At 64.5% G+C, this 57,671-nt stretch carries 45 protein-coding genes and 2 tRNA genes (1 of these 47 running past the window's edge); 25 read left to right on the top strand and 22 right to left on the bottom strand.

Annotated features, from left to right (window positions below; all coding sequences use genetic code 11):
- Both AC1AYR_RS05425 and AC1AYR_RS05420 read left to right on the top strand, forming a co-directional pair.
- On the top strand, nucleotides 1-1,273 hold the 3' portion of the coding sequence (locus AC1AYR_RS05425; protein ID WP_476511778.1) for a hypothetical protein. Its footprint begins 434 nt before the window's first position; the window shows 1,273 of its 1,707 coding nt (coding positions 435-1,707); its start codon lies beyond the left edge, outside the window; its stop codon occupies nucleotides 1,271-1,273.
- 219 nt (nucleotides 1,274-1,492) lie between these two features.
- Nucleotides 1,493-1,954: an HVO_A0114 family putative DNA-binding protein gene (locus AC1AYR_RS05420; RefSeq protein WP_476511779.1), complete on the top strand. Its 462-nt coding sequence runs from the start codon at nucleotides 1,493-1,495 to the stop codon at nucleotides 1,952-1,954.
- Between the two features lie 256 nt (nucleotides 1,955-2,210).
- Here AC1AYR_RS05420 and AC1AYR_RS05415 read toward each other — a convergent pair whose 3' ends face one another.
- On the bottom strand, nucleotides 2,211-3,914 hold the full coding sequence (locus AC1AYR_RS05415) for an RNA-binding domain-containing protein (RefSeq protein ID WP_476511780.1): 1,704 nt from the start codon (nucleotides 3,912-3,914) through the stop codon (nucleotides 2,211-2,213).
- Between the two features lie 309 nt (nucleotides 3,915-4,223).
- Here AC1AYR_RS05415 and AC1AYR_RS05410 point away from each other — a divergent pair, with 309 nt between their 5' ends.
- The 5 genes from AC1AYR_RS05410 to AC1AYR_RS05390 all read left to right on the top strand — a co-directional run bounded on the left by AC1AYR_RS05410 (nucleotide 4,224) and on the right by AC1AYR_RS05390 (nucleotide 7,953).
- Nucleotides 4,224-4,694 (top strand): aminoacyl-tRNA deacylase, encoded by a 471-nt coding sequence (locus tag AC1AYR_RS05410; protein WP_476511781.1) that lies wholly within the window; start codon nucleotides 4,224-4,226, stop codon nucleotides 4,692-4,694.
- Nucleotides 4,695-4,758: 64 nt separating this feature from the next.
- On the top strand, nucleotides 4,759-5,580 hold the full coding sequence (locus tag AC1AYR_RS05405) for a methyltransferase domain-containing protein (RefSeq protein ID WP_476511782.1): 822 nt from the start codon (nucleotides 4,759-4,761) through the stop codon (nucleotides 5,578-5,580).
- Between the two features lie 215 nt (nucleotides 5,581-5,795).
- On the top strand, nucleotides 5,796-6,110 hold the full coding sequence (locus AC1AYR_RS05400) for a cupin domain-containing protein (protein WP_476511824.1): 315 nt from the start codon (nucleotides 5,796-5,798) through the stop codon (nucleotides 6,108-6,110).
- Nucleotides 6,111-6,442: 332 nt separating this feature from the next.
- Entirely contained in the window at nucleotides 6,443-7,054 is a 612-nt protein-coding gene (locus AC1AYR_RS05395) for a TetR/AcrR family transcriptional regulator (protein ID WP_476511783.1), read from the top strand.
- On the top strand, nucleotides 7,051-7,953 hold the full coding sequence (locus AC1AYR_RS05390) for an aldo/keto reductase (RefSeq protein WP_476511784.1): 903 nt from the start codon (nucleotides 7,051-7,053) through the stop codon (nucleotides 7,951-7,953). The genes AC1AYR_RS05395 and AC1AYR_RS05390 overlap by 4 nt, the downstream gene beginning before the upstream one ends.
- A gap of 52 nt (nucleotides 7,954-8,005) precedes the next feature.
- Here AC1AYR_RS05390 and AC1AYR_RS05385 read toward each other — a convergent pair whose 3' ends face one another.
- Complete coding sequence (locus AC1AYR_RS05385) at nucleotides 8,006-8,650, bottom strand: SDR family oxidoreductase (RefSeq protein WP_476511785.1); 645 nt, start codon at nucleotides 8,648-8,650, stop codon at nucleotides 8,006-8,008.
- Nucleotides 8,651-8,815: 165 nt separating this feature from the next.
- Here AC1AYR_RS05385 and AC1AYR_RS05380 point away from each other — a divergent pair, with 165 nt between their 5' ends.
- The 3 genes from AC1AYR_RS05380 to AC1AYR_RS05370 all read left to right on the top strand — a co-directional run bounded on the left by AC1AYR_RS05380 (nucleotide 8,816) and on the right by AC1AYR_RS05370 (nucleotide 9,692).
- Nucleotides 8,816-9,175 (top strand): winged helix-turn-helix transcriptional regulator, encoded by a 360-nt coding sequence (locus AC1AYR_RS05380; protein WP_476511786.1) that lies wholly within the window; start codon nucleotides 8,816-8,818, stop codon nucleotides 9,173-9,175.
- Nucleotides 9,176-9,387: 212 nt separating this feature from the next.
- Nucleotides 9,388-9,459: transfer RNA gene (locus tag AC1AYR_RS05375), tRNA-Thr, on the top strand.
- A 159-nt stretch (nucleotides 9,460-9,618) separates the two neighbouring features.
- Nucleotides 9,619-9,692, top strand: a tRNA-Lys gene (locus tag AC1AYR_RS05370).
- A gap of 626 nt (nucleotides 9,693-10,318) precedes the next feature.
- On the opposite strand, the gene msrB is transcribed toward AC1AYR_RS05370, so the two are convergent.
- The 3 genes from msrB to AC1AYR_RS05355 are packed head-to-tail and all read right to left on the bottom strand — an operon-like array spanning nucleotide 10,319 to nucleotide 15,472.
- Complete coding sequence (msrB, locus tag AC1AYR_RS05365) at nucleotides 10,319-11,293, bottom strand: peptide-methionine (R)-S-oxide reductase MsrB (protein WP_476511787.1); 975 nt, start codon at nucleotides 11,291-11,293, stop codon at nucleotides 10,319-10,321.
- 10 nt (nucleotides 11,294-11,303) lie between these two features.
- Nucleotides 11,304-14,003, bottom strand: coding sequence for a bifunctional lysylphosphatidylglycerol flippase/synthetase MprF (locus AC1AYR_RS05360; RefSeq protein WP_476511788.1), 2,700 nt, complete (start codon nucleotides 14,001-14,003; stop codon nucleotides 11,304-11,306).
- A 32-nt stretch (nucleotides 14,004-14,035) separates the two neighbouring features.
- On the bottom strand, nucleotides 14,036-15,472 hold the full coding sequence (locus tag AC1AYR_RS05355) for an alpha/beta hydrolase (RefSeq protein ID WP_476511825.1): 1,437 nt from the start codon (nucleotides 15,470-15,472) through the stop codon (nucleotides 14,036-14,038).
- A 125-nt stretch (nucleotides 15,473-15,597) separates the two neighbouring features.
- Between AC1AYR_RS05355 and AC1AYR_RS05350 the strand changes: the two genes are divergently transcribed.
- Nucleotides 15,598-15,828: a hypothetical protein gene (locus tag AC1AYR_RS05350; RefSeq protein ID WP_476555146.1), complete on the top strand. Its 231-nt coding sequence runs from the start codon at nucleotides 15,598-15,600 to the stop codon at nucleotides 15,826-15,828.
- Nucleotides 15,829-16,066: 238 nt separating this feature from the next.
- Here the strand turns inward: AC1AYR_RS05350 and AC1AYR_RS05345 are convergent, their stop codons facing one another.
- The 3 genes from AC1AYR_RS05345 to AC1AYR_RS05335 form a co-directional block, all read right to left on the bottom strand.
- Nucleotides 16,067-16,597 (bottom strand): Hsp20/alpha crystallin family protein, encoded by a 531-nt coding sequence (locus AC1AYR_RS05345; RefSeq protein ID WP_476511789.1) that lies wholly within the window; start codon nucleotides 16,595-16,597, stop codon nucleotides 16,067-16,069.
- A gap of 655 nt (nucleotides 16,598-17,252) precedes the next feature.
- Entirely contained in the window at nucleotides 17,253-17,612 is a 360-nt protein-coding gene (locus tag AC1AYR_RS05340) for an acylphosphatase (protein WP_476511790.1), read from the bottom strand.
- A 90-nt stretch (nucleotides 17,613-17,702) separates the two neighbouring features.
- The gene (locus AC1AYR_RS05335) at nucleotides 17,703-18,614 is read right to left on the bottom strand and encodes a DMT family transporter (protein ID WP_476511791.1); all 912 of its coding nucleotides are present in this window, start codon (nucleotides 18,612-18,614) and stop codon (nucleotides 17,703-17,705) included.
- A gap of 129 nt (nucleotides 18,615-18,743) precedes the next feature.
- On the opposite strand from AC1AYR_RS05335, the gene AC1AYR_RS05330 reads away from it, so the two are divergent.
- Nucleotides 18,744-19,115 (top strand): hypothetical protein, encoded by a 372-nt coding sequence (locus AC1AYR_RS05330; RefSeq protein WP_476511792.1) that lies wholly within the window; start codon nucleotides 18,744-18,746, stop codon nucleotides 19,113-19,115.
- A gap of 72 nt (nucleotides 19,116-19,187) precedes the next feature.
- On the opposite strand, the gene AC1AYR_RS05325 is transcribed toward AC1AYR_RS05330, so the two are convergent.
- The 6 genes from AC1AYR_RS05325 to AC1AYR_RS05300 all read right to left on the bottom strand — a co-directional run bounded on the left by AC1AYR_RS05325 (nucleotide 19,188) and on the right by AC1AYR_RS05300 (nucleotide 28,034).
- Nucleotides 19,188-20,381, bottom strand: coding sequence for a toxic anion resistance protein (locus AC1AYR_RS05325; RefSeq protein WP_476511793.1), 1,194 nt, complete (start codon nucleotides 20,379-20,381; stop codon nucleotides 19,188-19,190).
- Between the two features lie 76 nt (nucleotides 20,382-20,457).
- Nucleotides 20,458-21,567, bottom strand: a complete 1,110-nt coding sequence (locus AC1AYR_RS05320) for a hypothetical protein (protein ID WP_476511794.1) — start codon at nucleotides 21,565-21,567, stop codon at nucleotides 20,458-20,460.
- Complete coding sequence (locus AC1AYR_RS05315) at nucleotides 21,564-22,190, bottom strand: hypothetical protein (protein ID WP_476511795.1); 627 nt, start codon at nucleotides 22,188-22,190, stop codon at nucleotides 21,564-21,566. Before AC1AYR_RS05315 ends, AC1AYR_RS05320 begins: the two co-directional genes overlap by 4 nt.
- Complete coding sequence (locus AC1AYR_RS05310; protein WP_476511796.1) at nucleotides 22,190-23,938, bottom strand: vWA domain-containing protein; 1,749 nt, start codon at nucleotides 23,936-23,938, stop codon at nucleotides 22,190-22,192. Before AC1AYR_RS05310 ends, AC1AYR_RS05315 begins: the two co-directional genes overlap by 1 nt.
- A gap of 96 nt (nucleotides 23,939-24,034) precedes the next feature.
- Nucleotides 24,035-25,132: an alpha/beta fold hydrolase gene (locus AC1AYR_RS05305; RefSeq protein WP_476511797.1), complete on the bottom strand. Its 1,098-nt coding sequence runs from the start codon at nucleotides 25,130-25,132 to the stop codon at nucleotides 24,035-24,037.
- 1 nt (nucleotide 25,133) lies between these two features.
- Nucleotides 25,134-28,034 (bottom strand): prolyl oligopeptidase family serine peptidase, encoded by a 2,901-nt coding sequence (locus AC1AYR_RS05300; protein WP_476511798.1) that lies wholly within the window; start codon nucleotides 28,032-28,034, stop codon nucleotides 25,134-25,136.
- A gap of 410 nt (nucleotides 28,035-28,444) precedes the next feature.
- Between AC1AYR_RS05300 and AC1AYR_RS05295 the strand changes: the two genes are divergently transcribed.
- The 7 genes from AC1AYR_RS05295 to pknB are packed head-to-tail and all read left to right on the top strand — an operon-like array spanning nucleotide 28,445 to nucleotide 37,702.
- Nucleotides 28,445-29,146: an FhaA domain-containing protein gene (locus tag AC1AYR_RS05295; protein WP_476502248.1), complete on the top strand. Its 702-nt coding sequence runs from the start codon at nucleotides 28,445-28,447 to the stop codon at nucleotides 29,144-29,146.
- A gap of 45 nt (nucleotides 29,147-29,191) precedes the next feature.
- Nucleotides 29,192-29,785 (top strand): FHA domain-containing protein FhaB/FipA, encoded by a 594-nt coding sequence (locus AC1AYR_RS05290; protein WP_476511799.1) that lies wholly within the window; start codon nucleotides 29,192-29,194, stop codon nucleotides 29,783-29,785.
- 7 nt (nucleotides 29,786-29,792) lie between these two features.
- Nucleotides 29,793-31,670 carry a PP2C family protein-serine/threonine phosphatase gene (locus AC1AYR_RS05285; RefSeq protein WP_476511800.1) on the top strand — a complete coding sequence of 626 codons (1,878 nt, stop codon included), beginning with the start codon at nucleotides 29,793-29,795 and terminating at the stop codon, nucleotides 31,668-31,670.
- On the top strand, nucleotides 31,667-33,175 hold the full coding sequence (locus AC1AYR_RS05280) for an FtsW/RodA/SpoVE family cell cycle protein (protein WP_476511801.1): 1,509 nt from the start codon (nucleotides 31,667-31,669) through the stop codon (nucleotides 33,173-33,175). Before AC1AYR_RS05285 ends, AC1AYR_RS05280 begins: the two co-directional genes overlap by 4 nt.
- Nucleotides 33,172-34,638, top strand: coding sequence for a peptidoglycan D,D-transpeptidase FtsI family protein (locus AC1AYR_RS05275; RefSeq protein WP_476511802.1), 1,467 nt, complete (start codon nucleotides 33,172-33,174; stop codon nucleotides 34,636-34,638). The genes AC1AYR_RS05280 and AC1AYR_RS05275 overlap by 4 nt, the downstream gene beginning before the upstream one ends.
- Entirely contained in the window at nucleotides 34,635-35,609 is a 975-nt protein-coding gene (locus AC1AYR_RS05270; RefSeq protein ID WP_476511803.1) for a serine/threonine-protein kinase, read from the top strand. The genes AC1AYR_RS05275 and AC1AYR_RS05270 overlap by 4 nt, the downstream gene beginning before the upstream one ends.
- Nucleotides 35,606-37,702 (top strand): Stk1 family PASTA domain-containing Ser/Thr kinase, encoded by a 2,097-nt coding sequence (gene pknB / locus AC1AYR_RS05265; protein WP_476511804.1) that lies wholly within the window; start codon nucleotides 35,606-35,608, stop codon nucleotides 37,700-37,702. Before AC1AYR_RS05270 ends, pknB begins: the two co-directional genes overlap by 4 nt.
- Before the next feature lie 165 nt (nucleotides 37,703-37,867).
- On the opposite strand, the gene AC1AYR_RS05260 is transcribed toward pknB, so the two are convergent.
- From AC1AYR_RS05260 to AC1AYR_RS05250, 3 genes are all read right to left on the bottom strand, one after another.
- Complete coding sequence (locus AC1AYR_RS05260) at nucleotides 37,868-38,512, bottom strand: anthranilate synthase component II (RefSeq protein WP_476511805.1); 645 nt, start codon at nucleotides 38,510-38,512, stop codon at nucleotides 37,868-37,870.
- Nucleotides 38,513-38,736: 224 nt separating this feature from the next.
- Nucleotides 38,737-39,837 (bottom strand): class E sortase, encoded by a 1,101-nt coding sequence (locus tag AC1AYR_RS05255; RefSeq protein WP_476511806.1) that lies wholly within the window; start codon nucleotides 39,835-39,837, stop codon nucleotides 38,737-38,739.
- A 2-nt stretch (nucleotides 39,838-39,839) separates the two neighbouring features.
- Nucleotides 39,840-40,703 carry a DUF881 domain-containing protein gene (locus tag AC1AYR_RS05250; protein WP_476511807.1) on the bottom strand — a complete coding sequence of 288 codons (864 nt, stop codon included), beginning with the start codon at nucleotides 40,701-40,703 and terminating at the stop codon, nucleotides 39,840-39,842.
- A gap of 152 nt (nucleotides 40,704-40,855) precedes the next feature.
- On the opposite strand from AC1AYR_RS05250, the gene crgA reads away from it, so the two are divergent.
- On the top strand, nucleotides 40,856-41,335 hold the full coding sequence (crgA, locus tag AC1AYR_RS05245; RefSeq protein WP_476511808.1) for a cell division protein CrgA: 480 nt from the start codon (nucleotides 40,856-40,858) through the stop codon (nucleotides 41,333-41,335).
- A 921-nt stretch (nucleotides 41,336-42,256) separates the two neighbouring features.
- Here the strand turns inward: crgA and AC1AYR_RS05240 are convergent.
- Nucleotides 42,257-42,964, bottom strand: coding sequence for a rhomboid family intramembrane serine protease (locus AC1AYR_RS05240; protein ID WP_476511826.1), 708 nt, complete (start codon nucleotides 42,962-42,964; stop codon nucleotides 42,257-42,259).
- A 153-nt stretch (nucleotides 42,965-43,117) separates the two neighbouring features.
- Between AC1AYR_RS05240 and AC1AYR_RS05235 the strand changes: the two genes are divergently transcribed.
- The gene (locus AC1AYR_RS05235) at nucleotides 43,118-43,354 is read left to right on the top strand and encodes a hypothetical protein (protein ID WP_476511809.1); all 237 of its coding nucleotides are present in this window, start codon (nucleotides 43,118-43,120) and stop codon (nucleotides 43,352-43,354) included.
- Nucleotides 43,355-43,625: 271 nt separating this feature from the next.
- Here the strand turns inward: AC1AYR_RS05235 and AC1AYR_RS05230 are convergent, their stop codons facing one another.
- The gene (locus tag AC1AYR_RS05230; protein WP_476511810.1) at nucleotides 43,626-46,070 is read right to left on the bottom strand and encodes a glycogen/starch/alpha-glucan phosphorylase; all 2,445 of its coding nucleotides are present in this window, start codon (nucleotides 46,068-46,070) and stop codon (nucleotides 43,626-43,628) included.
- Nucleotides 46,071-46,495: 425 nt separating this feature from the next.
- On the opposite strand from AC1AYR_RS05230, the gene AC1AYR_RS05225 reads away from it, so the two are divergent.
- A complete protein-coding gene (locus AC1AYR_RS05225) occupies nucleotides 46,496-46,975 on the top strand; it encodes a sterol carrier family protein (protein ID WP_476511811.1) in 480 nt (159 codons plus the stop codon).
- A 69-nt stretch (nucleotides 46,976-47,044) separates the two neighbouring features.
- On the opposite strand, the gene AC1AYR_RS05220 is transcribed toward AC1AYR_RS05225, so the two are convergent.
- On the bottom strand, nucleotides 47,045-47,452 hold the full coding sequence (locus AC1AYR_RS05220) for a DUF3073 domain-containing protein (RefSeq protein ID WP_476511812.1): 408 nt from the start codon (nucleotides 47,450-47,452) through the stop codon (nucleotides 47,045-47,047).
- A 185-nt stretch (nucleotides 47,453-47,637) separates the two neighbouring features.
- On the opposite strand from AC1AYR_RS05220, the gene trpS reads away from it, so the two are divergent.
- Nucleotides 47,638-48,750 carry a tryptophan--tRNA ligase gene (gene trpS, locus AC1AYR_RS05215; protein ID WP_476511813.1) on the top strand — a complete coding sequence of 371 codons (1,113 nt, stop codon included), beginning with the start codon at nucleotides 47,638-47,640 and terminating at the stop codon, nucleotides 48,748-48,750.
- Nucleotides 48,751-48,994: 244 nt separating this feature from the next.
- Complete coding sequence (locus AC1AYR_RS05210; protein ID WP_476511814.1) at nucleotides 48,995-50,500, top strand: amidohydrolase; 1,506 nt, start codon at nucleotides 48,995-48,997, stop codon at nucleotides 50,498-50,500.
- Nucleotides 50,501-50,612: 112 nt separating this feature from the next.
- On the opposite strand, the gene AC1AYR_RS05205 is transcribed toward AC1AYR_RS05210, so the two are convergent.
- Complete coding sequence (locus tag AC1AYR_RS05205) at nucleotides 50,613-52,250, bottom strand: sodium/proline symporter (RefSeq protein ID WP_476511815.1); 1,638 nt, start codon at nucleotides 52,248-52,250, stop codon at nucleotides 50,613-50,615.
- A gap of 244 nt (nucleotides 52,251-52,494) precedes the next feature.
- The gene (locus AC1AYR_RS05200) at nucleotides 52,495-54,240 is read right to left on the bottom strand and encodes a threonine/serine exporter family protein (protein WP_476511827.1); all 1,746 of its coding nucleotides are present in this window, start codon (nucleotides 54,238-54,240) and stop codon (nucleotides 52,495-52,497) included.
- A 411-nt stretch (nucleotides 54,241-54,651) separates the two neighbouring features.
- Here AC1AYR_RS05200 and AC1AYR_RS05195 point away from each other — a divergent pair, with 411 nt between their 5' ends.
- Nucleotides 54,652-57,408: a phosphoenolpyruvate carboxylase gene (locus tag AC1AYR_RS05195; protein ID WP_476511816.1), complete on the top strand. Its 2,757-nt coding sequence runs from the start codon at nucleotides 54,652-54,654 to the stop codon at nucleotides 57,406-57,408.
- The last annotated feature ends 263 nt before the right edge of the window (nucleotides 57,409-57,671 follow it).

The raw sequence follows: 57,671 nt of genomic DNA, 5'->3' as shown, positions 1-57,671 counted from the left end.
AGAACTCACCTCAAGCGAAGATGCCACCGCAGAGGTCAAGACAAAAACGGATTCCCCGTTTTCTATCACAAAAGAATCAGACCAGCCGAAAGTTAAAGACATTTGGAATAAGTATCATTTTCAGATAGTGGTTGTCTCAATTATAGTTGTTGCAATAATACTGATTTATGCAATTGCAACTGTTGCATCACACAATGCTCAAAGCAGGGGACGATTCGAGGTTGTTCAGAAAGTGTCCACTGCCTGCAATCGAGACAACAAGATTAAGGTACTGTCTGACGGCGATTATTCCAATGAACCTGCCTTGCAAATGGTATGGAGCAGCATCCCAGACCGTGAAATTCTTGAATGCATAGCAGCTAATACCGGAATGAGCGAGAATACCATAGACACCATAGGGTATTCATCTTCATCAAAGGATAATTCATCAACCCAGTGGAAAGATTGGAAGGCAGCATGGACTCTCGATGACGATACCATGTATGCCACAATCACAGTGCAGTATCTGGGTACCGGGAGAAACTCTTTCAAGGGTAAAGCAACTTTAAAAGATTTTACGAATAAAGAGGACGAATCTGCTGATACAGAAGAGGAAGAGTCCGAACCGCAGCCCTTCGCTATTGGCATGAACTGTTATGTTACTTCCGGTGATGGAGATTTATCAACTCACACAGAACATATTGATGGCGTCACAAGCCAGAATTTCAGGGACACAGTATGGAAAACTGGCAAATCAGTTAGTTGCAATGCCGAGGACAAAGATTCAACGGCCACCGGAGAAAAGAACACCACTGATTACGAAGCTCTGAAAACAGCATATGGAGACCATGCCAACGATACCGAATATGGTATGGGCGCTTTGTATAGTGAATGCGCTTCCACTTCGTTTATTCAGCTAAGCCTGCAAACAATGAGCGAAAGTCAAGCGCAAGAACTGCTGGGAGCACTTATACTGTGCCCCGACCACCCACGTGCTGAAGAAATCAAACAAAAGGCCGAAGCCGATGTAGCGCGCCAAAACGAAATTCAGACCAAACGCCAGCAAGGCCTAATCAAAGATGAGGGAACATATAAAGTTCCCTCGGAGATGTCTACCGGAACATGGAAAACCATGAGCGAAAAGGTCACGAACTGCTACTGGGAGATGCAGGATGCAAATGGACAGATTTATGACAACAACTTTACATCTGCTGGCATAGCTCAAACGATTACCATACCGAACGGCGTCGCCGGTTTCAGCTCCAATGGATGTGGAGCCTGGGAAAAGCAATGAGTAATTTCATAAATTTTATTCCAATAAATGAGAGCAAGGCGTTCTTATCACGGGAATAAACACCTCGGGGACATGCAGCAAATCGCTGCATGTCCCCGTAAATTAAAAAAACTCTAGACGCCGTCATTGGTATTACACCAAGCACATGACCGGGGGTTTACGGCGCATGGCCACCGCCCGTAATATAAGAAATCATCGAAGAAATTCCGATGATTCCTCATGGACCTGAAGAATCATCAATTTTCTCAGCCGAGAAAACGAATCTTCTTCTACATTAATGAGCGCATGCAAGCCCCCCCGGGAGAACCAGCAACCTGCTCCAGCCGCCAATCGGACACTACCGACGTGTTCGAGGCGTTCGTCCCCGTGCGCTGGGTGGAGGGCAACACTGCCGAAGACGATTTACCTGCTCGCGATACGCCGAACCATGATCCCGATGAACAGGTAAACGACCCAAGTGAAACTGTAAATGAAACTGTAAACGGCATCGTACCAAGGGAGTGGCGTCTTCTGGAACTGCTTCGCGAGAATCCGGCGATCACGTACCGTCAGGCGGCGATCGCGCTGGACGTGTCCTACTCCACCGTCCGAAGAACCTTCCAGGCAATGCGGGAATCCGGAACAATCGAACGCACCGGCTCGAACCGGCGCAGCACATGGCGAATCCTCACCCCACCGTAGCCGTCCCATGAATGACGCGAAGCCCCATCACGACACGCCGCGGACGAGGTAACGAAGATGGCACGGCGAGCGCACGACAGTCCGAAAACCCAAAGCGACAGCATGACTGATCATCAACCAACCCACACCCGAACCTAGGAACCTTACCCACACCCACTTCCCAGGTTCCTAGGTATCTTCCTAAGTACTGAAACGACTTCCCAAGTTCGGACGATGCCCAGTACAAAGCACCCACACAGGCACATCCGCCAGCACATCACTTTCGCCTGGTAAAGCCACCGATCGTATAGCGCGCCCCCTTGCCACGGCCAATGACTCTCAGCTTCCCACCCTTGACAAGCTTGGACAGCTGGTAGTACGCCTGATTCGCATCGACATGCAGCAGTTCCATGACATCCGCCCGCGTGACATCATTCTGCTCTGCAACCAATTTCATAATGAGCTCTGGCCATCGCACACGGTCGATGCCCGTCTGACGTACGTACTCGATGGTCTTACCGGTGCGCCGGTAGACCGTGGACCCCAAAGTGTATGCCCGCCGAGAACCGTTGCCGGAACCTTCAATCATGCCGGATTCCGTAAGCTGCCCCAGCATAGCGCGCAGACGCTGCTCACTCATATCGAGTTCCTTGTTCATGGTCTCGAACGTGCAGCGCCGTTCGTTCCTGAGCATATTCAGAATCAGCAGACCGTTGACCGGCATGGTCTTACCGGTGCGCTCCTGTTCCTCGACAAGCATCCGCACGAATTCGACGTCGGGTGCGCTGCGCTGCAGGTACACGGACACGTTGCGCTCATTCGACGCCGTGTAATCGGGCAGGGGACGTCCATAGTGCAGCGACCCTTCGTAGATGCGATCGATGCCGCGCCCCGTACGCTCGGCCAATCCGGTTCGTTTCAGAGCATCCATTAGGCAGGGATTGCGACCATGCGGTTCGGCGGTAAGCAGATTATGGATGTTGATGCCCTCCACAAACCCGCCGGGATTGGCGATGGTAAGCCCCGCATCATCCAACTGCACACGCACACGTCCCAGCAGGGTGTAGTCACGATGGCCGAAGGCGTTCACCAGCGCCTCTCGGAACGCCCGATGATCGAATTCCGGCACCATCGTTGAGAACAGACCGACGGATAGCTCGACGCTTGGATTCCAAGGAGAGAACATGTCGTTGATTTGCTCGATGGTCTTCAGCAACGGTCCGGCATAGTCTTGGTTGACTTTGATATCCGTACCAGACATGACTTGGAAAGACGCCCGATGAGTCGGAACGAAGCGTTTCAGAGACTCCCCCTTGCCCAGCAGCAGCAAACCGGTCAGCGTCGGCATGGTCTTGCCATCGACGGTCACCGTCAATTGCAGGGATTTCTCCAGCTCCTCATCGGTCAATTCCAACAAATTACGGTCACTGGATTGGTAGGCGCCGATGATCCGGCGCAGACGGTCGCGTTCAAGGGGATCGAAATCATCACGGGTCGCATCCGGCACCGGCTGCGCGGAAAAGTCCAAACGCCCCAAATCGGACAGGCGCGTGGCGATCTCGTACGGGTACATCGGCACGCTCTCCGGCGTACCATCCACCTTCATACGGCGTCGCAACACCTTGCCCGACTTGGTCGAGACCACGCTGCGGGATTTCGGCACGTCGATCTGCATCACCGGCGTCTTCTCCGTCCCAACGATCTGCGCACGAGCGGAAACCGGAGGAACCGTACGGTTGGCAATCATCGCCGACAAACCGACCGCATCCTGATGCACTTTGTCGATGCCGGTCGGCGTGCCGTCATCCTCGACGCCCAGATACACCGTACCGCCATCCGAGTTCGCCAACGCCACAACGGCATCAAGTAGATCGTCATCCGGCAAACGCTTCAAATCGCTTTTGAACTCGAGCGACAACGTTTCCTTGCCATATTCATGTGCCATAAAGGGATCCAATCCGACGCATTCTTCTTGATACACTGAATTTTACACTGAATTCAGTGTTTAATAACTGAATTCAGTGTATTCAGTGAAACATTCAGCGAAAGCCGCGCTACGACGACAGCACCGAAGCAAACGGCTTGAGCGCGGCCCCGCCCCCGGCCGCAACCATCCCGGCAATGACGCGAAGCCCCATCACAACGCGCCGCGGCCCGTCGCACCGGATGGCAACCGGAAAGCCCCGGAGGGGCGTACACACGGAACAGGGCGAATGCCACCGGAACGGAAGGAAGAATGGAAAGATAGACGAATGAAAGGATGAACGGATGAGTGGAGGGGCGCGGGAACATGACCAAGTACGAGCAGATCAGACGATTCGTTGACGCGCATCCCGGACAGGCCGCAATCATCAGGCACGAGACGCCGATCGTCGACTTGGCATCCGGGGCGAAGGTGTTCGACGTCGCCAAGGCGGCCGCCACCTACATCGTCGAAGCGAAGGAGGGCGTCTTCGCCGTCGTCGCGGCCGCCACCGGGCACCTGAGATGGCGACAGCTCGGCCGCGCATTGGGATTGCATCAGATTCATCTGGCCGCGCCGGAACTGGTCAGGGAACGCACCGGCTATGACGTCGGCACAGTAGGGCCATTGTTCCTCGACGGCGTGCGCATGTTCTTCGACGAACGACTGCTCACGCACGACAGCGTGTACTGCGGCACCGAGGACGCGCATCACACGCTGGCCATCGCGCCGCAGCTCATCATCGATGCCAACGACGTCGCCGGCTATTTCGACAGCGACGAATATCTGAAGCCGTAGCCTCACCTGATACTTCCCGCCAAGGTCTTCCCAACACGGGCCCATTCCCATATGCTTAGGGCCCATGAGCGAACGCAATGCAACGACCATCACGGAATCGCAATTGCCGCAGGCCGACCGCGAAGCCGAACACATGCAGGGCCATTGGGTGCTGGCCAAACTCGGCAAACGCGTGCTGCGGCCGGGCGGCGAAAAACTCACCAAACGCATGCTCGCGCACACGACGATCGCCGACAAACGCGTGGTGGAGTTCGCCCCGGGTCTCGGCCGCACCACACGACTCATCCTGGGCGAAGGTCCGGCCGGATACACCGGCGTCGACCGCGACGAACAGGTCGTGGACATCATCGGCCCGCTGGTCGCGCCGCAGGGAGGCTCCTGCATCCGTTCCGACGCCGCGCACACGGGCCTGCCGGGCACATCGGCGGACGTGGTGGTCGGCGAGGCGATGCTCACCATGCAGTCCGAGCGCGGCAAGCGCGCGATCATCGGCGAGGCGCATCGTCTGCTGAAACCAGGCGGACTGTACGCGATTCACGAGATGGGTCTCGCACCGGACGATCTGGATGAATCGGTCAAGGACGCGATCCGCGGGGATCTCGCCCGGGCCATCAAGGTCAACGCGCGTCCGCTGACCGCCGCCGAGTGGCGGGAATTGCTCGAATCGGAGGGATTCGAGGTGCTGTGGACCGGCGCCGAACCGATGGCGCTGCTGAAGATGCGCCGCAATCTGGCGGATGAGGGCATCGGCGGCGTGCTGCGCATCATGCGCAACGTGCTGACGCACGCGGACCTGCGCGCGCGGGTGATGCAGATGCGTCGCGTGTTCAACACGTACGGCGACACACTCACCGGCATCGCGTTCGTGGCGCGCCGCAAGGACTGACGCACGTTGCCACCCGCACGCGCGGTTAAGCTGGCATGTACACGATTCGTCCCGCACGAACGGCATGCCGGCATCGCCGCCGAAACGGACCGCGGGCGGAAGACGGTAATCGATGGAACAACAAGGACAGGAGCTCCGATATGACCGACAATACGCACGACGACCAGCCAACCCAGCCGACCCAGCAGACCCAAACGGACCAGCCGAACCAGCCGATGGTGATGGAGTCCATCGACGATCTCGCGCCGATGGTCGCCGTGCAGCCGGAGGCCACGGTGTCACGCACCGTGATGCAGGTGGAAGGCGCCAACGTGGTGCTGTTCTCCTTCGACAAGGGGCAGGAGCTCAGCGAGCACACCGCCGCCATGCCGGTGCTCGTGCAGTGCCTCGAAGGCCACCTCCAAGTCACCGGCGGCGGCAAGACCGTAGACCTTGTGCCGGGCGGTATCCTGCACTTCCCGACCCGCCTGCCGCACGCGGTCTACGCCGTCGAGCCCTCCAAGATGATGCTGATCATGATGCGCCGATGACCTCGTGGCCGCGTGGCGAACCCCGGCGGCAGCCAGCGTGTAAGCCAACGTGGCGGACGGCCAACGGCCATGCGGGACCGGAACCGAAAGGCTCCGGTCCTTACTCATTGCACTCATTGCACGGGCGAAATCCGCCCCGCGGCCACCCTCCGACGTTACGCGCCACCTCCCACCGGCGGGAGGAAGAAACGAGGGACGGCTCGCACGCGCCACCTCCCACCGGCGGGGGCAATACGAGACGCCATGCGCGCACCATCATTGTGAATATATTCATTGACTTTATTCAGTGAATATCGTACAATATTCATCAGATGGCACCAAGGAGGCGCGGCATGGGCATACGACAGGAAGCGAAACAGCAGTCACGGCAGAAAATCGTCGACGCCATGCGCGCGCTGCTGCGGGAACGGGACGCAATCGACATCACCATCGAAGACATCACAACCCGGGCGGGAGTCGCGAAAGGCAGTTTCTACACCCATTTCAAACGCAAAGAGGATGTCGTCTCCGTCATCGCGATGGAACAGTACAACGCGGCGATGGAAAGCGCACTGAACCTCACCGGAGACGTCTGCGAGCGCATCGGCGAATACCTGACCTGTTCGGCGAGGATCATCGACGGCAACACACTGCAAGTGGCGCAAAACTGGATGAAAAGCGTGACCGCTCCCATCGACGGCGAACACGGCGGCGCGGATAAATTCCGATTCGACTACGACAACATCTCCCGACTGCTCGACGCAGGCCGACAGCGCGGGGAATTGGCTGAAGACGCACCAATCGACGCGCTGTGCGCAATCATCATGAACTGCTATTACGGCGCAGTGGCCGACTGGTGCATCACCGGCGGCACGCAGGATCTCATCGAGAACATGAGTGCCTTCTGCGCATACGGGCTCAGACCGATCATCAACCACTACCAATCAGGAGGCAACGCACAATGAGCACCGACACCAAACCCGGCACCAACGTCAATGCGGCCGATGCGACGCATCGCACCATCACGCTGAACGACGGCAATGTCATCCCAACGATCGGCTTCGGGGTATTTCAAATCCCGAACGACGGCAGCACCTACAAGGCCGTGCGCGAGGCGCTGGACGCGGGGTATCGGCACATCGACACCGCCACGGCGTATTTCAACGAGGAAGAGGTCGGCAAGGCCGTCCGGGACAGCGGCATCCCGAGGAGCGACATCTTCGTCACCAGCAAACTGTGGCTGTCGCATTACGGATACGAGCGTGCGAAGATCGGCATCACACGTTCGCTGAACAAGCTGGGACTCGACTACATCGACCTGTATCTCGTCCATCAACCGTACGGCGACGTGCCGGGCGCATGGAAGGCGCTGGAAGAGGCGAAGGCGGCCGGCACGATCCGGTCCATCGGCGTTTCCAATATGACGCCGCGCATCTGGAACAGCTTCGTGCCGCAGTTCGACGTCAAGCCAGCGGTCAATCAGATCGAATGGAATCCCTTCGTGCAACAGAAGGAGATCCGCGCAATCATGGCGCCAAGCGACACGAAGGTCGAGGCGTACTTCCCGCTGGGCCACGGCAACGCGGAACTGCTCAATAATCCGGTCATCACCGCTCTTGCGCACAAGTACGGCAAGAACGCGGGGCAGATCTGCATCCGTTTCGAGGTGCAGGAGGGCGTCGTCACCCTGCCGAAGTCCACGAATCCCGAACGCATCAAGGGCAATCTGGATGTATTCGATTTCGCGTTCACGGATGAGGAGATGGCATCGCTCCGCGGTCTCGACACCGGCAAGCCCTCCCACAACCCTGACGCCGAGGGTGTGGGCGACATGCTGCTGAAGGCGTTCCCGGTCGAGGACTGAGACGCAGCCGGAGCGGGGGTCGAGCCGGGAATCGACGGCTCGACCCCGCGCCTTACCAGCGCACGGAAATGCGTTCGTTGACGTGCGCGGCCTCCGGCGCCGCCGTTGCCTCGTCGATGATGGCGATGGCGTAGTCGGCGTAGCTGATCGCGCTCTCACCGGTCGCCTCGTTCGCGGTGAACTCCTCGCCGGCCAGCACGTACTTGCCGGTGCGCGGGCCGTCGGCCTGGAAGTCGGCGGCCGGGGAGACGTACGTCCACTTCACGTCGCTGCGTTCGCGCAGCGCGGCGAGCGATTCGCCCATCGCGGTGGCGAGCGGCAGGAACGCGGCCGGGAAACCGTCGGTCTGGCTCAGCTGCACGGTGTGCTCGGGATCGACGTACAGGCTGCCGGCACCGCCGACCACGATCAGTCGCGTATCGGTGCCGGAGAGGATGTCCGCGAGATGCTTGAGCGACGTGGAGTGCTGCGGGAACGTGTCCGGCGTCCACGCGCCGAACGCGTCGACGACCACGTCGAAACCGGCGAGATCGGCGGCGGTCAGGTCGAACAGGTCCTTGACGATGGCGTGCTGCGCGACGGTCTTGTTCTCGCCGCGCACGACGGCGGTCACGTCAAGTCCGCGATCGACGGCCTCCTTGACGATGAGACGGCCGGACTTGCCGTTGGCGGCGACGACTGCGATGGTCTTGGTCATGGTGTGCTCCTATTCGGTGATTCGTCGCGCTTGTCGTGCGCGATATCTGATTGTCTTCGTCGGAGATCTTGCGACCCCGCCGTTGGAACAGTACGATATTGGAGTACTGCCCTTTAGGGAAGAAGGCACTTTAAAGTGCTATAGTTACCAAAAAGGAACTATTGGATGATTCCAACGATTATGCGAGGCGCCAATATGGTCGATGTCAACACGCTCCCGGCGTGTCCTGTGGAGACGACGCTCACGCTGATCTCCGACAAATGGAAGATCCTCATCGTGCGCGACCTGCTCACGGGCACCAAACGGTTCAGCGAACTGCGCCGTTCGATCGGGCACATCTCGCAGAAGGTACTCACCTCGAACCTACGTCAGATGGAGGCCGACGGGCTTGTGCATCGCGAGGTTTACCCCGAAGTGCCGCCGCGCGTCGAATACTCCCTGACCGACACCGGTCATAGCCTCAAAACCGTCATCGACGCTCTATGGAACTGGGGAGAGGACTACAAGGCCAAGCTCGCCGCCTAGGCTTTCGTCGCCCGACATGGAGACAAACGCGATCGGCCATCTGCGGGAATGTTTCGCACCGCCGCGAGGACGACACGCGCGACGCCGAGTTGCACCATGCGCGATCTCGTGCCATGATGTCCAAGTTGCCCGACGCGGTCAGGCCGAACGGCCCGCCGCAAGGGAAGCAGGAACGCGGATTCCCCGATCAATTGAGGACCGCTATCCGCAACGCCCCGATAGCTCAGTGGTAGAGCACTTCCTTGGTAAGGAAGAGGTCGTGAGTCCAATTCTCACTCGGGGCTCTCCGAACCATCGTCCGTTCCGGGCATTGCCCGCCGACGATTGGAACGGACGACCACGCCACGCCGAACACCAACTTGGCGTGTCGCACCGGTTGCGTCATACGCAACGTAGTGTATATTGGTCGGTCGTTGCATGAGATACGGCAACGCACTGAGCTCGCCCCTGTAGCTCAGTTGGTTAGAGCAGCTGACTCTTAATCAGCGTGTCCAGGGTTCGAATCCCTGCGGGGGCACCGCCAAGACCGGAATCGCAAGATTCCGGTCTTTTGCGTTTCGCACACTGGATGCCGGAACCGCGGCAGCAGGGCCACGCGGCCGGCACCCCGATCCACGACCACCCTCCGGCGCTACGCTCCACCTCCCGCCAGCGGGAGGAAGACGAGGGCACGCGCCACCTCCGCCAACGGGAGGAAGAGATGGCGTATAGCACGCTGTCTCACGCCGGCCGGTTATCGGCACCCCGATCTGAGCCGCCAGCCCGATGATCCCGCCTCGCGGACACCCTCCGGCGCTACGCGCCACCTCCCGCCAGCGGGAGGAAGAGAGCCGGTTTCACGTGAAACATGTGAAACATACCGGATGTGAAACATGTGAAACACGTGAAACCTGAGGCGTGAAACATGCGCGACCTCAAGCACGATAGGCGCGGGACGACACACGGCAACATGTGCAGCCGCCAGCGGCACATCAATCCGACACGACGCCGCCCAACAGGACGGTCGCGTTCGCTCGCCGCCGACGCCATCGAGCGAACAACAAGCATGCCGCCTGCGTCTCAGACGAGACGCAATCTCGCGCGAAACGCACTCTCATGCGAAAACGCAATCTCGCGCGAAACGCGGACAACATGGCATCGCGGTCACTCGCCGTCGACCACCGGAATCCACTTGCCGTAACCTTCGACCTCCATACGCGAACGCGGCACGAACCGCAGCGAAGCCGAATTCATGCAGTAACGCAGGCCGCCACGATCGGCGGGACCGTCCTCGAACACGTGGCCAAGGTGGATCTGCGTGTCCGCCGTGCGGATCTCGATACGCGGGCGTCCCGGCACGCGATCGTCGGCGTGCTCGGTCAGCGACGAAGCCTCAATCGGCTTCGAGAACGCGGGCCAGCCGCAGCCGGAATCGAACTTGTCGCGCGACGAGAACAGCGGCTCTCCGCTTACGATGTCCACGTAGATGCCCGGCTCGAACGTGTGGTCGTACTCGTTGACGAACGGGCGCTCGGTGGCGGCGTTCTGCGTCACCGCGAACTGTTCGAGCGTCAGGTCCCAGATCCTCTCCACGTACTTCTGGCGGCGCTTCACGTTCGCAATCGCGGCGAGCGGAATATGACAGTAGCCGCCGGGATTGTTCACCAGATAATCCTGATGATGCGCCTCCGCCGGGTAGAAGTTGCGCAACGGCTCGATGAGCACGGCCGGACGCTGCGGCTGACGGTCGATCAGCTGCTCGATCGCCGCGATGTAGGTCGACTGCTGCGCCTCGGACGTGAAGAACATGCCGGTACGGTACTGGCGGCCGGAATCCTCGCCCTGACGGTCCACAGAGAACGGGTCGATGACCTCCAGGAACAGCAGCGAAAGCGTGCGCAGGCTCACACGCTCCGGGTCGAAGGTCACTCTCACGGTCTCGGCGGCGTCGGTCTCCCCCGCGCACACCTGCTCGTAGGTCGGGTTCTCGACGGTGGACTGCGCGTAGCCGACGGTCGTGTCGGTCACGCCGTCCACGTTCTGGAAGTAGCGTTCCAGCCCCCAGAAGCAGCCGCCCGCGAAGTAGGCGACAGCCACGCCACCCGTCACATCGTTCCTGTTCTCGTTCGTATCGGTCATACGCCCAAGACTACCGGCGCAGCGCCCGGAGCATGCCCGCTATCTCGCCGGGCGTGACGGACGGCACGTAGGCGTGCGTCACGGCCAGGCCGATCTGCGCGAGCTTCGCCGCATCCGGGTAGCACACGTACACCGGCTCCTCACTCGGCTGGAACTTGCGCTTGAAGTTGAACAGCGAATGGAAGCCATACGCGGGCTCCATCCAGTCGGCCACGAGCTGGAGCGCGTGCTGCAGCACCTCGACGCCCGGGTCCATGCGCCCGTCGCCGGCCTCACCGTCGCCGGCCTCACTACCAGCCTCACCGCCGGCCTCACCAGCCTCGACGCCGCCCGGCAGCGTATTGTCCCGCTCTGGGTTCATCCCCGCCAGCGGCGCGGCGGACAGGCTCATGAACTCGACCGCCTGCCCCGGCGAAGCCTTCCCCTCGCCGCGCCCCTCGCCGCGCAACCGTTCCGCCATGCGCGCAATCAGGAACTCCATCACGCCGTTCGGACTGTCCGGACGATGCCGCATGAAGTCGAGCGTCCATCCGACGATCCGCCCGTCACGCCACGTGGGCAGCCAGCTGGTCACGCCGAGCACACGCCCGTCCGCGTCGACCGCATACAGCAGCCGCACGCGCGGGTCACGCAGCTCCTCGACGCCGCCCAAGGTGAACTTCATCTCCGGCAGCGCCTTGCCCTGCGCCCACTCCTCGGAGATGTCCTCGATCTGCTCGCGCACGTCGAGCGGCGCATCGAGGAACGTGGAGCACACGTCTACGACGCCCTGCCGCTTCGCCTTGTTGATGGCGGTGCGGATGTCCTGCCACTTCTTGCCGGTGGTCTTCCACTGCCGCGGGTCGACGACCATCTCGCCGCCCACCTCGATCGACTGCCATCCCATCGCGAGCAGCCGGTCGCGCTGTCCGCGATGCACCGCGTAGAACGCGGGCGTCAGCGACCGCGACGCGCAATACCTGGAGAACGCGGTCAGATCGTCATCCCATTCCGCGGGATCGCCGAACGGCCCGGTGCAGGTGAGCGCCACGCCGCCCCACACGCGGTACGCGATCGCGGACCGTCCGGAATCGGACATCCAATACTCGTTGCCCTCCCACGTGGTCATGAAGCTCATCGACTCGCCACCGGCCTCGACGAGCCGTTCCGCGCGGGCGTGCGCGCGCTCGTCGACCGCCGTCACGTCGCCCGTCCAACGCACGACGACCACCAGCACGACGATCCAGAACACGAGCCCCACGCCCTGGTACACAATCGACGCAAGCGGCGTGACCGGCACGAACGCGAGCCGCACGTGACTGAGGAACCCGATCGGCAGGAACCGTCCCGGCAGCTCGGCGAGCAGCGTCGCGGCCGTGGCGCGCGGCGCGAACTCGCCCGGAAGCGCGAGACCGTACAACAGGTACACGGCCGTGCATGCGAGCAGCGCGAGCACGCACGCCGCGACGCCGCCGGCGAGCCGCCGCCATCCGACGCGCACCGGGAACCGGCGCAGACCGACGAACAGCGCCGCGGCGAACGCGAACGGCGGCAGCACGTTCGCGACGCACGCGGCGAACGCGCCATGGTCGACGAGCGAGTAGACGCCGTCCGGCGCGAACCGCAGCGGCACGACGAGATAGTAGGCGACCGCGACGCCCGCCGTGACGAGATTGACGGCGATGGAGACGACTGCGGCGAACCGACGGCCGCGGTACAGGCCCCACGCGAGCACAAGCGTGACGGCGGTGGGCAGCAGCGAGCGCAGCACCGCGCCGGGCATCGACGTGCGCAGCAGGTCGAACTGGAGGAAGCAGTCGGTGCGCGTGAAGCCGGCGATGCAACGGGCGAGCGTGCCGTCGTCGGCCGCGGCCGGGCTCATGATGAGTCCCAGCGTGCTCAATGGCCCGGCGTGCGTGTGCGCGGTGATGGCGAGCACCGGGCCGAGCGCGAGCACGACGGCGATCGCGGCGTAGAGACGGCGGATCTCGTATGAGGTGCCGCGCAGCCAGTACCAGCGGGTTTCGGCGGCGTCAGCGGAGTCAGCGTTCGACGCGCCGACCGTCGCACCATGCGTCGCGTCGAGCACGCCGACGCGACGCTCGCGCTGGCGCATCACCGCGCCGGCGACGTGTCCGATGACCGCGGTGGCGAGGATGCAGTAGCCGCCGGGATTGCCGCTGTACAGCAGCGTGACCAGGATCGCCACGTAGCCGACGAGCCGGATGCGCTGCCGCCACAGGTGCGTGCAGTACGCGCTGGCGGCCATCAGCGCGCCGACCGGCAGGGTGAGCGGGCTCAGCACGAACGAGATGCGTTCGACGATGCGGGTGTCGTGCAGCAGCGAGCCGGTCGCAGCGCACAGGGCGAGCCCGACGATCACACCGCCGAGCGCGCATGCGACGGCGATGCGCACGGTGCGCGCGCGGCCCATCCACCGTTCGGCGATGGACAGCATGACAAGCCACAACGCCGCGTCAATGACCAATTGGATGACGCCGCGCGCGAGGAACAGCGAACACAGGAGCTTGCCGAGGCTGAACTCGGCCATGCTGGTGTGCAACCGCAACGGGAAGTCGAATCCAGTGACGGCCGCCACAATCCAGGCGACGAGGTTCACCACCGCGAACGCGAGCGTCGCGGCGACGGCGAACCGGTGCGACGCCGCCCATCGCCGCGCGTCGCCGGCGAGCGCCTGCCATGCCTGGCTGGATGTCTTCTTTCCGCTCATTCCTGCACCTCCGCTCATTCCTGCACCTCCGCTCATTCCTGCACCTCCACTTGCGGATAATCCTTGACGCTCCTCGCCATCGCACCGAGCCCGGTGCGCGCGCCGAACCAGTCGACGCCGGGCTTCCACACGGCCTGCACCGCGTGCCAGTCGTGGCCGCGGCCGGGCACGACGATCTCGGTCACGTCGCTCATGCCGGCCTTGCGCGCGGCCGTGGCGATCGTGCGCATGTTGCGCACGGACTCCTTGTCGCGCTCCCCCGCGCCCGCGAACAGCGCGAGTCCGCGCGCCTCGCCGGGGTCGAGCGCGGCGAGCGCGTTGACCGGCACCTGCGCGTCATAGTCGGCGCGACGGCCGCGGAAATAGTTCTTCGTCATCTCGGCGACGGACCCGTTGGTCGGTTTGAGTTCACCATCGACGGGCAGCATCGCGCCGTACAGGTCCGGGTGGCGCGGCGCGAGCTGCATCGTGCACGTGCCGCCCTGCGAGAACCCGCCGATCGCCCACATGCGCGGGTCAGTCGCGACGGGCAACGCGCGTTTCGCCCATGCGACGACGTCGCGCGTGAGATACGTTTCGGCGTCGCCCTGGCTGGTGTCGGCGCACAGGCTGTTGTGCGTGTCGGCACCGTTCTGGTCCGGCACGACGACGACCGGCGCGAGACCGTCATGCGCGGCGGCATACGTGTTCATCATGCGCGCGATATCCCCCGCCGCGATCAGACGCCCCGGACTGCCCGGCTGCCCGGCGAGCAGCTCCATGACCGGCAGCCGCGGCGGCGTCTTCGCGAGCGCGGCCGGCGGCAGGTACACCATCGCCTTGCGCGCCTGGAAGCGGGATTTCACGTTCGGGATGGTCACGGCCAGCACCCTGCCGTGCGCGGGATGGTCCGGCGCGGCGCGGCGCGCGGCGGCGGCGCGCCACTGCGCGACCGTCATGGCCGGACGATGGATGACCACCGAGTCGATCGACGCGTATGGGGTGTACCCGACGACGCTGCCGACGGTCTGGTATTCACCGAAGATCGCGTCGACGCGCAATGCGGTGGCGAGCAGCGTGAGCGGGATGAGGATGACGGCGATCACGCGAGTGACACGACGGGCGACGGCGCAGGGCGCACGACGGCGGTCCGCGACGACGAGCGCGGCCACGATCGCACCGAGGCCGGCGAACCCGCAGGAGATGGCGATGATGACCGGCCAGCCGAGCGAGACGCCGAACACCATGATGCCGTCGGACAGGAACCAGGCGAGCAGGAGGCCGATGAGGCCGGCGACGGCCGCGGCGGCGGGGATGACCGCAATGGAGATGGCGACGGCGCGGGCGGGACGGGTTGGATGGGTGGCGCGGGCGGGACGGGCGGGACGGAGTATTGCGATGACGAACGAGACGGCGAGCGCGACGGCGACGCAGGCGGTGAGCACGAACACGGTTCGCGGCAATGCGCCGTGAACCAACGACATCTGCATCAACCATGCCGACGATGCTGCGAACATCCTGATCATCCCCATGCCATACTTCACAATGCGCACGTAAGCCTAACGCGCGATTCAGGAATGCGCGAGAAAACCCAAGCTTTTCACCGACGATTCCCATGAATCATTCAGGTGCCGCATTCATAGGCGGGGTAAAAGCCGGCGGACGTGCTGTCCCCTATCAGGCTGCCCCCTATCAGGCTGTGACAACCTTCCACAACGACAAAGAAGCCGGCGCATCGGGAATCAATCTCGACGCGCCGGCCTCTTTGGTTGGCTGGCATTGTTTCCGCGTCGCCCGTCTACTCAATCCCAAGGAAGGGGGACGTATGGGGCGGACGGCGTATTAACGCGTCAGCCCTGCAATTGTGGACCGGCCTACGGCCGGACCCAGACCTACCCTCGCTCGGCTTCCGCCTCACTCAGGCTGACGCTACGGACACCCCACCGGGGTGTCCGCTTAACGCGTCTCCTCCGGCCCCGCAACTTCGGACCGGCCTACGGCCGGAACCAAACCTACCCTCGCTCGGCTTCCGCCTCACTCAGGCTGACGCTACGGACACCCCACCGGGGTGTCCGCTTAACGCGTCAGCCTTCAATCGCAATCTGGTGCTTGGACTCGACTTGCGGCTGGGCCTGCATCTTCGGAACCTGGATGCACAGCGTGCCGTTGTTGTAGCTGGCGTGGATGTCGGACTCCTTCACCTCGTCGCCCACGTAGAAGCTGCGAGAGCAGGAACCCATGTAGCGTTCGCGGCGCAGCCAACGACCGGACTCGTCCGGGCCGCAGGCGCACTGCTCGCCCTTACCCTGGGCGTCGGAGCCGTTCGCGGACTCCGGGGCCTTGTCCTCATGCTCGCTGCTGCGCGAGGCGGACACGGTCAGATAGCCGTTGTTGAGCTCGAGCTTGATGTCGTCCTTCTTAAAGCCCGGCATATCGATGTCCACGTCGTAGCCCTTGTCGGTCTCACGCACATCCGTGGTCATCATGTTCGCCATCGTGTTCGCCGGCATCATGGAGCCCATCTGGTTGTCCATGTTGCGCCACCCCTCAAAGAACGGGTCATCGAACAGATCGGAGAACATCGTGTCATTCATCAAAGCCGGAAACATCGCCATAATCGGTACTCCTTCATCAAGGAGGGAACACGGGTTGGCTACCGACGCCGACCGCCGCCCCAGCCGGGGACGGCGACCGCGACGGATATCGTGGCCGGTTCCGGAACCCCTTCCGGGGCTCTCACCTTCGCCTTTCACTTCCCTCAATTCCCATGACGCCGAATCATTCCGCGGTTTTACCCACAGTGAACATGTGCGGGAATTCCCGATTGCGGGTGCGGCGGAACGGCAAGCGACGGGGCGACGGGGAATCACTTCCACGGTTCCACGGTGGATGTGCATGGTTTGCAGGGTGATGTGCATGGTTCAGGGCATGATCTGCATGATTCTCGATGCTATGTGTGGTCTTCCAACCCGAATGTGTGGGGTATGGTGCTGGAGGACGCCATGCCATGGCATCGGCGCCCGGGAAAAAGCCCGGAATTCCGCCGAAGGTCACGCCGACTACCGGATCGCGACGGCGATCCTTCACGACCCCACTCTGCAGGTGGGTGCCAACGGACTACACATTCGTTGTAAAACCGTGCACATTCAATTGGAAACCATACACATCGTTCCGCGAACCATACACATTCGCGCCCAGACTGCATACGCCATAGCGGTACAAGGAATATGAGCGGCACCGAACGCCCTTGCGAGGCAATGCCGGCGTCAATCAGGCATCCGGGTAGACGCGGAAGGCCTCGGCATGATTCGACGCACGTCGGAGAGCGGCCCTGACGTCGGGCTTGGCGCCACCAAACCTGCCATCATCTTCCACGGGAATCTCCCGCACCTTCACATGGTCGACCTGCGACCATCGGGGGCCGACCTTCAGTGCGCTGATCAGCTGCGCGACCGCGGCGCGCGGCCCCTGCGCCTCGACCTCCACCGACCCGTCGTAGCGGTTGCGCACCCACCCGGACAGCCCGCCGATCGCGCGGGTCTTCATCACCACGAAGTAGCGGAATCCCACGCCCTGCACCATACCCGTCACCGCGGCATGCACACGGATAATCTCATCGCTCATAGTCATTCCAATCGTTCGATAAAGTCCAGTATCCTCCTCCACAAGAAAAGAGGGGAAGGGGAAGAAGGGAGGAGAGGGAACCCACCCACGCTCCCGTCACCGCACCAGGAACACCATGGCGAGGATGAGCACGAAGCCCACCAGGTCGGTGGGCGTGAACACGGCGCCAAGGAACAGCACCGAGGAGACGGTGGCGGCGACCGGCTCGACCGTGCCGAGCATCGTGGCACGCATCGCACCGACCCGCACCACGCCGGCGAGGAACAGACCGAACGCGCCGAACGTGCCCAACACCACGGTGAACGCCATCAGCGCCCAGCCGAGCCCGTCGAACGAGGGCGACCCGGCCCACGGCCGCACGATCGGCAGCAGCACGATGCCGGAGATGATGAACATCACGCCGTTGACCACCATGTTGCCCCACCGCTGCACGAGCCGCATCGGCAGAATCGACATCGCACCAGTCGCCGCCGCGTTGATAAGCCCCCATACGAGCCCCATGGCCGGCAGTTTCAGCGTAGACAAATCCCCACCGGTGGCGATGAGCACGGTGCCGACGAACGCGAGCGCGACGCCCGCGCTTTCGCGCAGTCCCGGCAGGCGCCGCCCGCGGATGCAGACGAACAGCAGCACGAACAGCAGGTTCAGCGACTGCAGTACGGTGGCGGTTCCGGCGTTCGTCCAGTTGATCGAAGAGAGGTAGGCGACCTGCACGGCGAGCACGCATACGAGCGAGCAGAGGAAGAACGACAGGTACGATTTGCGGTCACGTGCCGCGCCGACGACAAGTTTCGGCGTGCGGATGCCGGCCGCGACGAGGAACAGGATTCCGGCGAACAGTTCGCGGATGCAGGCGAGCCATAGCGGTCCGACATGGTATGGCCCCATCAGTACTTTCGACACGGTGGCGTTGCAGCCCCACAGCAGACCTCCGAGCAGGACGAGGCCCGCGCCGATCAGGATGTCACGCGGCGTGCGTTCGAATGTGGGGGTGCTCTTCTCGCTCATAGCTACCAGTATGGCACCGAACGATTATCGGGCCGCGCCGGAACACCGTCGGAACACGTCGGAGCACTACCGAGACGGCACCGGTACGACCGGTTACGGACACTTGCATCGAGCACTATGCTGGGGCGTATGAGCGAAGCACATGATTCCGATGCCGCGAAGCGCGCGACGCAAGCCGCGCAGGCCCGTCGTCCGCAGCCCACCTCTCAGCCTGCCAAACCCGCCGAAGACGGCCTCAAGGAGGACGGTCTCAAACCGGTGAGCGCGAAGACGCGCACCATCACCATCGTCGCGACCGTGATCGCCTTGGTCGCGGTCTTCCTCGCCTTGGGGTTCTTCGTGCATTGGGGGCTTGCGGCGATCTTCGCGATCATCATGGTGCCGGGCGCGATCTCGATGGCAATCATCGCCCGGCACCCGGAGAAGACGGGCGGGCGCAGCATGCTCGGCGTCTCGAATCCGAACACACTGCTCGAACCGTTCACCGGCAAGCGCAAGTAGGAGTCGCAGGCCGCGGCCTCTCCCCACCCGCTGCGCGGGAGTCTCCTTCGGATCTTCGGAGGGGCCGGGTAATCACATCGCCTGGGCGTTTTCGATGAGGGCGTTCTTGAGGTCGGATTCGATCTGACGCATCTTCACCTGGGCGGCCTCGCGGCTCGCCTTGCCCTGGCGCTGGATCTGCACGGTCTCCTTGAGCGTGGCGATGAGCTCGGAGTTGATCTTCTCCAGGGTCTCGATCTCGACCACGGACCGCTGGTTCGCCTTCTCCGCGTCCACGGCACCCTTGTGCAGGGCGGCGGCGTTGCGCTGCAGCAGCTTGTTGGTCACGTCGTCGGCCTTGTTCTGCAAATCGAGCGCCTTGCGCTGGTTGGACAGGCCGAGCGCGATCACCATCTGCGACTTCCACACCGGGATCGTCGTGGAGATGGTCGTGTCGATCTTGTCGACGATGGTCTGATCCGCGTTCTGGATGATCTTGATCTGCGGCGCGGTCTGCAACGTGACGACGGAGATGCGGTCGAGGTCGTCGAGGCGCTTCTCGAACCGGTCGAGCTTCGCCTTGAAGTCCTTGAGCAGCTGCGCCTGCATCGGGTCGCCGCTCTTCGCCGCCTCCGCTTCGAGCGCGGGCAGCTGCGTCGCACGGAAGTCAGCGAGCGCCTTCTTGCCGGCGAGCACGGTGATCTTGAGTTCGCGGTACTGCTGCGCGTTCTGCTCGTACATCGTGTTGTACATGGAGATGTCGGCGACGAGACGCGCCTGCGCGGCTTCCAGCTTGGTGATGATCTCGTCGATCTGCGCGTCGACCTTCTGGTAGCGGCGGCGCAGCTTGTCGATGGAGACGGCGACCTGGCCGATGATCGGAATCTTGCGGAATCCGCCGAGTTCGGCCTCGTCGATGGTGACGAGCATCGTGCCGAGCAGTTCGCCCGCCTCGCCCGTGTCCTTCGAACGGGTTTCGGAGAGGATTTCGTCGGCGAACGTGCTGGTGGCGCGCTGCGCGTCCTTGCCGTAGCTGGATTCGATGCCGGTGCGCATGAAGTCGATCTGGTCGGCCATCTGCGCGACGGCCTGCTGGTCCGCGGCGGGCAGTTTCGCGATCTGCTGGTCGGGCGTGAGGTTCGCCGCGTCGGCGGCGGCCTGCGCGGCGGTGGGGACGAAGTCGCCGGCGGCGGCACCGTTCGCGCCGGTGCCGTCCAGTCCGGCGAGTGCGGGATTGGTGACTGTGTTGCCGCCGGCGAGGTCAGCGAGTGAGATTTGTTTTGCCATGATGATTGTGGTTCCTTTCGTGTGTGTGGGGCTCTCCCCCGGTCAGCTCCGATGGCGGCGGGGCGCGCGGGCAGCGTCACTGCGGCTGCGGCGTCACTCCTTTGAGTGCTTCGATCAGCTCCTGCATGGCGTTGTTGCGGGGCAGTTCGGAGACGGCGGGGATCTGGTCGAGCGTGCCGTTCACTTTGAACCGTTTGATCGAGTCGGTGCCGGTGAAGTTGGCGGCGCGGAATCCGTGCTGTTCCCAGGCGAGTTTCTGGATCGCGGGCGATTTGAGCACGCTCAGCAGCTTCTCCCCCTTCTTGTCGAGGGTCATGAGCGTGTGTGTGCTCCACACGGTCGGTGTCGGGTAGACGATGACGACGTCGTCCTTGATCTGTTTGAACGCGTCGGGCTGGTTGGCGGCGAGGTCGAGGATCTGCGATTCGTAGCCGACCATCATCGGCTTGGAGCCGACGCCGAGCGTGAGGAACTGGTTGAACGAATCCTCGGAGGAGGTCTCCATCCACCCGGATTTCGCGAAGATCGACTTGATGGTCTCCTTGTCGCGGGCGAGCGAATCGACGGTGGCGGGCTGCCCGCCGTTGAGCACGTTGGCGATGAGCGCCGCGTACTCGTTGCCGGAGTTGGACTGGACCGGATCGGTGGAGTCGATGCGGAACTGCCCGTAGCCGGCCGTGTAGCCGACGTCCGCCCACGTCTTGTCATGCACCATCGCGTCGACGGCCTTGGCCATGTCCATCGAGTAGACGCCGTCCTTGTTTTTGCTCATCAGTCCGCCGGCGACGAGCCCGTCGGCGACGGCCTTGTGCGTGTACAGCACGATCGGCGAGTTGAAGACGATGTCGCTCTGCGTGGCCTTGACGCCCTGCGCGGTGCCGTATTCGACGGCGGCGCGGGAGGAGGGGAACAGGTAGTCCATGCCCTTCATGTCCGAGGTCATCATGGCGAGGCTGCCGGCTTTGCGATAGTCGATGCTGAGACCCTGCGCGGCGGCGGCCTTGGCGAAGTCGGGGTCGTCGAACAATCCGATCTTCTCGCCGCCGAGATAGCCGTTCACCTTCACCGTTTCGACGGGCGCGGCGGGCTTGGGTTGCGCCTGCCGCCAGACGAGCGTGCCCGCGATGACGGCGACGACGGCGAGCAGCGCCACCAGTCCGATGATCTTCGATTTCGACAGTTTCATTGCTTGGGCTCCGTTTCCGTCTGGTAGCCGTCCATGCTGGCGAGGCGTTGGATCGCGTCGGAGTCGGCGGCGATGCCGAGCGTCTTCGAGCTGACGGCGCGGCTCAGCTCACCGGCTGCAGTGCGTTCCAGCACCTGCAGCGCCTCGATGGTCTCGCTGCGCGCCTTGGCGGTCTGGTCGTGCGCGCCGGACGATTCGACGTCCACGTAGGCGCGCAGCAGTTTCTGCGTCTGTTCGCCGTACACGGTGATGTAGTGGCGCAGGATCGCGTAGGCGGACGTGTCCTTGGCGACGTAGTCGACGAGGCTGCGCGTCGCGGCGATGAAGTCGTCCGCTTCGCGCCGCACGTCCTCGTCGTTCACCTGCCTGGCGAGCATGGTGATCGCGTTGAGACGCGAGTTGGCGGCGTCGATCGCGTCGGCCGCCTTCTGTCCGTTCGGCAGCGCGCTGGCGAGCATGTGACCGATGCGGCGTTCCGGTTCGGTGAGCGTCGACGCGGCGACGTAGCCGAGTGCCGCCAGTACGAGCGCGACGATGAGACCGGGGATGCCGCCGCCGGACACGGCGAATCCGAGCGCGGCCAGCACGCCGCCGGCGATGATTCCGCAGATGATCTGAAGCATCAGTTGAATCCCTTGACGGTACGGAACACGTCGGCGAGGTCGCCGGTGCGGCCGTCGAACACCTTCGCGTTGGACATCTTCGCGATCGGGTCGAGCTGTGCGGAATCGGCGTCGCCGAACATGATCGAGAAGATCGGCACGTCGAGCCGGGCGTCCTTGTACTGGGCGAGCGCGGCGTCACGGTTGTCGACCTGCGAGCGGCCGTCGGTCATCAGCACGATCGCGGTCGTGTAGTCGTTCCTCTGGTCGGCACCGGGCAGCTGCTGGTACGCGGCTTCGAGGCCCGCGTAGATGTCGGTGCCGCCGTCGGCCGCGGTGACGTTGGCCGTGTTGAGCAGTCCGCCCGTGTCGGCGCCGTTCGCGCGGACCGGGTCGTGCGGGAGGCTTTCGAACGGGATGAGGATGTTGACGTCGTTGCCGGCGGGCTGGATGTGCGCTTTCGCCGCCTCGGTCGGGTCGAGCGCCGCGTTGAGTCCCTTGACGACGCCGTTCTTGCCGTCGCCGCTCATCGAACCGGAGTAGTCGACGACCCACACGGTCCAGCTGGGCTTGCGCAGCGCGGTCTGATACACGTCGAGCGCCTTGGTGATGGTCTTCGCGGCGGGCATCGGAATCGTCTTCAACGTGCTCGCATCCGTGCTGATGCCCCATTCGGCGCGGAACGACTGCTTGACCTGACTGTCAGAAGCGTAGGTGAGCGCGCCGCCGAGGCCGGTGCGACGTCCCGCGCGCTCGAACTCGAGTTTGGAATCCTTGGAACGCAGCGCCTTCGCGAACGCGTCATACGCCTTGCGCTTGCCGGACGCCTGGCCGCGATCCACGTAGCCGAGCGGCGAATCGGACACGGCGATGCCGTCGGACGGGTAGATGGTGAGCAGTGGATCATGGCCGTTGCTGGCGAGCGTCTTGTTCGCCTGGATGACGAGCGACTCGTAGTTGACCATCGAGTCGAAACGGTCGGGGCTGGCCACGACCATGTCCTTCAGCCAGTCGGAGGAGCCGGAGGAACGATCCACGCCCTTGAGCAGCTGCGCGACGTTCGAGGTAAGCGAGCTGTCGGCGAGGTCACTGTCGGTGATCGGGCCGGTGCCGCCGCGCAGCGCGGTCATGAACGCGAGGTAGGCGCTGGCTCCCGAGTTGGATTGCGTGGCGGAGGTCATCGAGAATTTCAGATCGCCGCTTTGCACCTTCGCGAGCACGTCGGCGGTGGAGACGGCCTTTGTCTTGCCGGAGGAGTCCGCCCAGCCGAGCTGTTCCGCCTTCTTCTTCGCGATGCCGAACACGATCGGCGTGGTGGACGTGCTCTGCGCGTCCTTGACGAGATGCTTGGTGTCGCCCATCGAAATCCACATCGAGGAGGCGGGCCATACGGCGTCGTAGTCGGCCGCACCGGATTCGAGCACGTTCATGATGTCGAGCGAACCCATGTAGTCAACGGTCACGGTCACGCCGGAGGAATCCACGGCCTTCTGGATCGCGCCGGCCACCTCCTTGTTCTCCGAACCGGAGGCGATGCGGATGTCGCCGGCGGAACCGGAGGCGGGTTTGAACGTCTGCGTGGTGCCGTTGTTGCTCGTCGAGGAGGTGCCGGTTGCGCCGGATCCGTTGCCACTCGCCCCGTTCGCGCCGTCACCGGAACCCCCCGAGCCGTTGCCACCTGACGCACATCCGGTGAGCATCATGGCGGCGGCGCAGATCACTGCCGCCGCTGCGGCGATTCGACGGCGAAACCCAACTTTCGTATCCATGATTCCATTGTCGGACGCGGTTCTTGCGCCCCCGATACCGCCAAGCGACATCAAGGTGAACAATGGATGAAAAACAACACCCGCCTACGTAGGGCGCTACTCCTCGGCGATCATCTTTTCGGCGTAGAAGGCGAGGATACGCTCCAGGTATGGCTCGTAGACCTTGTTCGGCATCGAGAACACCTCATGCTCCGAGTCGGGCAGATACACGAGTTCCGCCTCGCCGGAACCATCCTTGACGCGACGCACGAACTCGGTCTGAGGCTGGTTGCGCACCCAGATGTCGTGCCCGCACTGGAACAGCAGAATCGGCGTCTCGATTTCGGCGCACGCGGCCGGGGCGAGCACGGCGCGGTTCATGCGCATCGCCTGCCGCACCCATTCGAACGAGGCACAGTACGTCTGGTATTCGGGATTGTCGCAGCGCAGCTGGTGGTACCAGCGTTCGCGCGGCTCGCTCGACAACTGGTACGCGCCCAGGTCGAGCACGCCGTCGAAATCCTTCTGCCCGAACACGCGGCGACGGCCCAGTCCGCACGCGCACAGCGTGCCCACAAGCGCGCGCGTCAGCCACATCGGCATACCGGTCTGCGGCGCGATCATCGGCGCGGACAGCACGGCACGGTCGAACAGCGACGGGTAGCGTTCCAGCACGGCCGCGCCGATGCCGCCGCCCATCGAATGGCAGAACAGGTTGAGCGGACGTCCGTCCGCATACGACTGTCCGATGGTCTCGGCGAATCCGGCGAGATCGGCGACATAACGCCGCCAATCGTCGATCCAGACGAGCGACGGGTTGTCGACGTCACGCGCCGACTTGCCGTGCCCGCGATGATCGAGCACACACACGGAATAGCCGGAGAGCAGGAAATACCAGACGAGTTCGTCGTACTTCTCCGCGAACTCGGTGAACCCATGACTGATCACAATCGCACCGCGGAAGACCGCAGTAGCGCCGCTTTCGCGTTCCGCGTCGAACTTGGCCGCGTCATAGCACAGGTAGTGCAGCTGGCCGCCGCGGCCGCCGGTGTCGAGGCGGCCGGGCAGCGGTTCGAGGCCTGCGGCGCGCTCGGCGGCCGACGGATCGAACCATCCTTCGTCGCGGCAGGCTTCCAAAGCCGGAATCACCGTGTTCCGCATCGTTTCGGCGTACTGGCTTTCATCGATCATGTGCAGCTGCGTCATGCCGTCCATCCTACGCGAGCACGTCCCTGAGGAAGTCGCGCTGGAGGACGAGCAGGTTCTCGGCGACCGTCTCGTCGTTGGTCATGTGGGTGATGCCGGTGAGCGGCAGGAACGTGTGCGCCCGCCCGGCCGCCATGAGCGCCTGGGAGAGACGCAGACTGTGCGCGATGGTCACGTTGTCGTCGGCGAACCCGTGGATGAGCATGAGCGGGCGTTCGAGCTTCGGGGCGTCCGCAATGATCGAGTTGCGTTCGTATACGGCCGGGTCGAGACCGAGGTAACGCTCGGTGTAGTGGGTGTCGTAGAGCGTCCAGTCGGTGGGCGGCGCGCCGGCGCACGCGGCGGCGAACACGTCGGGCGCGTCGAGCACGGCGAGCGCGGAGAGGAATCCGCCGTACGACCATCCGATCATCGCGACCTTGTCGAGATCCGGCGCGGGGATGCGCGTCGGACAGCCGGCCGCGGGACCACCCTCAGTCGGCTCCGCCGACAGCTCCCGCCAGCGGGAGCAGGAGGCACGATCCTCCTCCCGATAGGAGGTGGCACAGTCTTCTTCCCGGCGGGAGCGGAGGGCACGGCCCTCCTCTCGACGGACTCGGGAATCGTTGAGCGCGGCGACCGCGTCGGGCAGGGCGCGCACGGCTTCGATCTGATCGGCGAGGGTCACGGCCTTCATGTTCTCGAAGATCTCGCGATCCCAGCGCGGGCCGCGGCCGGTGGTGCCGCGACCGTCCGCGGTGACGACGAGGAACCCCTGATCGGCCCACCATTGCGCGTCCCAATAATAGGACTGCGCGGCGGCGACCTGCTGGAAGCCGGGACCGCCGTACGGCTTCATCAGCACGGGCAGCTTGTCGGCGCGCGCGTACGGGCTGGACGCGCTCGGCGCGACAATCGCCGTGTAGAGACGGTGCTCGCCGAGGCGCGTGAACGTCACGTTCGGCGTGAAACCAGGTTCGGCGGCGGTCGACGCGATCGATGCGACGGGTGCCGCGGGATTCGCGGACTCGTGACCGTCGCCACGCTTGGGGGCGGCATCGGGACCACCCTCAGTCGGCTCCGCCGACAGCTCCCGCCAGCGGGAGCGAGAAACACGGTCGGCCTCCGAGCGGGAGCAAGAAACACGGTCGGCCTCCGAGCGGGAGCAAGAAACATAGTCGTCCTCCCGCTGGCGGGAGGTGGCACGCAGTGCCGGAGGGTGGTTGACGGCCGGCGAATGCGACATGGTGACGCCGGGAGCGGTCATCGAACGGCCGGTGACGACGATACCGTCGCCGGCACGTGACGCGGTCCACACGCCGGGGCGGTTCGTGACCGGCGTCACCGAGCCGTCGTAGCCGAAGCTCACCACGTCGAAACTGCGAGCATCATGCGCGCCGACGTGGGATTCATCGTCGGCACCACGCATCATGTCATCCGCAGCGCCGCCGGCAGCGCCATCCTCGGCCGCGCCGCCCCGCCACTCCTCGGGCTCGTCAGGGGCGAGGTCGGGGTCGCGCTGCACGACGGCGAGCACGTCCGTATCGGTCACGTCGAGTACGCGGCGCACGTTCCAGCCGAGCGGCGTGAACGCGCGACCGTCGACGGTGAGCCGGTTCGTGTCGCCTTCCATGTCGTTCCACGCGCACACGAGCCGCCCGTCGGGCGTGAACGCGGGCGCGCCGGCGACGAGGTCGATCCACTGCTCATTCGCATGTTCCTCAAGTACGCGGGTGGAGCCGAACGGATGGTCGTCCGTGGGACGCGCGACCGCGACTTCGAGCACCTGGTCGCGGGTCTGGCGACGGTTCTGGACGAGCACGATTGGTTCATGGCCGGCCGTCCAGCGCACCGCGGCCACGTACTCGTAGGCGTCGCGATCCCACGAGACATCGGCGTTCGCGGTGATGCCCGCATACCGGTCGTCCGCGTCGAAGGCGAGCGTGAGCGCGGTGAGATACACGTCGGCGTTGCGAGTGAGCGCACGCGGGTAGCGTCGGCCGGCCGCAGGCCGCTCCGGGTCGGCCGGATCGGAGATGAACCACGTGGGTTCGTCGGCGGTGTCGAAGGATTCGAAGAGCACATGACGGGAATCAGGCGACCACCAGAAGCCGTCGTAGCGGTCCATCTCCTCGCCGGCGACGAATTCGGCGAGGCCGATCCGCCACGTGTTCTCGGCTGGATTGCCGTCTTCGTCCTCGACGGCGACGCCGTAGATCGCGGTCACACGGTCGTCGAGCGGCTCGTAGTCGTCGACGGTTCCGGCGGCATCCGCATCGGCGTCACCGGCCGGGTCATCGGCGTCGTCCGGCCAGTCGCCGATGTCGACGAGCATGAGGTGCTCGCCGGTGGTGTAGAGCACATGGTCGCCGTCCGGGCTGATGCGCGGATTGAGGACCGGCGTGTACAGCGCCGGATCCTCGTCGAGCCATGCGCCGGCGAGCTCTCGCGTGGCGATGTCGGGGGTGACGGTATGGCCCCGGCGGCGTTCACCGGCGTTCGGCGGGATGTCGCCGGGGAGCCCGCTGTCCGACGCCACGGCCTCGTCGTCCCACAGGATCTCGGTGAGATACAGCCGTCCATTGATGGTGAACACGATGCGGTCGCCGTCCGCGCACACCGAATAGGAGACGATGCCGGCGCCGCCCTCGCGGGCGCGCTCGCGGCGCGCCTTCTCCTCGGCGGGCACATCCTCGCCGTCCGCTCCCGCATCGCCAAGCAGGTCGCGCGGGTCGGCGAGCTTCGTCTCGTGGTGGCGGCCGTCCGCGTCGAACCAGCTGAGCCAGAGAGCGGTCACCAGGTCCTCGGGACCGTCGGAGCGCAGGAACAGGGCCTCGGAACCGTCGCCGATCACGGTGGCGGAACGCGGTGCGCCGCAGGTGAACCGCAGGGTGCGCGCCTTCGCGCGGGGAAAATCGTCGATAACACTCATGCCGCCCACGATACCCGCACTCGTGCGGAAGGGCGGGGAACTGATGGCGCATCGCGGACCACCCCCAGACGGCTACGCCGCCAGCCCCCGCCAGCGGGGGCGAGAGAAGGACTCGGCCGCACACCGGCCTCCGCCGCCAGCGGGGCGAGTGGGGGATGCGGCCGTTCACCGGCCTCCGCCGCCGGCGAGGGCGAGAGAAGAGACTCGGCCGCGCACCGGCCTCCAGCGGGGACGAGAAGGAGCGCGGCCTCCAGCGAGGGCGAGTGGGGGATGCGCCCTAAACGAGGGACGCCGCTGCGCCGACGCGCCGTCGAAGTGGTGTCAAAGTGGTGCTTTTGCAAGTATCGGCGCGTGAAATATGGCGCGTTCCAACCCCTGCGTACACTAGTCAAGGATAGAAAGGGATGACTATGAGCGTTCTCGACCGTTTTGAGAAAAGCGTGGAAGGCGCAGTGAACGGAGTGTTCTCGAAATTCGGCTCCAAGGATCTGCAGCCCGTCGACCTGTCCAGCGCACTTGAGCGCGAGATCGACAACGAGGCCATGCCGGTGGGCCGCGACCGCACGGTCGCCCCGAACGAATACCGCTTCAAGCTGAGCACGCCCGACTTTGACCGCATCGAGCAGTGGGGCAGCGAGACCCTCGCCGACGAGCTGGCCGACAACCTGACGAACTACGCGCGCACCCAGCATTACGCGTTCGTCGGGCCGGTGGTCGTGATCTTCGAGGAGGATCTCGACCTGTCCAAGGGCAGCTTCAAGCTCACCTCCGCTTCGGTGCAGGGCAACGCGGTGCCGGTCACCACGACCGACCAGAACCAGGACAGCCCGCTGCTGGAGATCAACGGCAGCCAGTACCTGCTCACCAAGGACAAGACGATCCTGGGCCGCGGCTCCGGCTGCGACATCGTCATCGACGACCCGGGCATCTCCCGCAAGCACCTTGAGATCGACATCACGCCGAACGGCGTGATCGCCCGCGATCTCGGCTCCACGAACGGCACGTACGTCGAAGGCCATCAGGTGCCCGCCGCCACACTGCTGGACGGCAACACCATCACCATCGGCCGCACGCGCATCCTCTACTGGGCCTCCTCCCAGGAGCAGGAGTGACGCGCCCGACGGCGTGAAGACCCGTAAGAGTAAGGTCGAAACCGCATGACCGAACTGACATTCGCACTGCTGAAGTATGGATTCCTGATCCTGCTGTGGGCATTCGCGTGGTTCGCCGTGCGTTCTTTGCATAAGGACATCGAGTCCTTCAGTCCGCGTCCCTCGCGTTCGCGTCGTCGCAAGGAACGCCACGCCGCCCGCAAGGCCGCCGCCCCCGCCGTTCCGGTGACGGGCGGCGCACCCGTCGTGGCACCCTCCTCCCCCGCGGAATCGCCGCGACGGGGAGCCTCCTCCGGGCAGGCCGCGGCCCCGCGCGCGACATCCCCGTCCACCACCGCGCATCAAGGCCCCACGCTGCTGGTCATCATCGACGGCCCGCTGGCGGGATCGTCGGTGCCGTTGACCGGCGAGACGATCACGCTCGGCCGCGCCGCGTCGAACACCGTCGTGCTCGACGACGAGTTCGTCTCCTCGCGTCACGCCCGCGTGTACGCCGACCCGCATTCCGGCCAGTGGGCGATCGAGGACCTCGGTTCCACGAACGGAACCGTCGTCAACGGTCAGCGCCTGACCGTGCCAACCGTACTTCCCGCCCGTGTGCCCGTGCGCATCGGCGCCACTACCTTCGAGCTGAGGTGATGCATCCATGACAGGATCCGCCGACCAGTCGCCCACCACGCCGATTCCGCAGCACTCCGCCGCGGAATCGTCCGTGCGCGACGCTCAGGCCACGCAGGCGCTGCACGTCAACGCACGCGACGTCCAGACCACGACGCCGATTATCGTCAACGCCGACCACGCCGGCACCAGCTATGACGATGACGGCGACACCATCGCCTCGGCCCTGCACGACGCCGCGGCCGGCCATGATCTCTTCGACGGCGACACCATCGGAGATACGATCGGCGACACGATCAACGACTCCGGGGAGCCGCGTCACGCCGCACGCGACGATGACGGCGACGGCGGTTCCGACGGCCAGAAACTGTTCCTCTGCTCGACCACCGTTTCCGACGTGGGCACCGTGCGTGCGAACAATCAGGATTCCTCGTTCGCTGGCGAGCATTTCATCGCGATCTGCGACGGCATGGGCGGCCACGCGGGTGGCGACACCGCCTCGACGATCGCCATCCGTTCGCTCGCGCACATCGAACGCGACGACGTGACCGACGACGTCGCCGCCATCGCGTCGATGATGGAGACCTCGGTGATGGGCGCGCACGACGCGATCGTCGGCAAAGCCCGCCGCGAACGCAAACTCGCCGGCATGGGCACCACGGTGACCGCCGTGGCGCTCGTCAACGGCTGGTGGGTGCTCGCGCACATCGGCGATTCCCGCGCCTACCTGCTGCGCGACGGCGTGCTCAGCCGTGCCACGCAGGACCACAGCTACGTCCAGCATCTGATCGACACGGGCCGCATCACCAAGTCGGAGGCGAAGAACCATCCGCAACGCAACGTGGTGATGCGCGTGCTCGGCGATTTCGACATCGACCCCCATCCGGACATCGCGATCCTCAAGGCGCATCCGGCCGACCGTTGGATGCTGTGCTCCGACGGCCTGTGCGGCGTGCTCGAGGATTCCACGATCGCCGAGACGATGATGGAACTGTCCGATCCGGCCGAATGCGCCCAGCATCTCGTTTCGATGGCGCTGCGCGCCGGCAGCACCGACAACGTGACCGCGGTGATCGGCGACGCAACGCTCGCGCTCGACGCACACGCGTTCGCGCTGCCGCAGCAGACGCCGCTCGTCGGCGGCGCGGCGAGCGCGAGCCTCGAACCGCTCGCCGACATCGTCAACGAGCCGGTCGCAACGGCTCCCGCGCTGCGCGACGACGGCTCGCCGGCCCGCCGCGCGGCCGCGCTCACGCAGGAGGCGCATCAGATGCCCGCGACCGCACCGGCCGCCGAGGAGGCGCCGCGCGTCGCGCAGCCGTCCATCGTGCGCGAAGAGGCGGGCGAACGTCGCAACCCGGATACGGGCGAGATTCCGGTCGTCCAGAAGAGCGACGGCGAAGTCACCGCCGATCCGAACGATCCGGCGGTCAAGCGCGCGATCCGCGAGGAGAAGGTCGAACAGCGCAAGTCCGAGCGCGGCAAGCGTCGGCGGCGGCGCGTGGCGGTCATCATCACCGTCATCGCGATACTCGCAGCGATTGCCGGCGCCCTGTATGGCGCGTACCGCTACAGCCAGTCGAAGTATTACGTCGGCGAGGCGGATGGCGTGGTCGCGATCTATCAAGGGGTGCCTACGAATCTCGCAGGATTCGAGCTGTCGCATGAGGTGCAGCGCACCACGATCAAGGTGAGCAGCCTGCCGTCCACGTGGCGCACCGAGCTCAGCCAGGGCATCGTGCGCGACAGTCTCGGCGAAGCGCAGGATCATGTCAAGCTGATTCGTGACGAATTGAAGTCGATGGAGAAGGAGCAGGCGTCGACCGGTTCCAGCTCCAGCGACACAACGAGCGGCGACAAGACATCCGGCGATCAGACGGCGAAGGAAGGCGGATCGCAGCAATGATCGCCCTCCGTCTTCGCCAGATCGCGCTGCTGTTGGCCGCGTTCGCGATCTGTGCGGTCGCGTTCTATCAGATGTTCTATCGCGTCGAGGGGTCGTTCCCGTCCGAATACGCGATCGCGCTGGGCGTCGTCTGCGCGTTGTCACTCGTGTTCTGGATTCTCGTGGACCGGTTCCAGCCGTATGCGAGCCAGGTGATCCAGCCGTGCGTGCTGTTGCTCACCGGCATCGGCGTGCTGATGATCGCCCGTATCGACCATGAGAACGAGACGACGGTGGCGTTGCGTCAGATCATGTTCGTATGCGTCGCGATTGTGCTGTGCGCGGCGCTCGTCATCGGACTCAGGGATTACCGCGTGCTGCGGCGGTTCTCGTATGTGAGCATGGTGACGGGTCTTGTGCTGCTGCTCTCCCCGATGCTGCCGGTGCTCGGCCAGGAGGTCAACGGCGCGCGCATCTGGATCAGGATTCCCGGCATCGGGCAGATCCAGCCGGGCGAGTTCGCGAAGCTGTTCCTCGCGTTCTTCTTCGCCGCCTACCTGTTCGATCACCGCGACCAGCTGGCCGTCGGCGGCAAGAAGGTGCTTGGCCTGCAACTGCCGCGCATCAAGGATCTCGGCCCGATCATCATCGTGTGGGTCGCGTCGATGGGCGTGCTCATCATGCAGCATGACCTCGGCACGTCGCTCATGTTCTTCGCGATGTTCGTCGCGATGCTCTACGTGGCCACCGGCCGCCTGAGCTGGATCGTCATCGGCTTCATCGCGTTCGCCGCGGGCGCGGTGCTCGCCGCGAGCGTGTTCAGCCATGTGGGCGCCCGTGTGGACGCGTGGCTGCATCCGTTCGACAATGAGCTGTACAACCGCGCGTACGGCGGCTCCTACCAGATCGTGACCGGCCTGTTCGGTCTCGCCTCGGGTGGTCTGCTCGGCACCGGGCTCGGCCAGGGGCATCCGAACCTCACGCCGTTCGCGAACTCCGACTACATCTACGCCTCGGTGGGCGAGGAACTGGGGCTCGTCGGCTGCATGGCCGTGCTCGTGCTGTACGTCATCATCATCGCCTCCGGATTCATCACCGCGATGAAGATCAAGGACGGTTTCGGCAAACTGCTCGCCTCCGGTCTCGTGTTCACGATGGCGTTCCAGGTGTTCACCGTGGTCGGCGGCATCACGCTCGTCATCCCGCTCACGGGCCTCACGCTGCCGTTCATGGCGGCCGGCGGCTCGTCGCTGATTGCGAACTACATCCTCGCGACGCTGCTGCTCATCATCTCGAATGCGGCGAACAAGCCCGCGCCGGACACCGACTCGGAAACGTTCCAGTTCGAGGCGATGGCGGTGCTGCGCGACCATGAGCTCAAGGAGCGCGAGGCGGAGCTCGCCGCATCCGGCGAGGCCGACGAGGCGCGTGCGCGGCATGGTGCGCACGCCTCGCACGCCGCACGCACCGCAGGCGCCACGCCAATCGCGCAAGTCGCACAAGTCACCGGGGAGGCGGTCCGATGAACAAGACCCTCCGCCAGCTGTTCACCGCCGTCATCGTGCTGTTCACGATCCTCGGCCTGTCGACGACGATCATCACCGCGATCCGCGCGACCGAACTCAACGCGGACACGCGCAACTCGCGCGCCCTCTACCATGAGTTCGGCGCGCCGCGCGGCTCGATCCTCGCCTCGGACGGCACGGTGCTCGCGAAATCCGACGCATCGAACGACGCGTTCAAATACCAGCGCTCCTATGCGAACGGCCCGCTGTACGCGCCCGTCACCGGCTACTTCTCGATCAGCCAGCGCGCCGACCGCGGCATCGAGGCGTCGCGCAACTCGCTGCTCTCCGGCGAATCGGACAGCCTGTTCTGGCAGCGCATCAAGTCGACGCTCACCGGCAGCGAGAACAAGGGCGCGAACATCGAGACGTCGATCAGTCCGGCGCTGCAGCAGGTCGCCTACAACGCGCTCGGCAGCCAGTCCGGCGCGGTCGTCGCGATCGAGCCGAAGACCGGACGCATCCTCGCGATGGTGTCGACGCCCAGCTACGATCCGAACGTGCTCACCACGCATAACGGCAAGGACCTGACCTCCAACTACGCGAACCTCACCCAGGATCCGAGCAATCCGATGCTCAACAACGCAACCAGCCAGCTGTTCCCGCCCGGCTCGACGTTCAAGACCGTCGTGGCGGCCGCCGCGCTGGAGACCGGCCAGTACCAGACCGACACGCAAATTCCGGCCGGCGCGAGCTACACACTGCCCGGTACGGTCACGGATCTCACCAACGTCGAATACCAGGCGAACGGCTCGAACGGCACGATCAGCTTCGAGGACGCCCTCGCTTATTCGTCGAACACGGCGTTCGCGCAACTCGGTGTCGCGCTCGGCGAGGACAAGATCGCCGACATGGCCACGAAGCTCGGCTTCGGCAGCTCAATCACCGTGGACGGCACCGATGCGACCGGCTCGCCGATGAAGGCCGTCGCCTCGAACTATCCGACGTCGATGACCGACGACAAGCTTGCACTCGCGTCGATCGGTCAGGGTGATGTAACCGAGACGCCGCTGCAGAACGCGATGATCGCCGCCGCGATTGCGAACGACGGGACGCTCATGCGCCCCACGCTCGTCGACCGCGTGCGCGCCAGCGACCTCACCGTGCTGTCCGAAACGAAAGCTTCGACGATGTCTGAGGCATTCAGCTCGGACACGGCGAACAAGCTCACGCAGATGATGCAGGCAGTCGTCACCAAGGACTCCCCCACGCTCGCCCCGGACGGCGTGAGCGTGGCGGCGAAGACCGGCACCGCACAGATCGGTGCCGACAACAGCGCGATCGACGCATGGGTGATGGGCTTCGCCCCCGCCGACGATCCGAAGATCGCAATCGCCGTCGTCGTGCACAACACCACCGGCTACGGCATCACCTCCGCCGGTCCGATTTTCCGTTCCGTACTCGAGGAGGCGCTCAAGCAATGAAACTGATCGAAGGACAGCTGATCCATCGCCGATATCGCCTTGACTCGCGCATCGCGAAAGGCGGCATGGGCGAAGTGTGGAAGGGCTGGGACATCCAGCTCGGCCGCCCGGTCGCCATCAAGGCGCTGCGTTCGGATCTGACGAACGCGGAGGCGAAGCTGCGCCGTCTGCGTGCCGAGGCGCATAATTCCGCGAACCTCGCGCATCCGAACATCGCCGCATTGTTCGAATACTACGAGCATGACGGCATCGGCTTCCTCATCATGGAGTACGTGCCGTCGAAGTCCCTCGCCGACATCTTCCACGAGAAGGGCGCGATGGACCCGCTCGAACTGCTGCCGATCCTCATCCAGACCGCGCGCGGCCTGTTCGTCGCGCACAGCCACGGCGTGATCCACCGCGACGTCAAGCCCGCGAACATCATGGTCGCGGACAACGGCGAGGTGAAAATCACCGATTTCGGTGTCTCCTATTCCACGAATCAGGAGCAGATCACGCAGGACGGCATGGTCGTCGGCACCGCGCAGTACATCTCCCCCGAGCAGGCGCAGGGCCAGCAGGCCACGCCGCAGTCGGACATCTACTCGCTCGGCGTCGTCGCGTACGAGGGCCTGTGCGGGCACCGCCCGTTCACCGGCGCCACGCCAGTCGACATCGCCGCCGCACACGTGAACGACCCCGTTCCCCCGCTCCCCGCGGACATCGACGTGCAACTGCGCGAATTCGTCATGTCGATGCTCGCCAAGGACCCGCTCGACCGTCCGAAGGATGCGCTCGTCGTCTCCCGCACGCTCGCGCGGATCGAACGCCGTCTGCTCGACCAGCAGACCGAACTCAACGATGCCACCATCATCACGGGGCGCCGCCTGCCGCGCAGGATCGCCAGCACCCCGCACATCCCCCTCGTCTCGTCGCCTGACAGGCGTGCCGCCGGCACGAACCAGCAGACGTTTTGGAAGGAGCAGCAATGAGCAACATGCCCTCTTCTCTCGCCCAGGGCCGCTACCAGCTGGGCCAGCTGGTCGGCCGCGGCGGCATGGCCGAGGTGCACGTCGCCACGGATACGCGACTCGGCCGCACCGTCGCCATCAAGATCATGCGCGCCGACCTCGCCAACGACGAGATCTTCCTCAAGCGGTTCCGCCGCGAGGCGCATTCGGTCGCGCAGATGAACAACCCGAACATCGTCAACATCTACGATTCGGGTGAGGAGACGGTGATGGGAGACAACGGCCAGCCCGAACTCCTACCGTACCTCGTCATGGAGTATGTGAAGGGCCAGACGCTGCGTGACATCCTCCACGTGAACGGCGCCCTGTCGCAGCGCGACGCCGAACAGGTGATGCTCGGCGTGCTCAACGCGCTCGAATACTCGCACCGCATGGGCGTCATCCACCGCGATATCAAGCCCGGCAACATCATGATCTCCGAGCAGGGCATGGTCAAGGTCATGGACTTCGGCATCGCCCGCGCGCTCGACGACTCCGCCGCCACGATGACCCAGTCGCAGGGCGTGGTCGGCACCGCACAGTACCTCTCCCCCGAGCAGGCGCGCGGCGAGACCGTCGACATGCGTTCCGACCTGTATTCGGCCGGCTGCGTGCTGTACGAGATGCTCACCGGCCGTCCGCCGTTCACCGGCGACTCGGCGGTGGCGATCGCCTACCAGCATGTCTCCGAAGTGGCGACGCCGCCGAGCGCCGTCGTGCCGGGACTGCCGAAGATGTGGGATTCGATCTGCGCGAAGGCGATGGCGAAGGACCGTCAGAACCGTTACGCGACGGCCGCCGACTTCAAGAACGACATCCTCACGTACATGAACGGCGGCGTGCCGGTGGCGGCCGCGTTCAACCCGCTCACCGATCTGGCGAACATGAAGGCGCGCAAGCAGGCCGAACAGGATGCCGCGACCGTGCCGCTCAACCCGAACGACAAGAACTCGACGCAGGCGTTCAACCCGGTGACCGGCCAGTTCGACCGTGTGCCCGCTGCGGCTGCGGCCAGCGCGGGCCAGTCGACCGCCGCCGCGGCCGCCCGTTCGCGCGCCGCACAGCGTGAGGCGGCGGCCAAGGAGAAGCGTAAGAAGAAGATCATTCTCGGTTCGGCGATCGGCGGCCTGGTCGTCGTCGCGATCCTCATCGCCATATTCTTCGCGATGGGCGGCGAGAAGGCGGTCGCGCAGACCGCCACCGTGCCGACGATCACCTCCGCGATGACGAAGGACCGCGCCAAGTCGACGATCGAGGCGGCCGGATTCCAGTTCCAGGCGATGGTCGACACCGATTCGACCGAGCCGGAGGGCATGTTCACCAAGCAGAGCCCGAAGGGCGGCACGAAGGCCACCAAGGGCTCCACCGTGAAGGTGTGGTTCTCCGCGGGCCCGCAGGAGACGTCCGTACCCGATGTGAAGGGCATGTCGCAATCGGCGGCGAAGGCGGCGTTGGAGAAGGCCGGATTCAAGGTCCTGTCCAGCGTACAGACCGAGAACAGCGCCGACATCGACCAGGATAAGGTGACGCGCACCGATCCGGCGGCCGGTACGGCGCAGACGAAGGGTACCGCGATCCAGCTGTACGTCTCCTCCGGCATGACGGAGATTCCGGACGGCATCGTCGGCCAGAACAAGGACGCGGCCACGGCCACGCTGCAGGGGCTGAAGTTCACGGTGACGATCACCGAGGAGTATTCGGACACGATCGCGGCCGGCACGGTGATGAGCGTCAACCCGGGTTCGGGTTCGACGGTCGCGCAGCGTTCCGCCGTCACGATCGTCGTGTCGAAGGGCAAGGAGCAGGTGAACGTCCCCGACGTGACCGGCCAGACGTATGCCGCCGCGAAGGCCCAGCTGGAGGCGCTCGGATTCACCGTCGCGCAGTCCGGCTCGACCGGCACGAGCGACAAGGTCCTGTCGCAGAACCCCGCTTCCGGTCAGGCCGAGAAGGGTGCGACGATCACGCTCACCACGCAGGGTTCCGGTTCCGGCAGCGACACGGATGATTCCGGCAGCAACGGCTCCGGCAACAGTGACTCCGGCAACAGCGGCAATTCCGGCAACTCCCAGTGACCGCATAGAACCATGCATCGCGCTTGCGTGCGATGCATGGTCTCCATAGGCCGGCCGCGGGCTCTGCCCACAATCGGCCATCAGTAGGCAAGCAGTTGGCCCCCTCAACTGTTGAGGGGGCCAACTGCGTACCGGGCTCCTCTGCGATGAGAAGGCCGCGAAGCGTTACTTGACGACCTTGGGCTGGAGGCCCTGGGCCTTGGCGACGGCGTTGGTCTGGCCGCACACAGCGAGCCAGTTGGCGAGCAGACGGTAGCCGTCCTGCGTCATCACCGATTCGGGGTGGAACTGGACGGCGAACATCGGCTTGCCCTTGACGCGGATGCCCTGCACGATATGGTCGCCCTGCGTCCACGCGGTCACTTCCAGCGCGTCCGGCACGGAATCCGGTTCGACGGCGAGCGAATGGTAGCGGGTCGCGGTCATCGGATTGGCGACGCCAGCGAAGATCTCGTCGTCGACATGCTCGACGAGGCTCGTCTTGCCGTGCATGATCGTCGGCGCATGATCGACCGTGGCACCGTACACCTCGGCGAGCGCCTGCAATCCCAGGCACACGCCGAACATCGGCTTGCCCTGCCTGGCGCACAGTCGAATCATGTCCTCGCTGGCGCCGGAATCGGCGGGAGCGCCGGGGCCGGGGCTGATGAGCACACCGTCATAGTCGTCGGTCACATGCTCGTCGGACGGGTCGATGGCGTCGTTGCGCACCACATCCACGGTCGCGCCGAGCGTCTTCAGATAGCCAACGATCGTGTAGACGAACGAATCATAGTTATCGATCACCAGAATGCGCGCGGAATCGGTCACAATGGCTCCTTTACGGACATCTACGAGCGTCACGGGCGTCCTCGCGGACGTCCCGTCGCGGGGAATACGGACGTACTTGCCGTCAGTCTACCGCCGTGCGCGCGACGTGGCCGCGGGCTTCCCGCGCCACGGACGCGACGCGCGCGGCCGAACGGCCGGAACGCGGTCGCGGTGTCGCACGGTTCGCGTGACTCGCGTGTCACGACGACGCCGTCACGACACCGTCACGACACCGCGAAATTGCTCATCTGCTGGAGGAACGGGATGGTCGTCGCCGCCCACGGGAACGCCCATTCGAACAGTGCGGCGGCCGCGGCGACGAGCAACAGCGCGAGCAGCACGACGCGCACCGGCAGCACGCCGGGCTGGAGCCGCAGCAGACCGCCGTAGATGCTCGCGTCGGGGCGCGGGCGGAGGCCGTCGCGGATCGCGGCGCGCGCGGGCCAACGCCACGCGACCGCGGCGGCGATGAACAGGACGAGCCAGGCGATGAGCGCGCCGATGACGACCGGCTTCATCGATCCCATGCGCGCGGGCAGTGACATGGCGGTGGTGCTGTTGCTCGCGAACTTCACCTTGCCGGACGCGTCGGTCGTGGCGAGTTCCTGCGGGATGCCGTCGGACACCTTCGCCCAGTATGTGAGCTCGCCCCACACGATCCACCGGTGTGTCGGCGTCGAATACTTCGGTTCGCACGTGGTGAGCGTGATCATGCGTTTGGTGGCCGGCTGACTGCTGTCCTCCGGGTTGGGGGCGACCACGTAGACATCCTCGGGAAGCACGATCTTGTACTTCGTGAACGTGTACACGTACCAGTAGTCCTTCGTGCGCACGACGATCGCATCGCCCGACTGGAGCTTGTCGACGTCGCCGAGCGGCTCGCCGTAGCCGTTGCGATGACCGGCGACGGCGAAGTTGCCGACCTGACCGGGCATCTGCGTGGAATCGTAGTGGCCGAGACCGTGACGCGCGAGCTGGGCGGCGTCCGTGCCTTCGACGATGTTGCGCTGCCAGCCGGCACCGAAACGCGGCACGTACAACTGCGCGATGAGGTCGCCGTAGCTCGCCTTCTCCGGCTGTACGGGCGCATCACCCTCCTGCGCCTTCGCGATCGTCGTCTCGCCGCCGTTCGCCGACGGATCGGACCAGGAGACCTGCTGACGGGTCTCGACCTGCGTGCGTTCCGCCTCGACGCCAGTCCACCACATCTGCCACACGATGTAGAGCGCGCAGACCGCGGCGAGGGTGATGAGAATCTCGGCGACGATGCCGACCGCCTGCCAGACCGGGCCGTTGCGGCGGGAGCGCTGTACGCTGTGCTTCATCGTTACTGTTGTCCTTCCGTCTGATTCGTCGTGGTGTCTGTAGTGTTCGTGCCGGTGTCCGTTGTGCCTGTCGTGCCCGGTGTCGTCGGTGTCGTTGCGGTGCCCGTCGACTCGTCGTCCTTGCCTTTGACCACCGCCGCGTATTTGAGCGGCTGCAACAGGGACGGGGTCTCGTCGAACGTCAGGCTCTTCTTGCGTTCAACCTTCCAGCCGAGACCGAACGCGCTCACATACTGCTGGTAGATCTCGATGGCCGGCGAATCGTCGAGCGCGGCGATGAGCTGATCCGGATCGCCGATCGCGGAGATCGTGAACGGCGGCGAATATTTCTTGCCGTGCAACGAGACCACGTTGCCGGAACAGATGACCGCCGAATTGAACAGCATGCGCTGATCCATGAACTGCATCGAATCGGCGCCGCCCGCCCACAGGGCGTTGATGACCGCTTCGAGATCCTGCTGGTGAATCACGTACTTGTCGATATCATCGCTGGAACCGGACGAATCGACCGCCTGCTCCCACATCGGCGAATCGTCGAGCGTGACGGCGATGCCTGGACCCTCCACTTTCGGCAGCGTGGTGCCGGTACCGGAATCCTCGCTGGTGGCCGGAGTGTCGCTGTTCTTCGCGGTGAGTTCGGTGAGCGTGCTCACGTCGGAGCTGAGCTTCTTCACGTCGGCGGACAGGCCGTCGACCTCCTTGACGCGCTGCTCGACCAGCTGCGCCGTGTCCGAATTGACGACGGCGGTACGGTTCGCGCGCAGATTCGTCACGAGCAGATAGCCGGTGAGCGCCACGACGACCATGACGGTGACGCTCCCCCACAAGGACCGTTTCGCGATATGCCTGCCGCCGTGTCTGGCCATACGCTTGCCTTTCCGCCCGCTTTTCGTCGTTCGTGCCCGTATTCGCACGCTTCACCTGCACGGGCCGCTTGCACGGTAGCCGGGCATTGTTCGCCGCTTTCGAGTGTAACCACTATGATGACTTCTAGCCTATTGAAATGGAGACTACGCTGATGGCTGACGAAGAGCTCAACGAGAACGACCAGAAGGACTGGCAGTCCGAGATCGCCGAGGAAGGCGAGTCGAAGGACGCCGCGAAGACCGCGGATGCTACGGATGCCGCGGATGCCGCGGAGAAGTCCGGGGAGTCCGATGAGTCCGCGGCGGACGAAGGATTCACCGTGGATATGGACCAGGTCGAGGCCGTGTTGAACGCCACCGCCGACAAGTCGGCCATGACGCCGCAGATGAAGCGCATGATGGCTCGTCAGGCGGAGAACACCCGCCGCGTCGAGGAGACGATCAAGGGCACCAAGTCGAACCCGCGCTGGTTCGTACCGCTGTTCTGCATCCTCATGGTGATCGGCCTGATCTGGGTGGTCTGCTACTACCTGACCAGCAACTACCCGATTCCGAACATCGGCGCATGGAACCTGCTCATCGGTTTCGTGATCATCATGATCGGCTTCCTGATGACGATGTGGTGGCGCTGAGCGCGCAGCGGGTGCATGATGAGCACGTGACCGAAGGGGTGTGGCGAGAAGGCCACACCCCTTCGTCGTATTTCAGCTCCCCTGCTGAGGGGAGAGGCCCGACGGCCAGCCCGTCCTGCCCCGGCCCCGCGTCATGCCACGCCGACGGTGTGGCGCAACAGGTTCCGGCGCGTCTTGTGTGGCGCGGAGGGCGCGCCACACAAGACGCGGAATCGGGTTTCGAGAACTTGTGCGGCACGATCTTGTGCCGCACAAGAAGACAATCGAGCATTTCGGAGCTTGTGTGGCATGGAACCATGCCGCACAAGCCGCACAAGCTCTCAGCACCCCTTGTGTGGCACAGCCCAAGCTCCTCGCGCGCCTTCTCGTCCGATCCGGACGATCGCATGGCGACAACGCCCGTCCCCCGTCGTTCCCGCAGCGCTGCGGTGGATGACTGTGGATAACGGATGTGGAAAGTTATCCACAGTTATCCACAGGAGCTGAGGCATTGGAAATGCTGGGATTGCGCGAGTTGCTCACCGGGTTATCCACAAGTTATCCACAGTTGTGCGCAACTTATCCACCGCTTATCCACCAAAATCCACAGGTTATCCACCGCTCTGCGTGGAAATGCGCCCACAGCGGCGTAATCCACGGTGGACAGCAACGTTGTGGATAACTTCAGGCATACCTTGTCCACATGCAAGAATCGTTGATATTGCAACGATTCTTGCACTTATCCACGGAATATATCCACTGTTGTCCACCGGTTATCACCTGGTTATCCCCAAGTTATCCACACCTTTTTCCACATTTGTGGAAAACTACATATGTGTGATTATCCACCGAATCACCCAGATATGGGGATTGGATGATGAAGCCCGGATATCAGATTCTTCGCATTGTGGATTGCGGTGTGTGCATGCCGTGCGCTTGCGGTCACCATACGGGCGAGCAGAGCACCAGACCGGCAATCAGCAGCACAACCATCGCACCACCGTAGATCCACATGCGTTGGGTGAAGGAACGGTTCCGCAGCGCCGGCACTCCGGCGACGAGCAGCCACGTGAGCACGCCACCGACCACGAATCCGCCGACATGCGCCTGCCATGCGATGCCGCCGACCACGAACGGCAATAGGAAGTTGACGGCCATCCAGATCATCATCGAACGGATGTCCTCGCCGACGCGACGATACACGACGAGCACCGCCGCGAACAGGCCGAACAGCGCGCCGGAGGCACCATAGGCGGCGGTCATCCAGTCACCGGTCACGCGCGACCAGACGAGCATGCCGACGGCACCGCCGAAACCGGAGATCAGGTAGAGCGCGAGGAACCGCCAATGGCCCATCAGCCGTTCGAGCATCGGGCCGACCGACCACAACGCGATCATGTTGAACAGGATGTGCATGATGTTCGGCGCGTGGAGGAACAGCGATGTGAGGATCGTCCACGGTTTGGCGAGCATCGTGAGCGGCATCACCATGCCGGAGCCGACGAACGTGTTGAACGCGGCAGGAGCGACGAGACTGAGCAGCATCTCGACCGCCCACACGGCCACGCACAGGCCGATGATCGTCCACGTGATGACGGGGCCGCCGTTGCGCCACTCGTACTGGATCTGCCGTTTCGTCGGGAATCGCATACGCATGCCGCCATCGTAGCGGGTGGACGGGAACGGTCACACGGATGGGAGAATCCCGGTGTCGTTCCACCCAATCCACACATAACCACGCCTATGATGGGTTGCAGGGTTGGCTTGAACGGACAGGCCGACGAGAATGGGAAAGGAGCCGTCATGGAGAACAAGTCTTCCAACGGTTGGAAATTCTTCGCACTGCTGTTCGGTGCGCTGCTCGCGGGTCTGGTGGGCCTGTACATCTACAAGCAGCAGAACCCGGATTACGATCCGTGGGAGGAGCCGTGGGAGAACAGCTCCTCGCCGGTCGATCTGGGCCTGAACAAGGGCAAGGATAAGGACGAGGAGGCCCCCGCCGAGGACGCCCCTGAATCCGTCGCCGAAGCCGAGGCCTGAGTTTCTTCCGTACCCACAGGTCAGACTGTAAGCCAACAGGGAAGCCCCGCAACCTGATGAAGGTTGCGGGGCTTCCCTATTGCGTTCCAGCGTTGTGTCTACCCCTCAGTCCGCCTGCGGCGGCCAGCTCCCCTATCAAGGGGAGCCAGAGAAGAGGTCAGGCCAGCGGGCGGAGTCCGGTGGACTGATAACGTGTGTGGCCTCTAGGCGCAGAGGGCGAAGGCGTACGAAGGTACGTCGAACCCTCTGCAACGACGAGGACACTCCGTTATCAGGCGAGCGGGCCGGTCTTCCAAATGCGCTCCAAATAATCCTCGATCGAGCGGTCCGAGCTGAAGAAGCCGGAGTTCGCGACGTTGAGGAGGGCCTTGCGGTTCCAGTCGAGCGGGTGGGTGTACAGCTCTTCGATCTGGGCCTGGATGTTGGCGTAGGAGGAGAAGTCCGCGAGCGTCATGAACCAGTCCTTGGTCAGCCAGTCGGCGACGAGCGGCGCGTAGGCGTTGCGGTCGCCCTCGGAGAAGGCGCCGCCGGCGACGAGGTCGATGGCCTGCTTGAGGCGCGGATCGGCCTCGTAGTACTTGGCCGGATCGTAGCCGGTCGCGTAGAGGGACTCGACTTCCTCGACGTCCATGCCGAAGAGGAAGAAGTTCTCGGCGCCGACACGCTCGCGGATCTCGACGTTCGCGCCGTCGAGGGTGCCGACGGTGAGCGCGCCGTTGAGGGCGAACTTCATGTTGCCGGTACCGGAGGCTTCCTTGCCGGCCTGGGAGATCTGCTCGTCGAGCTCGGTGGCCGGGATGAGGTTCTGGGCCATCTCGATGTTGTAGTTCGGGAGCATGTGGACGGCGAGCTTGCCCTTGACGTCCGGGTCGTTGTTGACGACGCGGGAGACGTTGTTGATGAGCTGGATCGTCATCTTGGCCAGGTAGTAGCCCGGGGCGGCCTTGGCGCCGAAGAACACGGTGCGCGGCAGGACGTCGTCGGCGTTGATGGTGCCGTTCTTGATGCCCGCGTAGCGGGAGATGACGGCGAGGATCTTCAGGCTCTGGCGCTTGTACTCGTGCAGGCGCTTGACCATCGTGTTGAACATGGTGTTCTCGTCGATGTCGATGCCGTAGTGGTCCTTGGTGAAGCCGACGAAGGCGTGCTTGTTGGCCTGCTTGACGGCGGCGAACTTCTTGACGAACTCGTCGTCCTGGGCCAGCGGGACGAGGCCCTGCAGCATTTCGAGGTCGGAGACCCACTTGTCGGTGCCGAGGCCCTCGGTGATGAGGTCGGACAGACGCGGGTTGGCGAGCTTGACGAAGCGACGCGGGGTGACGCCGTTGGTCACGTTGGTGAACTTGTCCGGGTAGGCGTCGGAGAAGTCCTTGAGCGTGGAATCCTTGAGCAGCTGGGAGTGCAGCGCGGCCACGCCGTTGACGTGGGAGCCGCCGTAGGTGGCGAGGTAGGCCATGCGGACGGCGTCGCCGGTGTAGATCGCCATACGGTCGATGGTCGCGGCGTCCACGCCCTTGCCCTTGAGCTCGGCCTTGAACTGGTCGCTGATCTTCTCGATGATCTCGAGGTGACGCGGCAGCAGCTCGCCGATCAGGCTGGCCGGCCAGACCTCAAGGGCCTCCGGCAGCAGCGTGTGGCAGGTGTAGTTGAACGTCTTGACGGTGATGTTCCAGGCGGTGTCCCAGTCGTAGCCGTACTCGTCGATGAGGATGCGCATGAGCTCGGGGATGCCGATCACCGGGTGGGTGTCGTTGAGCTGGAACGTGATCTTGTCCGGGAAGGTGGTCAGATCCGGCTTGTCCTGGCCCGGGTAGAAGACGCGGATGGCATCGTGCAGGGAGGCGGACACGAAGAAGTACTGCTGCTCGAGGCGCAGTTCCTTGCCGACCTTGGTGGAATCCTCCGGGTAGAGGATCTTGGAGATGTTCTCGGCCTTGACCTTCGGCTCGACGGCCTCCATGTACTCGGAGCGGTTGAAGGCGAGCAGATCGAACTCGTCGTAGCTGCGGGCGGTCCACAGGCGCAGCGTGTTCACGCGCTGGGACTTGTAGCCGGGCACCAGGTAGTCGACCGGCACGGCGCGCACGGACCAGGCCGGCTTCCACACCTTCTTGCCGTTCTCCTCGACGACCTCGCCGCCGAAGGAGACCTTCTGGTCACGGTTGTAGTCGATGTGGCCCCACGGCTCCTCGTTCTTCAGCCAGTAGTCCGGGGTCTCCACCTGCTTGCCGTTCTCGTCGAACTGCTGCTTGAAGATGCCGTAGCGGTACTGGATGCCGTAGCCGAAGGCCGGCACGCCCAGCGAGGCGAGGGAGTCGATGAAGCAGGCGGCGAGACGGCCGAGGCCGCCATTGCCGAGACCCGGCTCGTACTCGGCGTCGACGATGTCCTTCGGCTGGAAGCCGAGGGCCTCGACGGCCGCATCGAACTGGTCGGTCAGGCCGGCGTTGAGCAGCGCGTTCTCCAGCTGCTTGCCCATGAGGAACTCGGCGGACAGGTAGCCGACGGCCTTGGTGTTGCCGTTGACGGTGTCGGCCTGCGTGGTGAACCAAGCGTCCTGCAGATGGTTGCGAACGGCCTTGGCGGCGGCGACGTACACGTCGGCGGCGGTGGCCTGCTCGACGGTGACGCCCTGGGTGTACTTCAGTTGTTCACGAATCTCGTCGGCGAACTGCTCGGCCGTGACAGGAGATTTCGGAGCGGTAATCTCGGTCATATTGTTCTCGTTTTCCTTCCGGGGAGGGACTTCCCTGACCATCATAAGACGCGCCAAAAGGCACATCCCAACACATACATGAACAGTGCGTTACATTCGCACGGCATCGTGCATACGTTTTCATCGGTCAACGTTTCCACCATACTACGTAGCCCCAACGAGAGCGCCGCAGTGCGTGTTCGCCGTGTGCGGCCGCGCGCATCACACGCACCACGCCGCAACCACAACCACAACCACAACCACAACCACAACCACAACCACAACCACAACCACAACCACAACCACAACCACAACCACAACCACAACCACAACCACAACCACAACCACCATCGCGTCACATGCGCCACGCCACGCCCCACCCCGCCTCAACCGCGACCCCCGCCGCCGCGCGTGCGGCGCGGCAGGGGTCGCGGCACAATGGCGGTATGGCAGTGATTCTGGAAAAGGACGTGGCGCGCGGGCGACGCGCATTCGACGAATGGCGCGACGCGGCAGTTGCGCTGATGCGCGAGGACGGTGCAATCATCGCCGACGGTACAACCCCGGACGCGGGTGCCGCGACGGACGGCGACGCCGCGACGCGCGACGCGCGATTGGCGATCGCGCCGCGACTGCCCCGGCCGACGATGGCGATGGCCGTGCGCTACTCGCTGTTCCTGTTGGAACGCAAGGCTCCGGGGCCTGGGGTCGAAGTGCGCGTGGCGCCGTGGGGTGCGATCAAGATCCTCGACGGGCCGGAATCGGACCCGCATAATCTCACGCCGCCGGACGTGATCGAACTCGACCCGGACGTGTGGCTGCGCGTCGCGACCGGCGTGACCACGTGGGCCGAGGAAAAGAACGCCGGCCGCATCTCGGCGGTCGGCGAACGTGACGATCTGGGATGGCTGCTGCCGTTGCGATAACGCGAACCGCGGGATGACCGCGGTGACGCGGACGATTCGCAAACGACTCGTGCGGATCGTCCGCCCGGCTCAGGCCTTCTTGGGCTTGAGGGCGCTCGGGACAGGCATCGGAATCGGCTTGTGCGGAGGCATCGGCTTCGGCGCGGCCGGCTTGGCGGCCGACGCCTTCGGGAATTCGCCGCTGGTCGCCTTCGCGGCGGCCTCGGCGGCCCACTTGGCGTACTCGTCGAGGTCATCCTCGGCCGGAGCGGCGGACTTGCCGGCATCGGCGTCCGCGTCACGGGCGGAATCCGCGGCAACGTCCGCATAGTGGTCATCGTAGTGATCGTCGAGGTCGGCGAACGGGTCGACGGAACCGGTTCCCGGCTCCTGGCCGCTCAATTCCTTGGCAAGCTCGTCGTAATCGGTGTCGGTTGTCAGATACTTGAGCTTACGGGCAATTTTCTGCTGCTTGGCTTTCTGACGTCCGCGGCCCATGTGACCCCCTGAAAATAATGCTTGCTATCGATTCATCAACTAAGAAGAGTACCACTTGTTTTCCGCTACGGGCTTGTCGGCTCGCGCTTTTACGATAAAAGCGATATTTTGCACGGTTTTGACACAACCCGCGAGGGCGACACGCACCCGATCGGGCTGCCTCCATCAATCAAAGGACGATGAGCATGACGGACGAAACGCAGGCGCAGACCACCGAACCGCAGGTCACGGCGGCCGGCAACGAGATGAGCGCGAGCTTCCTGGCGGCGAAGAAGCGCTCCGACGCGACGCTCGCCAAGCTCGAAGCCGAACCGGGCAAGTTCACGATGCTCACCGGCGACCGTCCGACCGGCCGCCTGCACCTCGGCCACTACTTCGGCTCCATCCGCGAGCGCGTCGCCATGCAGAACCGTGGCGTGCATTCGAACATCATCATCGCCGACTACCAGGTCATCACCGACCGCGACACCACCGAGCACATCCAGGACAATGTCCTCAACCTCGTGCTCGACTACATGGCCGCCGGCATCGACCCGCAGAAGACGATGATCTACGCGCACTCCGCCGTGCCGGCCGAGAACCAGCTGCTGCTGCCGTTCCTCTCCCTCGTCACCGAGGCCGAGCTGCACCGCAACCCGACCGTCAAGTCGGAGATGGAGGCCTCCGGCCACGCGCTGACCGGCCTGCTGCTCACCTACCCGGTGCACCAGGCGTGCGACATCCTCTTCTGCAAGGCGAACGTCGTGCCGATCGGCAAGGACAACCTGCCGCACATCGAGATCACGCGCACGATCGCCCGCCGCTTCAACGAACGCTACGCGAAGAAGCACCCGGTGTTCCCGGAGCCGGCCGCGATTCTGTCCGATGCCCCGGAGATTCCGGGTCTCGACGGCCGCAAGATGAGCAAGTCCTACGGCAACTCGATCATGCTGGGCGCCACCGCGGCCGAGACCGCGAAGCTCATCAAGAAGAGCCCGACCGACTCCGAGCGCACCATCACCTTCGACCCGGTCAACCGCCCGCAGGTCTCCGCGCTGCTCACCACCGCCGGCCTCGTCACCGGACGCGATCCGAAGGACATCGCCGCCGAGATCGGCTCCGCCGGCGCCGGCGCGCTCAAGGCGTATGTGATCGAGTCCGTGAACGAGTTCCTCGCCCCGCACCGCGAGCGCCGCGAGGAGCTCGCCAAGGATATGGACTACATCCGCGACGTGCTGCACGACGGCAACAAGCGCGCCAACGAGATCGCCAACGCCACCCTCGACGAGGTGCGCGAGGCGATGGGCATGAAGTACTGAGAGCACTGAAGTAGAGCACTGAAGTACTGAGAGCACTGAGCGGCTCCAAGCCGCCCTGATGGTGCCGGCCAACTTGCATCTGGGGATTTTTGGAGTTGACCGGCACAATGACGAGCCGCCCAACCACGGAAACACATTCTCCGAGGTTGGGCGGCTCGTTTTCCATCATCATCCATCATCATGAAGTGCCCATGGGGCGGATAGCTGGGCGTGCGCGCTCACATGTCGGTGGCATGATGGCGGCATGGGCACATCTCTGAACATCCTCAATGCGCGCGTCCCCGGCGGCGACGAGCGCATTGACCTCGTCATCCGCGACGGGAAGATCACGGCCGCCGGGCACGCCGTCGCGCGGCCGGACGCCGACGACACCATCGACGCGACCGACCTGTGGGTCATCCCCGGCCTCATGGACTGTCACACGCATTTCACGCAATGGTCGAAGACGCTCGGCCGGCTCGACCTCATCAACGCGCGTTCCGCCGCCGAGGCGATGGCGATGCTGCGCGCGCATCTCGACGCACGCCGCGCCGCCGGCACGCTCGCCCCGGACACGTTCGTGGTGGGCATGCGCTTCCGCCACTCGCTGTGGGCCGACGACGAACAGCCCACGCTCGCCGCGATCGACGCCGTGACCGGCGAGCAGCCGGTGGCACTGTCCAGCGCGGACATGCACTGCGGATGGGTGAACTCGGCGGCAGCGCGACGGCTCGGCGTACACGCGGACGCGCGCACCGGGCTCGTCGGCGAGCTCGAATGGTTCGACGCGTATACGAAATTCGACAAGGCGCCGGGCGCGGCCGAGGAAACCGACCGGCTGCTGCGCGAGGCGGAGAAGGACGCCGCAAGCAAAGGCGTCACCGCGATCCGCGATTACGAGATGGCGGAGAACATCGACACGTGGATCGCACGCTTCGCCGCCGGCATCGACGGATTGCGCGTGAAGGCCGGCGTCTACCCGGAACGGCTGGAGGCGGCGATCCGCGCCGGCTGGCGCACCGGCAAGCCGCTGCCCGGCAGCCGTGGACTTGGCGAGGTCGGCGCGATGAAGCTCATCTCCGATGGTTCGCTCAACACGCGTTCCGCCTACTGCTCCACGCCGTATTCGGGCATCACGCCGACCACGTACGGCACGCTCAGCTACACGCCGAGCCAGATCGCGCGCTACATGCGGCTCGCCACCGAACACGGCTTCGACATCGCCTGTCACGCGATCGGCGACGAGGCGAACGCGATCGTGCTTGACGCGGCGGAGCTCACGCACGCGCACGGGTCGATCGAGCACGCGCAGATGCTACGTCGCGAGGACATCCCGCGTCTGGCCGCGCTCGGCCTCGAGGCGAGCGTCCAGCCGCAGCATGCGATGGACGACCGCGATGTGATCGACCGGTTCTGGGCGAATCCGGCCGGCGTGCCGTACGCGTTCCGCTCGCTGCACGCGGCGGGCACGCGCCTCAGGCTGGGATCCGATGCGCCGGTCGCGCCGCTCGATCCGTGGATGGCGATTTCGGCGGCCGTGTTCGCGACGGAGAGTTCCGCGCGCGAACCGTTCCAGCCGGAGCAGCGTCTGCCGCTGCGCGTCGCGCTCGCGGCGTCCACTGCGGTCGGTCGTGTGCGGCTGCATGCCGGCGACGATGCGGATGTCGTGCTGCTCGACGCCGATCCGTACGCGATGGAGACGCCCGAGGCGATGCGTGCCATGAGGAACCACGTGGCGCTGACGTTCCTCGCGGGACGACGCACGTACTAATTGCCGCTTGAGGGAGGCATGTATGCAGAATTATTCTGAGTTCAGAATAATTCTGCATACAATAAGAGAATGGAACGGCCCCCTCAACGTGAGGGGGGCGGGGCGGAGATCGCTACTTGCCGTTGACTTCGGCTTCGAGGGCTTCCATCGGCTCGTCGACGAGGACGGAACCGGAGGGGAGGGTGCCGGGAAGCGGATCGTCCATGTAATGGTCGAACTCGTAGAGCATCTGCTCGTTCGGCTTCTCGGTGAGCAACGAGAACACGACGATGCACAGCAGCGAGACGAGGAACGCGGGCAGCAGCTCGTAGATCGCGAACACGCCGCCCAGCGGCTTGATGAGATTGTGCCAGATGAACACGGTGGCGGTGCCGGAAACCATGCCGGCGACGGCGCCCACCTTGTTCGCGCGGCGCCAGTAGAGCGCGCACAGCATGAGCGGGCCGAACGAGGCGCCGAGGCCGGCCCACGCATAGGAGACGACCTGGAAGATCGAGGAGTTCTGGTCGTAGGCGACGAGACAGCCGAATAGGAACATGACGACGAGCGTGATGCGCGCGACGATCATCACCTGACGGTCGGTGGCCTTCTTGTGGAACAGTCCGCGGAAGATGTTCTCGCCCATCGCGGAGGCGCCGATGATCATGTACGAGGAGCTGGAGCTCATCGACGCGGCGAAGATGCCGGAGACGACCACGCCGCACACGAAGCTCGGCAGCAGCGTCTGCGCGAGCACGATGAAGATGGTCTCCGCGTCGGTGCCGGTGAGCAGGTGCGTGGGCATCATCGCACGGCCAACGAGGCCGATGCACACGGCGCTGGCGAGCGACAGCACGCACCAGGAGGTGGCGATGATACGCGACTTGCGCACCTCCTCGGCGTCGCGGATCGACAGGAAGCGCACGAGCACCTGCGGCATGCCGAAGTAGCCGAGGCCCCACGCGAGCATCGAGACGATCGTGATGATGCCGTAGTCGGTGGGTGCGCCGAACACGGCCTTGCCGGCCTCGACGATCTGCTTGCCGGTCTCCGGGTCGAGCGTCGGGGAGGCGACCTGCGTGCCGGAGATGAAGCCGGGGATCGCGCGCAGGAACGCGACGGTCTCGCCGATGCCGCCGGCGGAGGCGACCGTGCCGACAAACACGACGGCGAGCGCGAAGAACATGAGCAGGCCCTGGATGAAGTCGGTCATCACGACGGACAGGTAGCCGCCGACGATCGTGTACACGAACACGACGAGCGCGCCGAGCACCATCATCAGGTGGTAGTCGAAGCCGAACAGGGCGGTGAACAGCTTGCCGACGGTCACGAAGCAGCTGCCCACGTACACGCAGAAGAAGACGAGGATGATGATCGCGGAGATCGTCGAGATGACGCCCTTCGTATCGTGGAATCGCTTGGCGAAGAAGTCGGGGATGGTGATCGCGTCGCCGGCGACGACCGAATAGCGGCGCAGGCGGCGGGCGACGATCTTCCAGTTGAGGTAGGTGCCGATGGCGAGGCCGAGCGCGGTCCACAGCGGGTCGGCGGCGCCGGTGAAGTAGGCGAGGCCGGGCAGGCCCATGAGCAGCCAGCCGGACATGTCGGAGGCTTCGGCGGACAGCGCGGTGAGCCACGGCCCGACGCCGCGGCCGCCCGCGAAGTACTCCTTGGAGGAGGAGTTGGACCGCTTGGAGTAGATGAATCCGATGGACAGCATGGCCGCGAAATAGATGACCATGGCCAGCAGAATCCAGAAATCGTTCGCCACGCTAACCGCCTTATCCGAAATATCCACGGTTGCGCGGATGCGCGTCATGCCCGTGGGGGTTTCTCTCTGGGAATTCCTAGTACTGTCGCCGACCTTCCCCGAAAGTGCGGACAATTCCACGACGATGTCTCGCATGGTGAGCGGCCCGCTATGGCAAAGCCCCCTCGGAACACCCGAGAGGGCCGAGTGTGTGCGGTCACGCGGGAACGCACGTGACCGCACGAGACCGCACGTGACCGCACGATCAGATGTCGTAGCGCCAGGACTTGTCGGTGATGACGCGGGCCATCGCGAGGCCGATCGGCAGGCAGATGATGACCATGAACGCGCGGAACGCCCAGTCGAGCGCGGTGAGGGTGTCGAACGAGCCGAGGTGGAACATGGCCTGGTACATGTACAGGCCGGGCACCATGATCACGATCGACGGCACGGTCAGGCAGATGCGCGGGTAGCCGAAGTGCGGCGCGAGCCAACCCCTGCGCACGGACGAACGCCACGCGGTGGCGAGCAGGCCGGCGAGGAGGGCGCCGATGAACGCGCCCGCCTCGGCCGGCACGCCTTGGTCGACGAGTTCGAGACGCAGCGTGTCGGTGATGGCGCCGATCGTCGCGGCGACGAGGCACATGCGCTGCGGCGAGTTGAACATCACGGAGAAGCCCCACACGCCAAGGAACGCGAACACGAAACGCAACGCGCCGTTCACCCACACGTTGAGGCCGAGCGGCTCGAATCCTTCCGGATTGAGATGCACGATCGAAGCGACCATCCAGCCGGCGAGCGTGGCCATGAGCACGATGCAGAAGAAGTAGGTGAGACGTTGGATGCCGGACGGGAAGTCGATCTTCGCCATGTCGAGGCCGCTGGTGATGAGCGGGAATCCGGGGATGACGAACAGCATCGCACCGATGTACGCGGTGTCGTGGTGCAACGCAATCGGGTCGAACAGGCCGATGAGGCGCAGCGTGCCGGTGCAGACGAGCGCGGCGACGGCCACGCACACGAACGTGACGAAGAACTGGTTGAGGTGGTGCTTGAACAGGCGGCGGCGCAGCCAGTGGCCGAGTCCGGCGCCGAAGAACGCGCCGACCATGTCGTACGGGCCGCCGCCGAGCAGGAACACGAAGGACGCGCAGGCGATCGCGGAGGCGAGTCCGGCGAAGGCGGGCGAGTAGAGCGGCTTGCGGTGCTCGATCATGTCGAGGCGGTGGTGCGCCTGACGCACGGTGATGCCGTGGCCGCCGTTGCCGTTCGCCGCGGACGCGCCGTCGAGATGGTCGAAGTGTTCGGCGTATTCCTTCGGCGGTTTGCGGTCGGCCAGTTTCGGCTTGCGGCGCTGCGGCTGTTCCTGTTCCGCCTCGCGGGCCTGTTCGTCGGCGGCGCGCGCGGCGAGCGACTGGGTCATCGCCGATTGCGACCAGTCGGTCTCGTGCACGTGCAGCTGGTGGGCGCGCGGATCGCCGGGATCGGTGTGGCGGCTGGCGTCCTCGAGCGCGTCGAGCACGGCGTCCTGGCCGGGGCGGGCGCTGGTGCGCTCCTCGCGCTTCTCCTCCTTCTCCTCCCTGCGCAGCTGCTTGGAGAGGTCGGCGGAGACCTGCGAGGCATCCTTCGCGTCGAGATGCTGCATGAGGCCCTGCGAGACCTCGGGCTGCACGTGGTACATGCTCTCCTCGCCGAGGTTCACGCTGAACCAGTCGGCGAAATGCTCGAGCAGCCAGATGCGTTCGGTGTTGACGCCGGTGCTCGGCAGGTCGATGACCTCGGTGATGCGGTCCTTGCCGTCCGTGCAGGCGGCCTCGATGTCGGTGAGGTTGACGTCGGCGCGCACGTGCACGCCGAGCGGGTAGGCGATGCGATGCATCATCTCGCGCACGCGGAACGATCCGGTGCCGGCCGACAGGTCGAGCAGGCCGACGCGCACGATCACGCTGGCCTTCGCGGCGATGCCCGCCTCGGCGATGGGCTTGTCCCAATCGCGTTCGATGTCCTCCATATCCAATGGGATGGAGTGGGTGTGGAAATGCTGGACGGCGATCGCGCCGTGCTCATGGCTGTTCTTGATGTCGGCATGCCCCTGGATCGGGGGCTCCTCCTGCTGATGTTGGCTCTCACTCACGGTGTCCATTACTACCGCGCAGGCTCCCCGCAATCATCGGAGACCATCTTTTTGCCCACATACCGGACATTTCGGCGTCACGATTCGACAAACGCACGGAATCCACCCACAATCACGCGCGAAAAATGGGATTCGTAACGTGAAGTGCGATTACCCGTGGCTACAATGGCGACCACAACCAAACGCTGCGCAGGGCTGTGGGCTCGCAACGGCCGATCTCAACAACCATGGAGGAGCCATGGACGATCGGCAGACCGAGCAACCCTCAACGCGGCAGAAGGAGGTCTGATGACAGATAACGATCAGCAGATCACGCCCGCCGACGCGACGATAGTCTCGACCGGCACCGGAACCAAGGGTCCCGAAGAGCGTCAGCTGCCTGAATCACTCGCCAGCGATATGGATCTGTGTCTGCGCATTCTGCGCGACGTGCTCGGCGAGTTCGATCCCGAACTGCTCGCCACGTTCGATGAAGTGCGCCAGTACGCGGTCGAGGCCAGCGCCGAGCATTTCGAAGGCGTCATGGTCGATCCCGACCCGGATCACGACGGACTGAAGAAGGCCGTGGAGACCATCGACAAGATGAAGCTCCACGACGCCCAGCTGCTGGCCCGCGCGTTCGCCACCTACTTCCACCTCGCGAACCTGTGCGAGGAGGACTACCGCGTCTCCGTGCTGCACGCGCGCGAGGCCAAGGTGACCGAGGACAGCGCCGTGGACCCGATCAACGAGCTCACCGTCGCCTACCACCAGCTCATCAACGAGATGGGCCCGGCGAAGGCGAAGGAGCTGCTCGACCGTCTCGAGTTCCACCCGGTGTTCACCGCGCACCCGACCGAGGCCCGACGCAAGGCCGTCGAAGGCAAGATCCGCCGCATCTCCGAACTGCTCACCGCGCACAAGACGCTCGGCGGCTCGGACAAGAAGGAGAACTGCCGTCGTCTCTACAACGAGATCGACGCGCTGTTCCGCACCTCGCCGATCGCGCTGAAGAAGCCGACCCCGGTCGAGGAGGCGGACACGATCCTCGACATCTTCGACAACACGCTGTTCCACACGATCCCGCAGGTCTACCGTCGTTTCGACGACTGGGTGCTGGGCGACAAGGCCGGACTCGTCGAACCCGTCTGCCCCGCGTTCTTCCACCCGGGCAGCTGGATCGGCTCCGACCGCGACGGCAACCCGAACGTCACCGCCAAGGTGAGCCGTCAGGTGGCCCGCAAGTTCTCCGACCACGTGCTCGCCGCCCTCGAGGAGGCCACCCGCACCGTGGGCCGCAACCTCACGATGGAGGCCGAGACCACGCCGCCGAGCTCCGATCTCAAGGTGCTGTGGAGCCACCAGAAGGAGATGAGCGAGAGGCTCACCGACAAGGCCGCGCTGATCTCCACCAAGGAGCTGCACCGCGCCGTCATGCTGGTGATCGCCGACCGCCTGCACTACACGATCGAGCGCGACGCCGACCTCATGTACCACACGTGCGAGGACTACATCGCCGATCTGAAGACGGTCCAGAAGTCGCTGGCCGACGCGGGCGCCAAGCGCTCCGCCTACGGCCCGCTGCAGGACCTCATCTGGCAGGCCGAGACCTTCGGCTTCCACATGGTCGAGATGGAGTTCCGTCAGCATTCCGTCGTGCATTCGCGCGCTCTCGCGGACATCCGCGAGCACGGCCTGCACGGCGAGCGCGGCGATCTGCAGCCGATGACCCAGGAGGTGCTCGACACCTTCCGCGCCCTCGGTTCGATCCAGAAGCGCAACGGCACGAAGGCCGCCCGTCGCTACATCATCTCGTTCACGAAGAGCGCCCAGAACATCAAGGACGTCTACGAACTGAACCGTCTCGCCTTCGCGCATCCGGAGGACGTGCCGACCATCGACGTGATCCCGCTGTTCGAGCAGCTCGAGGATCTCCAGAACTCGGTGGACGTGCTCGAGGACATGATCAAGATCCCCGAAGTGCAGGCTCGTCTCAAGGCCACCGGCAACAAACTCGAGGTCATGCTCGGCTACTCCGACTCCTCGAAGGACGCCGGCCCGACCTCCGCGACGCTGGCCCTGCACTCCGCGCAGGAGCGCATCGCCAAGTGGGCGAAGTCGCACGACATCGACCTGACCCTGTTCCATGGCCGCGGCGGCGCCGTCGGTCGTGGCGGCGGCCCCGCCAACCGTGCGGTGCTCGCCCAGCCGGTCGGTTCCGTCAAGTGCCGCTTCAAGCTCACCGAACAGGGCGAGGTCATCTTCGCCCGCTACGGCAACCCGGTGCTGGCCATCCGCCACGTCGAGTCCGTCGCGGCGGCGACCCTGCTCCAGTCCGCGCCGAGCGTCGAGAAGCGCAACACGGACATGACCGTCAAGTACGCGGAGATGGCGCACGAGCTCGACGAGGCGGCGCACAACCGCTTCCTCGACCTGCTGCACACGCCCGATTTCGCGCAGTGGTTCTCCACCGTGACGCCGCTGACCGAGATCGGCCTGCTGCCGATCGGCTCCCGCCCGGCCAAGCGTGGCCTCGGCGCGAAGTCGCTCGACGACCTGCGCACGATTCCGTGGATCTTCTCCTGGGCCCAGGCCCGCATCAACCTGGCCGCTTGGTACGGCCTCGGCACCGCGTGCGAGAAGTTCGGCGATCTGGAGACGATGCGCCAGGCCTACGAGGAGTGGCCGCTGTTCTCCACGTTCATCGACAACATCGAGATGTCGCTCGCCAAGACCGACGAGCGCATCGCGAAGATGTACCTGGCGCTGGACGACCGCACCGATCTGCCGGAGAAGGTCATGCACGAGATGGAGCTCACCCGCAAGTGGGTGCTCGCCATCGTCGGCGACAAGTGGCCGCTCCAGCACCGCCACGTGCTCGGCCAGGCCATCCGAATCCGCTCCCCCTACGTGGACGCGCTGTCCGTCACCCAGGTGCTCGCGCTGCGCTCGCTGCGTAAGAAGGTGGACAAGGAAGAGCTCTCCAAGAGCCAGCAGGCCGAGTTCATCTATCTCATCCTCTGCACCGTGTCCGGTGTCGCCGCCGGCCTGCAGAACACGGGCTGATTCGGGTTCGTCCCGTTCCGGATGCGGACCCGTTCCGCATCCGCCCTTGGCCGACGGCCGTTCCATCGCATCCCATGCCGATGGAACGGCCGTTGCCGTATATCCCCCCATTACCATGTTTGGTAGGCCTCGATGGTCGGGGCCGGGTCGCCGGTCCTGGTATGACTTTCTCGCCCTGTCGTTGATGATCCGGGGGGTGTTGTCGCCGGGAGCGGGGGCGTCCGCAGACCGCTGATAGGAACCAGGCCGGCCGCATGGACGCG

The organism is Bifidobacterium sp. LH_417 (genome assembly GCF_056357035.1).
The sequence above is the reverse complement of the archived record's forward strand: the minus strand, read 5'-3'. Positions and strand labels throughout refer to the sequence as shown.

Bases quoted from the DNA above. Each gene is read 5' to 3' on its own strand.
- AC1AYR_RS05290 (WP_476511799.1), top strand. From the start codon at position 29,192: ATGACCGAACTGACATTCGCACTGCTGAAGTATGGATTCCTGATCCTG.
- AC1AYR_RS05315 (WP_476511795.1), bottom strand. From the start codon at position 22,190: ATGCTTCAGATCATCTGCGGAATCATCGCCGGCGGCGTGCTGGCCGCG.
- AC1AYR_RS05195 (WP_476511816.1), top strand. From the start codon at position 54,652: ATGACAGATAACGATCAGCAGATCACGCCCGCCGACGCGACGATAGTC.
- AC1AYR_RS05340 (WP_476511790.1), bottom strand. From the start codon at position 17,612: ATGACTATGAGCGATGAGATTATCCGTGTGCATGCCGCGGTGACGGGT.
- AC1AYR_RS05380 (WP_476511786.1), top strand. From the start codon at position 8,816: ATGATTCCAACGATTATGCGAGGCGCCAATATGGTCGATGTCAACACG.
- AC1AYR_RS05275 (WP_476511802.1), top strand. From the start codon at position 33,172: ATGAACAAGACCCTCCGCCAGCTGTTCACCGCCGTCATCGTGCTGTTC.
- AC1AYR_RS05230 (WP_476511810.1), bottom strand. From the start codon at position 46,070: ATGACCGAGATTACCGCTCCGAAATCTCCTGTCACGGCCGAGCAGTTC.
- AC1AYR_RS05300 (WP_476511798.1), bottom strand. From the start codon at position 28,034: ATGAGTGTTATCGACGATTTTCCCCGCGCGAAGGCGCGCACCCTGCGG.
- AC1AYR_RS05240 (WP_476511826.1), bottom strand. From the start codon at position 42,964: ATGCGATTCCCGACGAAACGGCAGATCCAGTACGAGTGGCGCAACGGC.
- AC1AYR_RS05310 (WP_476511796.1), bottom strand. From the start codon at position 23,938: ATGGATACGAAAGTTGGGTTTCGCCGTCGAATCGCCGCAGCGGCGGCA.
- AC1AYR_RS05255 (WP_476511806.1), bottom strand. From the start codon at position 39,837: ATGAAGCACAGCGTACAGCGCTCCCGCCGCAACGGCCCGGTCTGGCAG.
- AC1AYR_RS05385 (WP_476511785.1), bottom strand. From the start codon at position 8,650: ATGACCAAGACCATCGCAGTCGTCGCCGCCAACGGCAAGTCCGGCCGT.
- msrB (WP_476511787.1), bottom strand. From the start codon at position 11,293: ATGACCGATACGAACGAGAACAGGAACGATGTGACGGGTGGCGTGGCT.
- AC1AYR_RS05420 (WP_476511779.1), top strand. From the start codon at position 1,493: ATGGACCTGAAGAATCATCAATTTTCTCAGCCGAGAAAACGAATCTTC.
- AC1AYR_RS05410 (WP_476511781.1), top strand. From the start codon at position 4,224: ATGACCAAGTACGAGCAGATCAGACGATTCGTTGACGCGCATCCCGGA.
- AC1AYR_RS05225 (WP_476511811.1), top strand. From the start codon at position 46,496: ATGGCAGTGATTCTGGAAAAGGACGTGGCGCGCGGGCGACGCGCATTC.
- AC1AYR_RS05345 (WP_476511789.1), bottom strand. From the start codon at position 16,597: ATGGCGATGTTTCCGGCTTTGATGAATGACACGATGTTCTCCGATCTG.
- AC1AYR_RS05305 (WP_476511797.1), bottom strand. From the start codon at position 25,132: ATGGACGGCATGACGCAGCTGCACATGATCGATGAAAGCCAGTACGCC.
- AC1AYR_RS05270 (WP_476511803.1), top strand. From the start codon at position 34,635: ATGAAACTGATCGAAGGACAGCTGATCCATCGCCGATATCGCCTTGAC.
- AC1AYR_RS05280 (WP_476511801.1), top strand. From the start codon at position 31,667: ATGATCGCCCTCCGTCTTCGCCAGATCGCGCTGCTGTTGGCCGCGTTC.
- AC1AYR_RS05335 (WP_476511791.1), bottom strand. From the start codon at position 18,614: ATGAGCGAGAAGAGCACCCCCACATTCGAACGCACGCCGCGTGACATC.
- AC1AYR_RS05210 (WP_476511814.1), top strand. From the start codon at position 48,995: ATGGGCACATCTCTGAACATCCTCAATGCGCGCGTCCCCGGCGGCGAC.
- AC1AYR_RS05325 (WP_476511793.1), bottom strand. From the start codon at position 20,381: ATGGCAAAACAAATCTCACTCGCTGACCTCGCCGGCGGCAACACAGTC.
- AC1AYR_RS05235 (WP_476511809.1), top strand. From the start codon at position 43,118: ATGGAGAACAAGTCTTCCAACGGTTGGAAATTCTTCGCACTGCTGTTC.
- AC1AYR_RS05355 (WP_476511825.1), bottom strand. From the start codon at position 15,472: ATGCAGATGTCGTTGGTTCACGGCGCATTGCCGCGAACCGTGTTCGTG.
- AC1AYR_RS05360 (WP_476511788.1), bottom strand. From the start codon at position 14,003: ATGAGCGGAAAGAAGACATCCAGCCAGGCATGGCAGGCGCTCGCCGGC.
- AC1AYR_RS05390 (WP_476511784.1), top strand. From the start codon at position 7,051: ATGAGCACCGACACCAAACCCGGCACCAACGTCAATGCGGCCGATGCG.
- AC1AYR_RS05220 (WP_476511812.1), bottom strand. From the start codon at position 47,452: ATGGGCCGCGGACGTCAGAAAGCCAAGCAGCAGAAAATTGCCCGTAAG.
- AC1AYR_RS05320 (WP_476511794.1), bottom strand. From the start codon at position 21,567: ATGAAACTGTCGAAATCGAAGATCATCGGACTGGTGGCGCTGCTCGCC.
- crgA (WP_476511808.1), top strand. From the start codon at position 40,856: ATGGCTGACGAAGAGCTCAACGAGAACGACCAGAAGGACTGGCAGTCC.
- AC1AYR_RS05295 (WP_476502248.1), top strand. From the start codon at position 28,445: ATGAGCGTTCTCGACCGTTTTGAGAAAAGCGTGGAAGGCGCAGTGAAC.
- pknB (WP_476511804.1), top strand. From the start codon at position 35,606: ATGAGCAACATGCCCTCTTCTCTCGCCCAGGGCCGCTACCAGCTGGGC.
- AC1AYR_RS05400 (WP_476511824.1), top strand. From the start codon at position 5,796: ATGGTGATGGAGTCCATCGACGATCTCGCGCCGATGGTCGCCGTGCAG.
- AC1AYR_RS05285 (WP_476511800.1), top strand. From the start codon at position 29,793: ATGACAGGATCCGCCGACCAGTCGCCCACCACGCCGATTCCGCAGCAC.
- AC1AYR_RS05200 (WP_476511827.1), bottom strand. From the start codon at position 54,240: ATGGAGGACATCGAACGCGATTGGGACAAGCCCATCGCCGAGGCGGGC.
- AC1AYR_RS05250 (WP_476511807.1), bottom strand. From the start codon at position 40,703: ATGGCCAGACACGGCGGCAGGCATATCGCGAAACGGTCCTTGTGGGGG.
- AC1AYR_RS05395 (WP_476511783.1), top strand. From the start codon at position 6,443: ATGGGCATACGACAGGAAGCGAAACAGCAGTCACGGCAGAAAATCGTC.
- trpS (WP_476511813.1), top strand. From the start codon at position 47,638: ATGACGGACGAAACGCAGGCGCAGACCACCGAACCGCAGGTCACGGCG.
- AC1AYR_RS05405 (WP_476511782.1), top strand. From the start codon at position 4,759: ATGAGCGAACGCAATGCAACGACCATCACGGAATCGCAATTGCCGCAG.
- AC1AYR_RS05350 (WP_476555146.1), top strand. From the start codon at position 15,598: ATGAATCATTCAGGTGCCGCATTCATAGGCGGGGTAAAAGCCGGCGGA.
- AC1AYR_RS05330 (WP_476511792.1), top strand. From the start codon at position 18,744: ATGAGCGAAGCACATGATTCCGATGCCGCGAAGCGCGCGACGCAAGCC.